The following is a 56328-nucleotide window of genomic DNA, read 5'->3' as shown; positions in this document are numbered from 1 at the left end:
CCGGCCGGCGCACGTTCGCCAGCGCCCAGGTGGCCTGCTGCTCGGTGGTCGAGGCCTTGCCGTGCAGCTCGGTGGCGTGCGCGGAGAAGTCGCGGACCAGCGCGTCGAAGATCTGGTCCAGGACGTCCTCGTCCACGCCGGTCAGCTCCGCCTGCTCCAGCACCAGCTGGCCGTAGACGATCAGCGCGAACAGCTGGCCGATCTCCAGCAGGAAGTCCAGGTCCGCCTGCTGCTCCTTGCTCGGCGCGTGGCTGAGAAGCAACTCGCAGAAGCCGTCGGCCTGTTCGCGGAAGCGGGCGACGTTCGGCAGCTGCGCGTGCCGGTCGTAGGCGGCACGCCAGTCGTGGAAGCGGATCGCGCCGAGGCCGCGGGCCGGGCCCTGGCGGAACAGGAAGGCGTCGTCGGCCGCGTCCAGCCGGGTCGGCACCGGAGCGTAGTCGGCCGGGGCGAACAGGTAGTTGCCCATGAACTTGAGGATCAGCGCCAGGTTGACGTGGACGGTGCCCTCCAGCTTCGGCAGGCCGCGGATGTCCTTCGCCGCCTTGTCGAAGTAGGTGTCCGCCTCGAAGCCCTTGGCCGCGATGACGTCCCACATCAGGTCGATGACCTTCTCGCCCTCGGTGGTGACCTTCATCTTGGTCATCGGGTTGAACAGCAGGTACCGGCGGTCCTCGGGGGAGGCGGTGCGGAAGTAGTCCACGGCCCGCGCGCTGAACAGCTTCATCGCCACCAGGCGGGCGTACGCGTCGGTCAACTCCCGCCGCACGTGTGGGAAGTCGGTGACCTTCCGGCCGTACAGCACCCGGTTGTGGGCGTGCGTGACGGCCTCGTACATCGCGTGCTCGCAGATGCCGACCGAGGCCGTGCAGAGGTTGAACTTGCCGACGTTGACGGTGTTCAGCGCGGCGTCGAAGGCGGCCTGCCCGGTGTGCAGCACGTCCTCGGCGCGCACCGGGTAGCCCTCCAGCCGGAACTCGCTGACGTACATCTGGGCGTTCACCACGTTCTTGACCAGGTGGTACGCCTCGTGCCGGCTGTCGGCGGCGAAGAAGACGTAGCCCTCCGGGCCCTCGACGTCGGAGCGGCGGCCGAACACCGAGACCAAGCCGGCCACGTTGCCGTTGCCGATGTAGTACTTGGAGCCGGTCGCGGTGAAGCCGCCCTCGCCGTCCGGAGTGAGGATCATGTCGGTGGAGTAGATGTCGGCGCCGTGGGTGCGCTCGGAGAGCCCGAACGCCATCACGTGGCCCTCCCCCAGAAGCCGTGCGGCGCGGGCCCGGAGGGCCTCGTTGCGGCTCTGCCAGACCGGCCCGAGGCCGAGGATGGTGACCTGCCAGGTGTACCAGTAGCCGAGGCCGTAGAAGCCCAGGATCTCGTTCAGCTCGGCGATCCGGGAGGTGTCCCAGCGCTTGTCGGGGTCGGCCGCCGACGGGGTCAGGAACTCCGCGAACAGGCCCTCCTTGGCGGCGAACTCCAGGAAGTCGGCGTACCAGGTGCGGTCGACGTAGGTGTCGATCAGCGCCTTCTTGCCGCGCGACTCGAACCAGTCCACGGTCGCGCGCAGCAGCCGGCGGGTCGGCTCGTCGAACTGCGCGGGGTCGTACGTACGCGGGTTGAAGAGCATCACGGGCTCCCGGGGGTCGAGGGTGTGGAGAGGCGGTGCAGGGTGGCGAGCACGTCGTCGAGCCAGGCGAGGGTCATCCGCTCGTACTCGATGCCGCCGCGCAGCACCACGTGCTGGAGCTCCTGGCGGGCGTCGAGCGCGGCGGGGTCGGGGAAGTCGCGCTGCTCCCCGTGCAGGTAGCGGGCGAGCAGGGCCGCGTGGCTCTCGCGGTGCCGTTCGACCTCGGAGACCAGCGCGGCCGGGTCGTCGAAGGCGGCGGCGCGGATCTTGACCGCGAGCTCGTGCCGGACGGACTCCGGCTCGACCGGTTCGCGCAGCCAGCCGGCGAGCGCGGCCCGTCCGGCGACGGCCGCCGAGTAGACCTTCTTGTCCGGTCGGCCGTCCTGGGCGACCTCCTCGGCGGCGACCCAGCCGTCGGCCTCCATCCGCCGCAGCACCCGGTAGATCTGCTGGTGGGTGGCGGTCCAGAAGCGGCCGATGGAGCGGTCGAAGCGCCGGGCCAGCTCGTAGCCGGAGCCCGGCTGCTCCAGCAGTGAGACGAGGATCGCGTGCTCCAGTGCCATGACCGGCATCCTCCTATGCAACGAATTGCATAAGCAATGGGACATCGGAGTGGTGAGACGCAGGTCACCGGCGTGATCGGATGGTTATCGATCATTTAGGACAAAAAGTCGCACATTGTTATAGAAGGGCCAGAATGGATAGAGGGCCACGCGCCCTCCATGTTCCGGACCATAGGAGGTGGTATCGGTGTCTACCCAGATTCCGATGGGCATGGAGCATCACCCGGACATCGTCGAACTCCGGGAGCACTACGAGCGGATCACCTCGACCCCGCGCGCCCAGGGCGTGGAGGCCCTGGCCGTGCTGGCCGGCCTCTTCCTGGCGGCATCGCCCTGGATCGTCGGCTTCAGCACCTTCAGCACCCTGACCGTGACCTGCCTGATCGTGGGCCTGGCCTACTGCCTGCTGATGGCGGGTTACGGGTCGGCCTACGAGCGCACGCACGCGCGGGCCTGGGCGGCCACCGTGCTCGGCCTCTGGACGATCATCTCTCCTTGGGCCGTCTCCGGATCGGTCGCGCACGGCAAGAACATCGTCACCTGCGTCATCCTCGGTGCCGTGATGTTCCTGCTCGGTCTCGCGGCGATCTCCATGGCCACGATCACGGCGAACGGAGCATCGATGCGGCGCGGCCGGGCCGGCCGGGCCAAGGGCTGACACTGCCGACAGCCCGCGTCCGGGGCGCGGAGGGCCCAACGGCCGCCCTCCGCGCCCCGGCGTACGTTCCTCAGGGTGCCGCGGGCCTCGCCGCGGCCGTCACGGGTGGCTTCGCCGTGGCCGTCACGGGCGGGTCATCCGCAGGACGTCCAGGGCCTCGTCGAGCTGCTCCCGGGTGAGCCTGCCCTGCTCCACGTAACCGCGCTCCAGCACGACCTGGCGGATCGTCTTCCGTTCGGCCAGCGCCTGCTTGGCGACCTTCGCGGCCTCCTCGTAGCCGATGTACCGGTTCAACGGCGTGACCACCGAGGGTGAGGACTCCGCGTACTCCCGGGCGCGTTCGACGTTGGCGGTGATGCCGTCCACCGTCCGGTCCGCCAGCAGCCGGGCGCTGCTGGCGAGCAGCCGCACCGACTCCAGCACGTTGCGGGCGAGCACCGGGAGCATCACGTTCAGCTCGAAATTGCCGCTCGCACCGGCCAGCGTCACCGTCGCGTCGTTGCCGACCACCTGGGCCGCGACCATCAGCACCACCTCGGGCAGCACCGGGTTCACCTTGCCCGGCATGATCGACGAACCGGGCTGCAGATCCGGCAGGTTGATCTCGCCGAGGCCGGTGCGCGGGCCGGATCCCATCCACCGCAGATCGTTCGCGATCTTCGTGAACCCGACCGCCACCGTCCGCAGTTGGCCGCTCAGCTCGACCAGGGCGTCGCGGGCGCCCTGCGCCTCGAAGTGGTTCCGCGCCTCGGTCAGTGGCAGGCCGGTGGTGCGGGCCACCTCCTCGATGACCGCCGCCGGGAAGCCGGGCGGGGTGTTGATCCCGGTGCCCACCGCCGTACCGCCGAGCGGCAGTTCGGCGACCCGGGGGAGCGTCGCCAGCAGCCGCTCGCGCCCGTGCCGCACCTGCGCCGCGTAGCCGCCGAACTCCTGGCCCAGGGTGACCGGTGTGGCGTCCATCAGGTGCGTCCGGCCCGACTTGACCACCTGCGCGAACTCGGCGGCCTTGCGCTCCAGCGCCGCCGCCAGGTGCTCCAGTGCCGGGATCAGGTCCTGCGTCACGGCGGCGGTGGCGGCGATGTGGATCGAGGACGGAAAGACGTCGTTGGACGACTGGCTGGCGTTCACGTGGTCGTTCGGGTGGACCGGACGGCCCAGCCGCTCGGTGGCCAACGTGGCGATCACCTCGTTGGTGTTCATGTTGGACGAGGTGCCGGAACCGGTCTGGAACACGTCCACCGGGAACTCGCCGTCCCAGCGCCCCTCGGCGACCTCCTCGGCCGCCGCCGCGATCGCCGCCGCCGTCTCCTCGTCCAGGACGCCGAGACGGGCGTTCACCCGGGCCGCCGCCGCCTTGATCCGGGCCAGCGCGGCGATGTGCGCGCGCTCCAGCCGCTGGCCGGACACCGGGAAGTTCTCCACCGCCCGCTGCGTCTGCGCCTGCCACTTCGCGGCGGCCGGCACCCGGACCTCGCCCATCGAGTCGTGCTCGATGCGGTACTGCTGCGGGTCCCCCTGCGGGTTCGCCTGCGGGTCCCCCTGCGGCTTCTCCTGCTCGTCGCCCATGTCGCGCTGCACCTCCTGAACGGGCCGGTACGGCCCCGAGTGGTCTTCGATCACCACAGCCGCGCGCGGGCCCCGGGTATTTCCGACCCACCCCGCCTCCGGGCATGAGGTGGAAAAGATCGACTCATGTGGTGGTCCGCGTGCTGGACAAGGCCTCCGGCGGTGGTGGACGGGAGAGGCCGGGACGGTGACATGGTCACTCGAACGGATGAATAACTGCGTGGATCGCTTCAAACTGCCGTGCGCCGCTCCATACGCTCCTGCCCGGGCCGGGCACGCACCGGCCCACCCGGAGTGCTGCTGCTCGGCGTTGCCGCCGTTCGGTTTCGCCGCCGTTCGGCCCGGGTGACCAGCGACAGGGGGCGGACGCATGACGACGACAGGACAGGGCATGACCGGGGGCGGGGACGACGGCGGGGAGCAGGACCGGGGGAGTGGCCGGGGCGGAGGCCTGGGGAGCGGGCAGGGTGGTGGCCGGGGCGGCGGGCAGGGCGGTGGCCGGGGGAGCGGGCAGGGTGGTGGCCGGGGCGGCGGGCTCACCCGGCGGCAGATGCTCGGCGCGTCGGCCGCCCTGGGCGGCGCGGCCTGGCTGTTGCGCGGCACCGTCGGCCCGGACAGCGCCGAGGCCGCCACCCCGGTGCCGCCCGGTCTGCCCGCCGGCACCGAGCTGTACCAGCGGGTCTTCCAGAACTGGTCCGGCGAGATCCGCACCGACCAGCTGTGGACCTGCGCGCCCCGCACCCCCGAGGAGGTCCCGGTCCTCGCCGACTGGGCGCACGCCAACGGCTGGCGCCTGCGCGCCACCGGCTACCGGCACACCTGGGCGCCGCTCACCGTCGCCAACGGGACCCCGGACAGCGCCCGCGTCCTGCTCGTGGACACCGGCCGCCACCTCACCGCGATCACCGCCGACTCGCCGACCACCGTCCGGGTCCAGACCGGCGCCACCATGGAGGACCTGCTCGCCCACCTGGCCGGCCGGGGACTCGGCCTGACCGCCTGCCCGGCGCCCGGCGAACTCACCGTCGGCGGGGTGCTCGCCATCGGCGGCCACGGCACCGCCGTCCCCGCCGCCGGCGAACTCCGGCCGGACGGGCACGGCTACGGCTCGGTCAGCAACCAGGTCGTCCGGCTCACCGCCGTCGTCCTCGACCCGGCCACCGGCCGCTACACGCTGCGCACCTTCGACCGCGCCGAGGCCGACAGCGCCGCCTTCCTGGTGCACCTGGGCCGGGCGTTCCTCACCGAGGTCGTCCTGCGGGCCGGCGCCGACCGGCCGCTGCGCTGCGTCAGCCGCCTCGACATCCCGGCGAGTGAACTGTTCGCCCGCCCCGGCAGCGCAGGCGCCGGCGGAGGCTCCGGGGGCGGGCTGCTCGGTGGCCTGCTCGGCGGTGGCGGCCCGCGCACCCTCGCCGAGTTCGTCGAGCGCGACGGCCGAGCCGAGGCGATCTGGTTCGCCTACACCGAGTACCCCTGGCTGAAGACCTGGAGCGTCACCCCGGCCAAGCCGCTCGCCTCCCGGGCCGTCGACCAGCCCTACAACTACCCGTTCTCGGACATCATCCCGGAACCGGTCGCCCGGCTCGCCGGCCAAATCATCGCCGGTGCCTGGGGATCGGCCCCGCTGTTCGGCCAACTCCAGTACCTGATCGCCAAGGTGGCACTCACCGGCGACCTCACGGACGTCCTCCTCTCCGGCGGACTGCTCCGCGACCTGCTCAGCGGCGACCTGCTCACCCACCTGCTCGCCGGCGGCCTGCGCTCCGACCTCTGGGGACCCTCACGCACCCTGCTGCAGTACGTCCGACCCACCACCCTGAGGGTCACCGCCAACGGCTACGCCGTTCTCGCCAAGCGCGCCGACCTGCAGTGGGTGGTCAGCGAATTCGCCGCCTACTACCGGAAGTTGCTCGCCGACTACCAGGCCCGGGGGGAGTTCCCGGTGAACGGCGCGGTGGAGATCCGGGTCACCGGTGTGGACGACCCGACCTCTTCCGGAGTCCCGGGTGCGCGGCCGCCGCTGCTGTCCGCGCTGCGCCCGCGGGCGGACCGTCCGGAGTGGGACACCGCGGTCTGGCTCGACGTCCTGTCCTTCCCCGGCACCCCGGGGCTGGAGCGCTTCGCCCGCGACCTGGAGCAGTGGCTGCTGCGCACCTTCGACGGCACCCGGGCGGGCCTGCGGGTCGAGTGGTCCAAGGGCTGGGCGTACACCGCCGACGCGGCTTGGTCCGACCCGGACGTGCTCGGCCGGGTCATCCCCGCGAGCCTGCGTGACGGCGACGGCAGCGGCCCGGGCTGGGACGAGGCGATCGCCGTCCTGGACCGGAACGACCCGCACCGGGTGTTCGGAAACCCCTTCCTGGACGGGCTGTTGAAGCAGTGAAGCGCATGCGACCGGGTTCTGACGATCAGTCGAATGCGTTCTGCCGGATGTGGTCTGCCGGATGTGCTCTGTCAGATGTGCTCCATCACGATCACCGCGAGGGTGTCCGCCGCCAGCGCGCGGAAGATGTGCGGGGCGTCGCCCGGGTAACTCACGTAGTCGCCCGGGCCCAGCTCGACCGGGTCCTCCGTCGGCCCGACCAGTGCCCGGCCCGCGCCGATCATCACGTGCTCGACGGTGCCGGGCATGTGGGGGTCGGACGCCCGGGTCTCGCCCGGCTGCGCCTCGATCCGGTAGATGTCGCGCCGGGCGTTCGGCGGGCAGGAAGACAGGACGGTCGCCGCGTAGTCGGCGCGCGCGGAGTGGGTCACCGGGCCCTCGCCGGCCCGGATCACCTTGACCATCGGGCGCGGCGGGTCGACCAGGCGGCTGAACGGCACGTTCAGTGCGACGCCGAGCGCCCAGAGCGTCTCGACGCTGGGGTTTCCCGCGCCCGACTCCAGTTGGGAGAGCGTCGACTTGGCGATGCCCGCGCGCCGGGCCAGTTCGGCCATGGACAGCCCGCAGCGTTCGCGCTCACGCCGGATGGAGGCCGCGATCAGGCCGATCAGCTCCACGTCGGAACCCGTGGTCGGGGTGGTCCGGTCACTCATGCTCGCCACTCACGCATTCTTCTGGCTCCTACTCCGGCTCCCGGTACGGCTGGTGCCGTTCATGCTGCCACCGGCGACGTCGGCTGCCCGCATCCTCGCGCGTTCGCCGTGTCGGTCCATTCGTTCGCCTTGACGAACCGTGGGCGACGGGTTCACTCTAATGGACATGCGTTCGCTATTTCGAACACTGGAGCGTGCCACCCTCCGTGACATCGCTCTCGTCTGCCTGGCCGACGCGCTCGTCGGCGCCTCCTTCGGCGCGATCAGCGTTGCCGGGGGGCTGCCCCTGTGGGTGCCGGTCGCCCTCTCCATCCTCGTCTTCGCAGGCGGCTCGCAGTTCGCGGCCGTCGGTGTGGTGCTGTCCGGCGGCGGTGTGCTCGCCGCCGTCGCCACCGGGCTGGTGCTCAACGCCCGGCTGCTGCCCTTCGGCTTCACCGTGGCCGACGCGCTCGACGGCCCATGGTGGCGGCGGCTGTTCGGCGCTCAGCTGATCACCGACGAGACCGCCGCGTTCGTCCTGCGGCAGGACACCGGGCGGCGGCGCCGGGCCGCGTTCTGGCTCTGCGGGCTCGCGCTGTTCGTGGTGTGGAACGTCTCGGTGCTGCTCGGGGCCCTGGCCGGCGGGCTGATCGGCGACACGGACGCGCTGGGCCTGGACGCGGCCTTCCCGGCCGTACTGCTCGCGCTCGTGCTGCCCTCGCTCGCGGACCGGCGCACCCGTACCGCGGCCGTGGTCGGCGCCGTCGTCGCGGTCGCGGCCACGCCGTTCGTCCCGGCGGGGCTGCCCGTCCTGCTCGCCCTCGTCGGGCTGCTGTTCGCCGGGCGGCCGGGGGTGGGGATGTCGGAAGGGGCGTCGGGGTCGGAGTCGGCCGGACGGCCGGGCGTCGTGGTGGTCGAGCGGGAGGAAGTCCGATGATGCCGCTGTACGCCGTGCTGTTGCTGGCCGGTGGGACGTACGCCTTCCGCCTGGCCGGGCCGCTGCTCGGTCGCCGGCTCGCCCTCTCGGAGCGCCTGCGGCGTCTGCTCGCCGTCGCCGCGGCCGTCCTGTTGGTCGCCCTGATCGCCACCGGCGCCCTCACCCAGGGCCACGGCTTCGCCGGTTGGGCCCGCCCGGCGGGTGTCCTGGTCGCCGGTGTGCTCGCGCTACGGCGCGCGCCGTTCCCGCTGGTGGTCGTCGCGGGCGCGGCGACGACGGCGCTGCTGCGGCTGTGCGGGGTGGGGTGAGGGCGACGGCGAACAGGTGACAGATGACAGATGACAACTTTCAGCGAACAGATAACAGATTTCGAAATCTGTTATCTGTTCGCTGTTCGCCGCCGTCCGTCACCCGGAAGCCGTCGCGCCGTCAGCCGCCCAGCGCCTTGAAGAAGATCGTCGTCGGGTGCGGGACCCCCGCCGGGTCGGTCGCGTAGTCCGGCACCGAGCCGACCCGGGTCCACCCGGCGGCCTCGTACAGGCGCTCGGCCGGGCTGTCCGTCTCGGTGTCCAGCACCAGCAACCGCAGCCCCAACCCGGCCGCCTGCTCCTCCAGCGCCGTCAGCAGGCGCCCCGCCAGCCGGTGCCCGCGATCCGCCGGGTGCACCATCAGCTTGGCGACCTCCCCCCGGTGCCGGCCGTTCGCAGTCGTCGCCGGGCGCAGTTGGACCGTCCCGGCGAGCCGCCCGTCGGCCTGTGCCCGGACCGTCCACAGCAGCAGCCGCTCGGCCGCGACCTCCGGCGCGAGCGCTCGCCACCACGCGGTGGCCTCGTCCTGCCCCAGCGGCGCGAGGAAGCCGAGCGAGGCGCCGCCGTCGACGGTGTCCACCAGCAGCCCGGCCAGTTCCTCCGCCGCGCCGTGCAACTCCTCCGCCGTCACCAGCCCGACCGCGTACCCGTCGCCGCCCATGTCGTCTTCCTCACTCGCTCGCCCACGCCCGCCGCTCGGCCGGGTGCGGAATACTCGCCGGTACTCCGCCGCGACCGGTATCCCGCCGAGACTACAAGGAGCTTCGATGACGAAGCCGACCCGGATCGACCCGTCCGACCTGCTCGCCGTCGGCGACCTCCTCTCCGACGAGGAGCGGCTGATCCGCGACACCGTCCGGAGGTTCACCGAGGAGCGGATCCGCCCGCACATCGGCGACTGGTTCGAGCGCGGGGTCTTCCCGGTCCGCGAGCTCGCCCCCGAGCTGGGCGCCCTCGGCGTGCTCGGCATGCACCTCGACGGCTACGGCTGCGCTGGCGCCGACGCGGTGGCGTACGGGGTCGCCTGCATGGAGCTGGAAGCGGCCGACTCCGGGCTGCGCAGCTTCGTCTCCGTGCAGGGCTCGCTCGCGATGCGTTCGATCCATGCCTTCGGCTCCGAGGAGCAGAAGCTGCGCTGGCTGCCCGGCATGGCCGCCGGCGAGCTGATCGGCTGCTTCGGCCTCACCGAGCCGGACTTCGGCTCGGACCCGGCCAACATGCGGACCCGGGCGGTGCGCAAGGGCGGCGACTGGGTGCTCTCCGGCAGCAAGATGTGGATCACCAACGGCAGCATCGCCGACGTCGCCGTCGTCTGGGCGCAGACCGAGGAGGGCGTCCGCGGCTTCCTGGTCGAGCGCGGCACCCGCGGCCTGACCGCCACCGACGTGCACGGCAAGCTCTCCCTGCGCGCCTCCGTCACCAGCGAACTCGCCTTCGACGAGGTGGTGCTGCCCGCCGACGCCGTCCTGCCGGGCGTCACCGGCCTGCGCGGACCGCTCTCCTCCCTCAACGAGGCCCGCTACGGCATCCTCTGGGGCACCGTCGGCGCCGCCCGCGACTGCTACACCGCCGCCCTCGACTACGCGAAGAGCCGGATCCAGTTCGACCGCCCGATCGCCGGTTTCCAGCTCACCCAGCACAAGCTCGTCGAGATGATGCTGGAGGTCGAGAAGGCCTACCTGGTCGCCCTGCGGATCGGCCGGCTCAAGGAGCAGGGCGCGGCCCGCCCGCCGCACATCAGCTTCGGCAAGCTCAACAACGTCCGCACCGCGCTGGAGATCGCCCGCAGTGCCCGGACCGTCCTCGGCGCCAACGGCATCACCACCGAGTACCCGGTGCTGCGGCACGCCAACAACCTGGAGTCGGTGCTCACCTACGAGGGCACCAGCGAGATCCACACCCTGGTCCTGGGCGAGGCCATCACCGGCGAGTCCGCGTACCGCTGACGGCCCGTCCACCTCGGGAAATCCGGTGGCCGGGCCCGCGGCGGCCCGGCTACCGTCCCGACCATGAACAGTCGGCCCGCCACGCCCAGCACCGCCCCGACCACCACCCTCTGGCGCCCCACCGGCCCCGAGGAGCTGGCCCTGGTCGAGGCGTCCGGCTGGCGCGCCTGGCCGCCCAGGCTGCCTGAGCAGCTGATCTTCTACCCCGTCCTCACCGAGGACTACGCGATCCGCATCGCCCGCGACTGGAACGTCCCCGCCTCCGGCGTCGGCTACGTGACCAGCTTCGAGGTCGACACCGCCTTCCTCGCCCGCTACCCCGTGCAGCAGGCCGGCGGCCGGACGATCCTCGAACTCTGGGTCCCGGCAGACGAGTTGCCGGAGTTCAATCGGCACATCGTCGGCCGCATCACGGTCGTCCACGAGTTCCGCCCACAGCCGTGACACGTACAGCCGTGACACGTACAGCTGTGACCCGCCCGGCAGTGACACGGCCGGCCGTGGCCCACCCGGCCGTGACGCCCTCGACCGCGCAGCCCCCGGCGGCGCCGGTGCACGAGGAGCGCGCGGACCGCGTGCTGCTCACCTCCGCCCAGCCGACCAGCACCACCGCCCTGCTCGCCGAGGCCGCCGCCCGGCGCGGCCTCGACACCGCCGTCCTCGACGGCCCCGGCACGGTCGAGCGCCTCGCCGGACGGCGCGTCCACTGGTACGGCGGCCCGCTCGCCGCGGCTCGGATCGCCGGACCGCTCCGCCTCGCCCTGCTCGAACCCGACGACGACTGGCTCACCAGCCTCCCCGAGGAGTTCACCCGGCGACGGATCGAGCTCACCACCCTCGCCGAGGCGTGGACGCTGCGCCACCCGGCGTTCGTCAAGCCGCCCGCCGACAAGTCGCTCCCGCCTGCGGTCTACCCGGACGGCAGCCGCCTGCCGCGCACCGGAGAGCGGATCGGCCCCGACACGCCCGTCCTGGTCAGCGACCCGGTGACCTTCGCCGCCGAGTACCGGCTGTTCGTCCGCGACGGCGAGGTGCTCACCGGCAGCCGCTACGCCCGCTTCGGCCGGCTCGACCCGGCGCCGCTGACCGCCGAGGCCACCGCCTTCGCCCGGCGCCTGCTCGCCGCGGTCGGCGACACCCTGCCCAGCGCCGTCGCCCTGGACGTCGGACCGATCGCCGACCCCTACGACCCGGCCGAGCACTGGGCCGTGGTCGAGGCGAACATGCCGTGGTTCGCGCACTGCTACGCCGCCGACCCGGACCGCGTCCTGGACGTCGTGCTGCGCGCCGCCGGACCGGCCGCCCAACTCGCACAGGTCGACCGCCGGTTCGTCCGTACAGCAGCCTGACACCTGGCGGACACCCCGCGTTCGGTGGGCGGACGCCGGGCGGTACGGCGGGAGGTGAAGCATGGCGCGGTCGGCCGCGCCCTCGACGGGCGCGGCCGGGTGTGTACGACCGAAAGGAACCCCGCCATGTCCACTGCCCAGTGGCCCCGCCCCCGAGTGCTCGTCGTCGGGATCGACGGTGTCCGCCACGACTACCTGGAGCACGTGCCGATGCCGCGCCTCCAGGAGCTCGCCGAGGCCGGGTTCCTGGTGCCGGTGACGGTGGCGGACACCACGCCCACCATGTCCGGGCCGTGCTGGGCCACCATCGTCACCGGCGTCGAGCCCGCCAAGCACGGTGTCTGGGGCAACCACCTCGGCGGCAACCGGCTCGACGTGTTCCCCGACTTCGCCACCCGGCTCGCCCGCGGCGACCGCCGCCGCACCTTCGTCGCGGCCGGCTGGGACCCGCTGATGATCAACGAGTCCGGCGGCCCGCTGTTCCGCGCCCCCGGCCGGCTCTCCTACATGGCCCCGGCCGAGGACACCCCCGAGGCGTGGGAGGCCGTCGACGAGGAGGTCACCCGCGAGGCCGTCCACGTCCTGGGCACCGCGGACCCGGAGGCCTCCTTCGTCTACCTCGGCGCCGTCGACGAGACCGCCCATTTCCTCGGCTGCGGCGACGAGTACCGGGCGGCCATGCGCACCGCCGACGAACGCCTCGGCCGGCTGCTCGACGCCGTCCGCGGCCGCGCCGGCTACGCCGACGAGCAGTGGACCGTCATCGTCGTCACCGACCACGGACACGTCGACGCCGGCGGCCACGGCGGCCGCACCGTCGAGGAGCGCACCGCCTGGGTCGCCTGCGCCGGGCACGACATCCCGGCCGGCCCGCCCACCGGGGAGATCCGTCACCCGGACGTCGCCGCCCAGGTGTACGCCTCCCTGCTGCGCCCCATCGACCCGCACTGGACCCTCGACGGCCGCCCCTTCCCGGTCGCCCGACCGGCCTCTACCGTGGTGCCCGCGGCAGTCTGACCGACGGTCGGAGCGGCGCCGTCCCGGGCCCGACGGAGCCTCAGAAGCTGGGCCGATGCGCCCGGGTGCAGCAGGCCGGGCTGCGCCGGAGCCCGGCTTGAGCGACGCTCGATCGGGGCCCGGACGGCACGTGAGGACGATGCGCCACTCTGGGCTCCCCACCGTGTAGCCCCGAGACCGGGTCGCTGGACATACCTCTGAAGGTGGAGACGCTACCCCGTGGGATGGAGACAAGATCGCGACCTCGTGGTGACGCTCCGGCAGGGTGACGAGGGCCACGATGGATACAACCGGACGGCGGACCTCGTCGGCCGGCCCAGAGGCGGAGACGGAGAGGACAGGCGGGCATGAAGGGCATCGTGAGCAAGGTGGCGCTGGGAGTTGCCGGCACCGGCATGGCCGTCGCCGTGGCCGCCGTGGCAATCGGCCCGCGGGTGTCCGAGTGGTACGACGGGCGCCACCAGGAACAGGCCACCTACGACACCGGCAGCCAGGCCAAGGCCGAGCGCCGTTCGATGCCGACCTGGCTGCCCGACAACGCCTCCTCGGTGAAGTACCTGATGTCCACCACCGGCGACGACCGCCTGCTGCGCGCCACCCTCCCGGACGGTCGGCTGCCCTCGGGCTGCACCACCGGCCTGCCCGGCAAGTCCGCGCACTCGGTGCCGATGTCGCTCAAGGCCGGCTGGTTCCCCGAGGGCGTCGCGGCCAAGGCCAGCGGCAGCTGCGGGCACTACAACGTGACGCTCACCGGCAACCAGCTCTACGCGTGGCAGGACGGCGCGGCGGTACAGGCGGCGCTGCGCGCGGAGCGGCCCACCAAGCACTGAGCCGGCTGCCGGGCGCTGATGGCGCCATGCGTTGATCCGGCTGCCAGACTCCGACCGGCCCGCTCGCACCTGATGGTGCGGGTGGGCCGTCGTGTTGCCCGGGTGCCGTGGGTTCGGTCGGTGGGCCGGCTGCGCGATCCGGCCGATGGTTTGGCCGACGGTGTGGCCGAGGGTGAACCGTCGGGACGGCCCCCCGCTATCGGAGGTGGCCGGGGCTGCGATAGGACGGACCGTGGACAAACTCGTCCCCGTCCCCGTCCCATCCCGTCCCATCCCGTCCCCCGTTCCGTGAGGAGCCCCATGCCCGGCCCGCTCGTCGGCCCCGCCGGCGACACGTCGACCGCCCCCTCCACCGCCCCTACCACCGGCCAGGCCGGCCCGGGCAAGGCCACCGTCGCCGTCCTCGGCGGCCTCGTCGCGCTCGGCCCGCTCACCACCGACCTCTACCTGCCCGGGCTGCCCGCGATCGCCGACGACCTGGCCGCCGAGCCGGCCGCCGTCCAGCTCACCCTCACCTTCTCGATGCTCGGGGTCGCGGCCGGGCAGCTGCTCTTCGGGCCTCTCAGCGACCGCTACGGGCGCCGCCCGCCACTGCTCGCGGGGCTCGTCGTCTACACCCTGGCCAGCGTGGTGTGCGTGATCGCGCCGAGCCTGACGGTGCTGATCGTCGCCCGCTTCATCCAGGGCGCGGCCGGATCCGCCGGGCTGGTCATCGGCCGGGCCGTCGCCCGGGACCGCTTCCAGGGCGTCGCCATGCTGCGGTTCCTGGCCTCGATCGCGCTGATATCCGGGCTGGCGCCGATCCTCGCCCCGATCCTCGGGGCGCAACTGATGCGGTTCACGTCGTGGCGCGGCACCTTCGGCGCGCTGACCGCGCTCGGGCTGATGCTCACCCTGGTCGCCTTCGGGGTGCTGCGCGAGACGCTGCCGGCGCAGGCCCGGGGCACCGGCGGGGTGGGCGCGGCGCTGCGCACGATGGGGCGGCTGCTGCGTGACCTGCCGTTCCTCGGGTTGGCGCTGACCAGCGCCTTCGCCTTCGGAGCGCTGTTCGGCTACATCAGCGGGTCGTCCACGGTGCTGCAGCACGTGTACCAGGTGTCGCCGCAGACCTACAGCCTGCTGTTCGCGGCGAACTCGCTGGCCATCGTCGTCATGACGCAGCTCAACGGGCGGGTCCTCGCGCGCCGCTTCACCCCGCGAGGGCTGATGCTGGCCGGGCTCGGGACGGCGGTGGTCGCCGGGGTGGCACTGGTGCTGATGACCTCGGTCTGGGACTTCGGGCTGCTCGGCTTCTGTCCGCCGCTGTTCGTGATGATGGGCAGCATGGGAGTGGTCCTGCCGAACACGGCCGCGCAGGCGCTCAGCCTGGTCGAGCCGAGGGCGGCCGGGACGGCGTCGGCGCTGCTCGGCACCGGCAACTTCCTGTGCGGGGCGGTGGTCGCGCCGCTGAGCAGCCTTGGTGGGCGGCCGTCCGCGGTGCTGCTGGCGGTGGTCGTCCTGGCGTGCGGGGTGCTGGCGATGGTGGCGTACGTGACGCTGTGTCGGCCCGCACGGATGAAGGCGGCGGAGGCCGAGGCGTCCGGGGTGGTGGCAGGGAGCTGACGGAGGGGGCCTGACGGCTGACGCCTGACGGCGAACAGCGAACAACAAACAGATGACAGCTGACAGATGTTGAAATCTGTCAGCTGTCATCTGTTATCTGTTACCCGATACCTGTGACCCGTCGGTCGTTACGCGCTCTCAGGCGATCGAGAAGTCGTCGCCGTAGACGTTGCCCTGGCCGTACCAGCCGTGCAGGTAGACGGTGACGGTGCCGGAGGCGCCGGTGGTGAAGGGGACGCTCAGCTTGGTCCAGCCGGAGGCGTTGGCCCAGGTGCTGGCGGTGGCGTCGCCGCTCACGCCGAGGTACGCGTAGTTGCCCTGCACCCAACCGCTCAGCGTGTAGCTGATGTTGGGCTTCAGCGTGACGGTCTGCGAGCAGTCGCCGGTCTGGCCGGCGGTCGCCGCCGCCTGCAGCGCGTGGGAGCCGGAGTGCACCGGGGTGGAGACCACGGCGCCGCCGCTCTGGCAGGTCCACGGTGCGAGGCTGCCGCTCTCCAGGCCGCCGTTGGCCAGGCCGGCCGGCGGCGGGGTCGTCCCGGTGACGGTCAGCGAGTACGTGGCGGTGTGCGTGCCGGACGGCGCGGTGGCGGTCACGGTGAGCGGGTAGGTGCCCGCCGCAGCGGCCGAGGTGGTGGCGATGTTGAGGGTGGCGCCGGTGCCGGCGGTGACGCTGCCGGGGGTGATGGTGGCGGTGACGCCCGTCGGGGCGCCGCTGACCGACAGGTTGACGCTCTGCGCCGAGCCCGCCGTCACCGCCGTGGCGATCGCCGCCGAGGTGGACGAACCTGCGGTGACCGTCGCGGAGTTGGGGTTGACGGCCACGGAGAAGTCGTTGGTCACCGTCGAGCCGCTGGTGAACGGTGCGAAGATGTGGGTGAAGTCCCAGGTGTTCTGGCTGATCCCTGAGCAGGAGTCGTCTCCGCCCTTGCCCGGGCACCCGCCGTTGTCGCGCTGCAGTGCCCAGAAGGACAGCGTGTTGATGCCCTTCGACACCGCCCAGTTGTACACGGTGGTGGCGTTGGCCACGGTGAAGGTCTCGGCCGCGCCGTAGTCGTCGATGCCGACCATCTCGATGATGCCGATCGAACCCCACAGCTGGGCGGGGGTCTTGGCCGGGTAGAGCTTGGCGAGCTGGTTGTAGAGGCCCTGCGCGGAGGTCTGGGTGTCGGCCGCCATGTCGTGGGTGGCGCCGTCGTAGTAGTCGAAGGTCATCATGTTGACGACGTCGATCCGGGCGTTGTTGCTGACCGCGTTCTTCAGTACGGCGAGGCCGCTGGAGGCCAGCCCGGTGGTGGTGGTCGGCAGTGTGTAGGAGAACTGGATGTTCCGCCCGTTGGTGGCGGCCCAGTCCTGCACGATCTTGATCGCCTTGTTGCGGCGGTCGATTCCGGCCGCGTTGGTCAGCGAGTTGTCCTCGATGTCGAGGTCGATCCGGCTGACGTCGTAGGTGGTGATGAGGTTCTCGAAGGCCGCCGCGATCTGGTTGACATCGGTGCAGCTGTCGGCCAGTTCGGTACCGGTGTTGTCGGCGGTGTAGCCGCCGAAGGAGGGGATCACGTCCCCGCCGTTGGCCCGGATGGTGGCGATGTCGGCACCGAAGGTCGAGGAGGAGACCGGCTTAGAGGTGTCGCCGTTCCAGTACGGGGTGCAGGAGCCCTTGGTGGCCGCCTGCAGGAAGGCCATCGTCAGGTACTTGGCGCCGGACTGGGCGGCCAGGGTGGCGGGGCTCTGTCCGGTCCAGGACTCGAAGTAGGGGGCGAAGACCCGGCTGGGGAGCGGGGTCGCGGCCTGGGCGGAGCCCGTCCCGGCGGCGACCAGGCCGGCTGAGGCGGCCAGCGTGGCGCAGGCCGTCAGGGCCGCCTGGATGGTTCTGCGTAGACGCATGGATTCTCCAACATACGTGGTGGGGCAGGACGTTGGGGATACGTGGACGACCGGGCGCGGCGGCCGTGTGGGGTCGGCCGCGCGGGCCCGGGCGGGCTTGCGGATGTCCGGACATGCGGGCGCGCGGAAGCCCGCCGACGTGCGCGGAGGCGGGCGGCGGTGCGAGTGCGCGCACGCCGTACGGAGCGGGGGCGGAGCGGGACAGGGCAGGGCGGTGCCTCAGCCGCCGGTGGTCACACCCCCACAGTGCATCCCGGTCGGATCGACATGCTTATGGTTGGACTAGACCACTGGTCTGTCAAGAGACCTGACAGTTCGTCAACACACCGTCCTCGCGCCCAAAGGGGTTGGCCGTTGGGCGGGTTGGTGTGGCGCAGTAGGGGGGCACGGGACGTGGAGTGCCGGTCGCGACCCCAGGGCGCGGGAAGGTGCCGTGGCCGCGAACCCGACGGCGGGTCGCGGCCACGGCGGCCCGGCGCTCAGGACGCCGGGCGGTTCGGTTCGCCGGGCGCTGGTCGCCGGGCGGTTCAGGATGTCGGGTGGTTCGGTTCGTCGCTCCGGGTTACGCCGGCGGCGGGCAGAGGGTGGTCCGCAGCGCGTCGTTGATCTTCGCGGCGGTGTCCGGTCCGAAGCCCTGCGGGTGGTCGGGCGAGGTGAAGCGCTGGTCGGCCAGTTCGACCAGCTTCGACTTGTCCTTGGGGAACTGGTACATCGCCTGGCACTGGTTGCGGGCCCGGTCCACGGCCTGGTCGGGCTTGCCGCCGACGATCGCCGGGTCGATCGCGTTCAGCGCGGCGACCAGCTTGCCGGTCAGGTCGGCGCCCGGCTTACCGGGCAGTCCGGCGTCGGTCGGCGGTGCGGGCTTGGCCGGGGCGGGTGCGCCGGACGAGCCGGTGTCCGGGGCGGGGGCCGAGGGGCTGCCGGGGGCGGGCGCCGCGGGGGATCCGGCTGTGGGGGCGGCCGTGCCGGACGCGTCGGCCACGGAGGCCGAGGAGGCCGAGGAGGCCGAGGGAGTCGCGGGCGCCGGCGGTGCGGAAGCGGCGCCGGGGGTGGCGGCCGGGGCGGTGGGGGAGCCGCTGGCGGCGGTGGTGGGCGAGGTGGAGCCCGAACCCGAGCCGGAGCAGGCAGCGAGGCTCACCGCGGCGAATGCCGTGAGGGTGGCGGCGAGGAGACGAGTGCGCATGGCGTCACACTGTCATGTCCGCGGCGCCGAAGGGAAGATCCCGCTCGCGACGGCGGGCGGCCCGGGAGGAGAACCTCCCGGGCCGCCCGTCTGCCGTGTCCGTGCGGCGCGGTCAGCCGAGTCCGTTGGCCTTCAGCCAGTCCTTGGCCACCGTCGACGGGTCCTCCTTGTCGACCGCGACGCGCTTCATCAGCGCTGTCAGCCCCGCCGTGTCGAGCTTGGCCGACACCGCGTTGAGGGCCGCCGTCGCGGTGGGGTTCACGCCCGCCTTGTTGATCAGCGGGGTGACGTTCTGCGCGCCGAAGATGTTCTTCGGGTCGGTCAGCGGGACGAGCTTCAGCTGGACGATCTTCGGGTCGGTGGTGAACACGTTGCCGACCTGGATGGCGCCGTCCTTGAGCGCGTTCGCGGTGGTGTCCCCGGTGGGCTTCCACTCCTTGAAGGTCAGCCCGTAGGCGTCCTTGAGCTGCTGCTCGCGGCGGGACTTGAACTCCGGCGGACCGCCTATGGCGAACTCGCCCGCCTTCGCGGCCAGGTCGGTGATGCTCTTGAGCCCGTACTTGTCGGCGGTCTCCTGGGTGACGCTGAGCGAGTCCTTGTCCTCGGCGGGGGAGGAGTCGAGGATCCCCAGCGCGGCGGGCAGCGTCTTGGTCAGCGCCGCGTTCACGTCCTCCGTGGTGACGGCGGTGGACTTGGCGTCCAGGTAGGCGAGCAGTGAGCCGTTGTACTCGGGCAGGACGGTCAGGCTGCCGTTCTGGAGCTGCCCGTAGAGCACCTCCCGGCTGCCGATGTTGAACTTCTCCTCGACCTTGACGCCCTTGGCCTTGAGCGCCTGCGAGTAGATCGAGCCGAGCAGCACGTTCTCCGGGAAGTTCGCCGAGCCGACGACCACGGTCGACCCGGAGCCCGCGCCCGAGGCGGCGGGGGAGCCTGCCGCGGAGCTGGAGCCGCCGAGCGGGTCGCCGCTGCCGGAGGAGCCGCAGGCGGTGGCGCCGAGGGCGAGCGCGGCGAGCGTGCCGAGGACGACGGCGCGCCGGCTTCTGTGGATTGTCGACATGGTGACAGATGTCCTTCCGGAGAGGATGGGGAGAGGAGGTTCAGCGGGCCCGGCGCTGGGCGCGCATCCCGGGCGGGAGCGCGTACCGGGCGAGCAGGGCGAAGAACAGCTGGGCGCCGACCGCGAGCAGCACCACCAGCAGCGCGCCGCCGACGGTCACCGCGTACTTCCGGGTGGCCAGCCCGTCGATGACGTAGCGGCCGAGGCCGCCCAGTCCGACGTAGGCGGCCACCGTGGCGGTCGCGATCACCTGGACGGTCGCGGTGCGAAGGCCCGCCAGCAGGGTCGGTGCCGCGGACGGCAGGCAGACCTGCCACAACACCTGCGGGTGGGTCAGCCCGATGCCGCGCGCCGCGTCCCGGACGTCCGGGTCGGTGCCGCGCACCCCCTCGACGGTGGCCACCAGCAGCGGCGGCGCCGCGAGCGCGACCAGCGGGATCAGCACGGCCGTGTCGCCGACCCCGGCGAGCAGCACCGCCAGCGTCACCAGCCCGAGCGTCGGCAGGGCGCGGGTGGCGCCGGCGAAGGCGGTGACGACCGTGACGCCGCGCCCGGTGTAGCCGATCAGCAGCCCGAGCGGTACGGCGAGCACCGCCGCGTACAGCAGGGCCTCGCCGGAGAACAGCAGGTGTTCGGACACCCGGTGCACGATCGAGTCCGGACCGCTGCGGTGGTCGGGGGCGGAGAAGAAGTCGCTCAGCCAGCTCAGCCAGTTCACGAGCCCGCTCCCTTCTCCCGGACGGCCCAGGGCGCGAGCAGCCGCCGGGCGCCCACCAGCAGCAGGTCGACGGCCAGCGCGAGGACGGCGATCAGCGCGATGCCCGCCACGATCGGGGTCGGGAAGGTGCGCTGGAAGCCGTCGACGAACAGGTAGCCGAGCCCGCCGCGCCCGACCAGCGCCCCGACGCTGGCCAGCGAGATGCTGGACACCGCCGCGACCCGCAGTCCGGCGATCAGGTACGGCACGGCGGCGGGCAGTTCGACGGAGGTCAGCCGGTGCCACGGCCCGTACCCCATCGCGGTGGCGGCCTGCCGGACGGGGTCCGGGACGGCGCGCAGCCCGTCCACGGTGGTCGGCAGCAGCACGGCGAGGGCGTAGAAGGTGAGCGGGATCATCACGGTCGCCTGGGTGGCGAGGCCGGTGTAGGGGATGAGCACCACGAACACGGCCAGCGAGGGCAGCGCGTAGACGATGTTGAAGACGGCGGACAGCGGCTGGTAGAGCCGGGGGAAGCGGGTGCAGGTCAGGCCCAGCGGGACGGCCAGCAGCAGGCCGAGGAGCACCGGCAGCAGGGCGATCACCGCGTGGTCGGCGAGCAGGTTGCCGAGGTAGCCGAGGTGGTCGCCGATCCAGTACCAGCGGACGATCGGTTCATCGTCCACCGGTCGCTCCGTCCGTAGGGTCACCGGCCGCCGCCGCAGCGGCGGGGCCGGGCCCGGGCTCGGCCCCGCTGGGCACGGTCTCGCCCGCAGCGCCGGTGCCCGGCGTGGACAGCGCGGCGAGGACGGCCTCGCGGCTCGCGGTGCCGGTGGCCCGGCCGGCGGCGTCCAGGGCGACGGCGACCCCGGCAGGGGACAGGACGGCGGAGTCCAGCGCGGTGCGCAGGGTGTCGGTGTCCGGCCGGTAGCCGGCGGCCGGGTGCAGCTCGGCGGTGACGGCGTCGCGGTCGATCCAGCCGATCGGGCGGCGTTCGTCGTCCAGCGCGAGCTCCCAGCCGCCGTAGCGCAGCCCGTCGCCCACCGGGCGGACGGCGACGGTGCTCGCGGGGCGCAGGCCGAGGCCGCGCAGGCCCCGGTCGCGGCCGAGGAAGGCGGCCACGCCGTCGTCGGCGGGGGTGGTGAGCAGGGTGTGCGGATCGGCGAGCTGGGCGATCCGACCCTGTTCGCGCAGGACCACCACCTGGTCGCCGAGCCGGACGGCCTCCTCGATGTCGTGGGTGACGAACAGCACCGTTTTGTGCAGCTCGGACTGGAGCCGCAGTAGCTCGTCCTGGAGCCCGGCGCGCACCACCGGGTCGACGGCGCTGAACGGCTCGTCCATCAGCAGCACCGGCGGGTCGGCCGCCAGGGCGCGGGCCACGCCCACCCGCTGTTGCTGGCCGCCGGACAGCTGGAACGGGTACCGCTTGCCGGTCTCGGGCGCGAGTCCGACCAGTTCGAGCAGTTCGGCGGCCCGGGTGCGGGCCTTCTTGCGGTCCCAACCGAGCAGGTAGGGGACGGTGGCGATGTTGTCGATCACCTTGCGGTGCGGGAAGAGGCCGGCCTGCTGGATCACGTAGCCGATGCCGCGACGCAGCTTGGCGGGTTCCAGCTCGGCGACGTCCGTGCCGTCCAGCAGCACCCGGCCCGAGGTCGGCTCGACCATCCGGTTGACCATGCGCAGCAGGGTGGTCTTGCCGCATCCGGACGGTCCGACCAGGACGGTTATCCGACCGGTCGGGACGTCCAGGTCCAGGCCCTCGACGGCGATGGTGCCGTCGGGGTGGCGCTTGCCAGCGCCCTCGAATCTGATCACGGGGAGTTTCCTCGTCAGGGCGCCCCGGGGAGGCGGCGCCTGTTTCGGTCGTTCGGTTGATGGCGGTCGTCGACGGCGGTTTGTCGACAAGCGGCGACGGCGTGGGCCGTGCCCGCCGCTGCCGCGACGGCGTCTGTCGGATCGACCGCCCGGGCGTTCTTCCGCCCGCGTGGCTGCCCAGCTTCGGACCGGCTGAAACTCTGATCAGACTATGACCTGCATCATCTCCTGTCTCTCATTTACCACCCGGCAGGCGGTTCGGAGCCCGTTGTCGGACGGCCCGAGCCGCTCGACCGTCCAGTGTTTCGGCAGGTCAGAGGGGCTGGGTGCGGCCGCTTTGACGGTGGGTCGGGGGCTTGCCCCCGCGGCAGCTCAGCCTGTCGGCCCTTCAGACCTGAAGCCCCTCAGCCTCTCATCGGCTGCGCCGCAGCGTTGCCATGCCGCCGCGACACCATGCCGCCGCGACACCATGCCGCCGCGACACCATGCCGCTGCGACACCGTGCCGCCGCGCGTCTCGGCCCTCAGCCGCCCTGTCGCGTCGGCAGCCCGGCGGCCGCCCAGCCGACGAAGCCGCCGTCCAGGTCGGTCGCCCGGTGCAGCCCCAGGTCGCGCAGCGAGGCCGCCGCCAGGCTGGAGGCGTACCCCTCCGAGCAGACCACGATCACCTTGACGTCGTAACCCGACGCCTCGGGGATCCGGTGACTGCCCGTCGGGTCCAGCCGCCATTCCAGCACGTTGCGCTCGATGATCAGCGAGCCGGGGATCTCCCCCTCCGCCGCCCGCTGCGCCGCCGGGCGGATGTCCACCAGCAGCGCGCCGTCCAGCTGGGACTGGTACGCCTCCCGGGCGCGCGGGCGGTGCACGCCTTCGCGGGCCCGTTCCACCAGGTCGTCGATCGTGGTCACCATTGCTCCGGTCCTTCCTTCGAGGTGTGGACGAGCCCGCCGGCCCGCAGGTCGTAGTGCGCCATCGAACCCAGCGGGGGCGAGTAGGCATGCAGGGTCACGGCCGGGCCGGACGCGGTGTTGCGCACGTCGTGCACGTACTCGGGGCCGAAGGCGCGGGCGGTGCCGGCCGGGACCCGACGGATCAGCAGACCCTGGTCCGGCCCGCCGAGGGACAACTCCTCCAACTCGCCGAGGGCGACGGTGAACGCGCCGCGCGAACCACCGTGGTCGTGGAAGCCGGTGGACTGGCCGGGCAGCCAGCTGATCAGCCACACCTCGTGGTCGTCGTCGGCCACCAGGCGCTGGTACCAGCGCTCCTCGGTGGAGAGGCGGACGAGGTGTATCCACTGGTCGGGCCGTTCGGCCAGGTCGCGGACGACGGCGCGCAGGGTGCTCGGGGTGAGCGGCGCGCGGGCCTCCTCGGTGGCAGTGGCAGTGGCAGTGGCTGTGGTGGTCGGGGCGGCCGCCGCGACAGCTGGGTCGTCGGGGGCGAGGTTCAGGCTCATGGGGGGCGTCCTCGGGTGCGGCGGGAACGTCGGCGGGGTGCGCGCTGGTCCGGCGGCGGGCGCGGGCACGGGCCGACGGAGCGGCACGGCCACGCACGGGTGCGTCGGGCGGAGCGGGAATCAGAACTGCGGGTGCGCGGCGCGGGCCCTGGCAGATGTCACAGGGCGGGACCAGCGGGGAAAGGCAGGGTCAACAGGCACAGATGGAACTCGCCTGGCGTCGCAGATCGACGTGCAGGCGGCAGACCAGAGTGGCGCCGGTGTCCATGCGCCGGATCCTCCCCGAGCGAACCGGACGAAGTCAAGCCGGGGCCGGGCCGGGGGTGCCCCGCCCCACCGCCGTTCGGCCCGTCGTTCGCGCTGTCGCCGACCGTCGCCGACTACCCCTCGGCCGGGCGGCGCGGTGCCGGGGGAGTCGCGGCCGATGGCGTCGTCGGCGCGGTTCCCGGAGGCTGCACGGTTCCCGGAGGCTGCGCGGACGCCGGCCCGATGCCGCCGCCGGGCCGGTACCCCGGTGCGCTCCTGGCAGCGTCCTCGCCGGAGGCCGCCAGCGCCGCCTCGATCACCGGCGCCGCCTGGTCGCCCAGGTAGCGGCCCAGCGTCTGGTACGCGTCGAACTGCTGGTGGTCGAACCACTGGTCGCTGGTGCCGTCGTTCGGGAAGGCCGGATTGGCCACCGCGTAGGAGTGCAGCTCGTACGGCATGCCGGTGGTGAGGACCGCCTGGAGGACGATCAGCGTGCCGTGCCGACCGTCCGCGGCCCGCTCGCCGGGCCTGGCCGGCGCTCCACCCGCGGGTGACCGGGCGTCGAGTGGCTCCGGGCAGTCGAACGGTTCCGGATAGTGGATGTCCCCGGTGATCACGGCCCGGGCCGACAGCCGCGCGGACAGCTGCGCCGCCAGCCCGCGCAACTGCGGTCGGCGGCCGCCGTCGCCGGTGGGCGGCCTGTCAGTGGACCGCTCTCCGGTGGACGGCTGGCTGGTGGGAGGCTCGCTGGTGCACGGCCCGTCGGCGGCGCTGCCGGGGATCAGCGACTCCGGCTCGTGCAGGGTGATGACGATGCCGAGTTCCTCGCGGGCCAGGGTGATCGCGGCGGCGAGGTTGGCGGCGTAGCCGGAGTCGCCGCTGGCGTCGATGCAGACCGCCGTCCGCACCCGGTGCCGCAGCAGCTCGACCAGCCCGAGGTTCTCGTAGTGGCCGCCGTCGGTGGTGAGCAGGAAGCGATCGTCGGCCGGGAACCGCCCGGTCAGCTCACGCAGTTGGTAGGGCAGGCGGCGGACGGCGGGCTGCGCCGGGCGGCGCCAGTCCGGGATGCCGGACCACTCCGGGCCGAGCACCGCCGGGTTCGGCAGCCAGGTGCCGAGTCGCGCGTTGGTGGCCGCGAACAGCCCCTGGTAGACCCTTGACTGACGGCCCATCGCGGAGGAGAAGGCCGCGCCGGAGACCGCCATCGCCGACTGCACGGTGAGATCCCGGGCGATGTGCCGCCGGGTGCGCCGCTCCAGCAGGTCGGTCCGCGCGTACCCGACGTCCGGACCGCCCACGTAGTCGTACGAGAGCGAGAAGGAGACCGCCCGACGGCCGGGCGGTGTACGGGAGTTACCGGACAGGTTGGCCGCCGCGGAGAAGATCACCTGGGGGAATCCGGGGTGCCGGGCGGCGTAGTGGCTGAGCCAGGTCTGCTCCCGGAAGAAGTCGTACGGGCGGGCCAGCGCCCGGCCGCCCTCGCTCACCCGACGGACCGCGAACGCCGAGGCCAGCCGTAGCCGGTAGAACGGGTGCAGGCCCATCCAGGTCTGGTCGAGGTTGAGCCCGACCGCGCCCAGGACCAGCGGCAGCAGCACCTGGAGGGCCGTCGGCCAGGCGTACCCGGTGGCGACCGCCCAGCCCAGGGCCAGCAGCGCCCCCGTCGACAGCGCGGCCAGGGCCGCCCACACCACGATGTACTGGGGGAGGTTGGCGGTGAGGCCGCCGCCGAGCCGCCCGGCGCCGCGCAGCGCCCCGCCGAGCGCGGCCGCGCCCCGGCGGATCGTCCTGCGGTCGCGCCAGAGTATGCCGAGCAGCAGCGCCAGGTAGCTGAGCACCACCGTCAGGCTGAGCCCGGCGCCGGTCAGTTGCGGGCCGGCGGCCAGCGCCTGCTGGAGCCGTACCGCCCCCCAAGCCAGCCCCGGCAGCGCCAGCACCCCGACGGCCAGCAGGCCGGCCAGCGCCAGCGCGCTGAGGAAGAGCCGGCGCAGTGCGCGCGGCAGCAGCGCGTGCCAGCCGAGCGGGGGGAAGGCCAGCAGCCAGAGCAGCCAGCACCCGGCCGCCGTGGCCAGCAGCCCGGCCAGTGCGGCGAGCGCCGGCGCCCGGAACGCCAGCGGGCCCGGTACGGCGCCCGCGGTGCGCAGGCCGGCCGCCGCCAGGCCGTCCAGGTCGGTGATCGGGACGAGGTGGTAGAACCGGCTGAGCCCGAGGCCGAGCACCAGGACGGCGGCGAGCAGCAGGGAGAAGGCCGAGAGCACCCCGCGCAGCAGCGTCCCGAGCGCGACCAGCCACTCGCCGGCGCCGTCGGCGATGAACCTGCCGTGGCGGCGCAGGTGATCCTCTTCCGGGGAGCCGGGCTCGAACACGGTGTCGGCCGTGAGACCCGAGACGGCGCGCACCGGGCCGCCGGGCGCGGAGTCGCTGAGCGCGAGTTGCAGCGCGCCGACGGTGTAGCCGCCGCCGGAGACCGAGACCAGATAGCGGGCCCGTTTCAGCCACGGCCGCAGCGACTGGAGGGCGCCGAGCGTGACGCAGGCCGAGCGGATGCCGCCGCCCGAGGCGCAGAAGCCGAGTTCGGCGGGCTCGCGACCGGGCGGCACCCGGGCGCCGTCGCGCCAGTGGGCGTGCCGGATCGGTGCAGCGGGAGCGTCGGGTACCTCGGGTGCGTTGAGTGTGGCGGGAGCGTCGGTAGCGGTGGGCGAGACGGGCTTCGACGGCCGTGGGACACCGTGCAGGCCGGCGGCCCTGCCCGCCACCGGCCAGGGCGGGATCAGCGCGGGTCGGTCGGTGGTCCCGTCGCCCGCGTCGTCGTTCGTGCCCGCGTCGGTGGCGGTGCCGGCGCCGGTAGCAGTGCGAGGCCCTGCGACCGGGTCGTCGCCCGCGCCCGTGGGCGCCCAGGTGGCCGTCGCCCGCCACGGCCGGAGCCCGCGCGCCGCCCGGGTGGCGATCACCGCGAGGACGGTTGCCGCGATCACGCCGGCCGGCAGGAGCAGCAGCCACTTGACGGTGGCGAGCGCGGTAGCGGCGGCGAAGGGGGTGTCGGAGCCCGTCCCGCCGCCGACCAGACCGATGGAGAGCAGCACGTCCTCACCGACGTCGCAGCAGGCCGCGAGCAGCCCGGCGGCGCCGGCCGCGAGCGCGGTGAGCCGCCAGCGCCGCCGCCCGAACACGTACCCGCCGAGCAGGGCGGCGGCCGCCAGCGTCAGGCCGTAGCCGCCGATCAGCCAGGCGGCGGCGCGCAGTGCGGCCAGCTGCTCCCCGGCCCGGCCGCCGACCACGACCTCGGCTGCCGTACGGGAGCCGGCCAGCTGGAGCGCGACCTCCCGTACGGGGGGCGCCCAATGGCGGAACAGCAACCCGCCCACGGCGAGCGGCAGCAGTGCCCCGAGCGCGAGCAGCAGCCCTGCCCAGGCGGGCAGCGTGGGCGCCCGCCCCGCTCGACCCTCGCGCCGGGCCCACCCGAGCAGCCGGCCGAGGGCGTGCTCGGGCGCCGCCTCCGCCGCCGCCGTGCGGTCCGTCACCACCGTCATCTCCACCTCCCCGTGTGCGATCCCCGTCCGCTCTTCGTTCCTCGCTCTCCGCTCGCCGTTCCTGTCTCCGACTCCTGCGCTCAGCCCATGCCCGATCCCCCGAAGTCGCGTTGTGCCGCCGCCTGGTGACGGTCCACAGCGATGTCCAGGCGCGTTTTACCCTGCTGTGGCCGATTCCGCACCCAGCGCGCCCGCTTTCACTCGAATGAGTAAGGGGCCCGATCCCGGGGTAAATGATCGTTTCATCCCATCCAGGACCATCCGCGTGTCCGCGTAACAAGATCGCCCCAGACGCGTTACCGCCAACGTATTGTCAGGCCACCGAGGCCCGGCCTACGGTCTACAGATCGCTTTCTACGCACGTAGACCCCTGCGGATCCCCCGGAGACCCGCAGACGAGACCCGCCCCGTGAACCCTCAGACCGCAGGCCCGACCCCCCGGCCGGGCAGCGGAGTTGCGGAGGTATCCATGTCGCAGATCGTCCGTGCCGCACTCGTCCAGACCCGCTGGACCGGCGACCAGGAGAGCATGATCGCCCTTCATGAGCGGTACGCCCGCGAGGCCGCCGCCCAGGGCGCGAAGATCATCGGCTTCCAGGAGGTCTTCAACGCCCCGTACTTCTGTCAGGTCCAGGAGCCCGAGCACTACCGCTGGGCCGAAGCCGTCCCCGACGGCCCCACCGTCCGCCGCATGCAGGACCTCGCACGCGAACTCGGCCTGGTCGTCGTCGTCCCGGTCTACGAGGAGGAGCAGACCGGCGTCTACTACAACACCGCCGCCGTCATCGACGCCGACGGCCGCTACCTCGGCAAGTACCGCAAGCACCACATCCCCCAGGTCAAGGGCTTCTGGGAGAAGTACTACTTCAAGCCCGGCAACCTCGGCTGGCCCGTCTTCGACACCGCCGTCGGCAAGGTCGGCGTCTACATCTGCTACGACCGCCACTTCCCCGAGGGCTGGCGCGCCCTGGGCCTGGCCGGCGCGCAGATCGTCTACAACCCCTCCGCCACCAGCCGTGGCCTGTCCGCCTACCTCTGGCAGTTGGAACAGCCCGCCGCCGCCGTCGCCAACGAGTACTTCGTCGCCGCCATCAACCGCGTCGGCACCGAGGAGTACGGCGACAACGACTTCTACGGCACCTCCTACTTCGTCGACCCGCGCGGCCAGTTCGTCGGCGACGTCGCCTCCGACAAGGAGGAGGAGCTCGTCGTCCGCGACCTCGACCTCGACCTGATCGAACAGGTCCGCCAGCAGTGGGCGTTCTACCGCGACCGCCGGCCCGACGCCTACGGACCGCTCTCCGAGGCCTGAGGAGCGCCGCGATGACCACCCGCGACCCGCACGAGCGCACCATCGTCCGCGGCGGCCTCGTCATCACCGCCGCCGACGAACTCCACGCCGACGTCCTGATCGAGGGCGAACGCGTCGCCGCGCTCGCCAGCACCGGCAGTTCCGCCGCCGAGGCCTGGAGCGCCGACACCGTCATCGACGCGACCGGCCACTACGTCATCCCGGGCGGCGTCGACGCCCACACCCACATGGAACTGCCCTTCGGCGGCACCGCGGCCTCCGACACCTTCGAGACCGGCACCCGCGCCGCCGCCTGGGGCGGGACCACCACCATCGTCGACTTCGCCGTCCAGCCCGTCGGCGGCTCGCTGCGTGAGGGCCTCGACACCTGGCACGCCAAGGCCGACGGCAACTGCGCCATCGACTACGCCTTCCACACCATCGTCTCCGACGTCAACGAGGGCGTCCTCAAGGAAATGGACACCCTCGTCGACTCCGGCGAGTCCACCTCCTTCAAGCTCTTCATGGCCTACCCGGGCGTCTTCTACAGCGACGACGGCCGCATCCTGCGCGCCATGCAGCGCGGCGCCGTCAACGGCGGGCTGATCATGATGCACGCCGAGAACGGCATCGCCATCGACGTGCTGGTCGAACAGGCCCTCGCCGCCGGGCGCACGGCCCCGCGCCACCACGGCGAGGTCCGCCGCGAACTCCTGGAGGCCGAGGCCACCCACCGGGCCATCAAGCTCGCCCAGGTCGCCGGCAGCCCGCTCTACGTCGTGCACGTCTCCGCGGCCGCCGCCCTCGCCGAACTCGTCCAGGCCCGTGACGCCGGGCTCAACGTCTTCGGCGAGACCTGCCCGCAGTACCTGTTCCTCTCCACCGACAACCTCGCCGAGACCGGCGCCGACGGCTTCGAGGGCGCCAAGTACGTGTGCAGCACGCCGCTTCGGCCGCGCGAGCACCAGGAGGCGCTCTGGCGCGGACTGCGCGCCAACGACCTCCAGGTGGTCTCCACCGACCACTGCCCGTTCTGCTTCGTCGGCCAGAAGGAACTCGGCCGTGGCGACTTCTCGAAGATCCCCAACGGTCTGCCCGGCGTGGAGAACCGGATGGACCTGCTCCACCAGGCCGTCGTCGACGGGCACATCACCCGCCGGCGCTGGATCGAGATCGCCTGCACCACGCCCGCCCGGATGTTCGGGCTGCACCCGCGCAAGGGCACCATCGCGCCGGGGGCCGACGCCGACCTCGTCGTCTACGACCCCACCGCGGTGCAGACCGTCTCCGCCGCCACCCACCACATGAACGTGGACTACTCGGCGTACGAGGGCCGCCAACTCACCGGCCGTGCCCGCACCGTGCTCTCGCGCGGCACCGTCGTACTGGACAACGGCGGCTGGCTCGGCCGGGCCGGCCACGGTGCCTTCCTGCGCCGCGACACCTGCCAGTACCTGACCTGACCCACCCTCCCGCGCCGCCGCCCGTGCCCGTGCCCGTGATTCCCCGGGCGGCGGAACCACCCTCCCCGGAGCCACCCATGGACATCGGCCTCGTCCTGCAGACCGACCCGCCCGCCCGCCTGCTCATCGACCGGATGATCCGGGCCGAACAGGCGGGCTTCAGCCACGGCTGGACCTTCGACTCCTGCGTCCTGTGGCAGGAGCCCTTCGTCATCTACAGCCGGATCCTCGCCGAGACACGGGGATTGACCGTCGGCCCGATGGTCACCAACCCCTCCACCCGCACCTGGGAGGTCACCGCCTCCCTGTTCGCCACGCTCAACGACATGTACGGCAACCGCACCGTCTGCGGCATCGGCCGCGGCGACTCCGCGATGCGGGTCGCCGGACGCCACCCCGCCACCCTCGCCCGCCTCTCCGAAGCCATGCACGCCATCAAGGAGTTGGCCGAGGGACGGACCGTCGAGGTGGACGGCACCGAGATGCACCTGCCGTGGGTCGGCCCCGGCGCCGCACTCCCGATCTGGATGGGCGCGTACGGGCCGAAGGCGCTCGCGCTGACCGGACGTCAGGCTGACGGATTCATCCTGCAGTTGTCCGACCCGTACCTCACCGAGTACATGGTCAAGGCGGTCCGGTCCGCCGCGGCTGAGGCCGGCCGGGATCCGGACGCCGTCACCATCTGTGTCGCCGCCCCCGCCTACGTCACCGACGGCGACTCGCCCGCCGCACTCGCCCACGCCCGCGAACAGTGCCGCTGGTTCGGCGGGATGGTCGGCAACCACGTGGCCGACCTGGTGAGCCACTACGGTGCGCACTCCGACCTCGTCCCGGAGGCCCTCACCGACTACATCAAAGGCCGTCAGGGGTACGACTACAGCCATCACGGCCGGGCCGGGAACCCCGACACCGCCTTCGTCCCGGACGAGATCGTCGACCGCTTCTGCCTCATCGGGCCGCCGCGGGCCCAGCTCGACCGGCTGGAACACCTCCGCTCCCTCGGCGTCGACCAGTTCGCCGTCTACGCCATGCACGACGCCGTCGAGGCGACCATCGACGCCTACGGAACCGACGTCATCCCCCACCTGTAACGCAAGTGCAGCAGACGGGAGTTGCCCATGGCCGACACGGCCACCGGCGGCAGGCAGTGGCAGCACCCCGACGGCCGGGTCGAACTCGACCCGGCCTCGGGGGAGTTGCCATCCAACGGCTTCACCAACGACGACCTGCGGCCGGTCCCGGTGGCGCGGCGCACCTGGACCACCTACAACTTCCTGGCGCTCTGGGTCGGCATGGCCCACAACATCCCGTCCTGGACGCTCGCCTCGGGGCTGGTCGCGCTCGGCATGGACTGGAAGCAGGCCGTCCTGACCATCGCGATCGCCAACCTCGTGGTGCTCGTGCCGATGCTGCTCACCGGACACGCCGGGACGAAGTACGGCATCCCGTTCCCGGTGTTCGCCCGGGCCGCCTTCGGGCTGCGCGGTGCCAACCTGCCCGCGCTCATTCGGGCGGCGGTGGCCTGCGCCTGGTTCGGCATCCAGACCTGGATCGGCGGTGAGGGCATCTTCCTGCTGGCCGGCAAGCTGCTCGGCGAATCCTGGCGCACGGCGGGGGAGTTCGGCGGCTACCCGTGGACGCAGTGGCTGTCGTTCCTGCTGTTCTGGCTGATCGAGATGGCCATCATCGCGCGCGGGATGGAGACCCTTCGGCGGTTCGAGAACTGGGCCGCGCCGTTCGTGATCGTCGGCGCGCTGGCGCTGCTGGTGTGGATCACCGTCAAGGCGGGCGGGTTCGGGCCGCTGCTCGACCAGCCGTCCGAACTGGGCTGGGGCGGCGGGTTCTGGAAGGTCTTCTTTCCGGCATTGATGGGCATGATCGGGTTCTGGTCGACCCTGTCGCTCAACATCCCCGACTTCACCCGTTTCGGGGGCAGCCAGCGGGCCCAGATCCGCGGCCAGGCGCTCGGCCTGCCGACCACGATGACGCTGTTCGCACTGCTGTCCGTCCTCGTCACCTCCGGCTCGCAGGCCGTCTACGGCGCACCGGTGTGGGATCCGATCCAACTCGCCGCGAAGATGGAGAGCCCGGTCGCCATCCTGTTCGCGCTGCTGACCGTCCTGGTCGCGACGCTGTCGGTGAACATCGCCGCCAACGTCGTCTCGCCGGCCTACGACCTGGCCAACCTGCTGCCCCGGTTCGTCAACTTCCGTACCGGGGCGCTGATCACGGGCGTGGTCGGGATCGCGATCTTCCCGTGGAAGCTGATCTCCGACCCGCACGTCTACATCTTCACCTGGCTGGGTGTGGTCGGAGGGTTGCTCGGGACGGTGGCCGGGGTCCTGATCGCCGACTACTGGGTGCTGCGCGGCACCCGGTTGCAACTCGCCGAGCTGTACCGGCCGGGCGGGGCGTACTGGTACGCGGGCGGGTGGAACTGGCGCGCGGTGACGGCGCTGCTGGTCGGGGGCGTCCTGGCGGTCGGCGGCTCGTACGGCGGGCCGTTCCCGGCGGACGGGCTGCTGCCCGTGTTCAAGCCGCTGGCCGACTACGGGTGGGCGGTCGGCTTCGGGGCGGCGTCGGTGCTGTACCTGGTGCTGGGCGCGGTGTCGGGTGGCGGGCGGGCGGGTGTGCGGGCCGGTGGGTAGGGGGTGCCACCCCGGAGCGGCCGGGTCCGGGGTGGCCGATTCGGTCCGGTGGTCCCGCGCCGCCGGAACCGGGCGGCGGCGGGCGGCGTCCTTCGAGGCAGAGCGGTGGGACGGGGCCGTCGCACCGCGGACGGGAGGGACAGATGAGCATCGTCGCGTGGATCGTGCTTGGCCTGATCGCGGGGGCCCTGGCCAAGCTGCTGCTGCCGGGGAAGGACCCGGGCGGCCTGATCGTGACAACCCTGATCGGCATCGCCGGATCCTTCGTCGGCGGCTGGATCGCCTCACACTTCCTGCACAGGTCGGTGACGGCGCACTTCTTCGACATGGCGACCTGGGTGTCGGCGATCGGCGGCGCCCTGGTGCTGCTGATCGTCTACCGGCTGCTGTTCGGCAGCTCCCGACGCTAGAACGGGCGCCGGCAACCGGTCGCGCGCGGTCGAGGTGCCGAGGAGACGCCGACGAGCCGAGCCTGCGAGGCCCCACCGGACCGGCGGGCTCGGCTCAACGCACCGTCGCCGACAGCTCCGCGACCCGGTCCGGCCCGCCCTCGCGAGCGGCCGGCGAGCGGGCTTTGCTCCGGGTGCCGGCCGTCCCGGGCCGTCAGGGGTGCGTCACCTGGCGAGCAGGCCGCCGAGGATGAGCTTCCACAGGGCCTCGAAGCGGTCGTCCACGGTCGGCTCGGACCACGAGGACGCGTATGCCGGGTCGTGGAAGGGGCTGGTGGCGTCGAACACGGCGCGGGCCGTGGTGAGGATGTGGGCGAGCTTGAACTCCTTGGTCTCCATGCCGTCCTGGACGATCTGGGCGATCTGGCCGACCAGGGTCTCGATGTGCGCGTCGACGGTGCCGCTGTTCTCCTCGACCAGCACCATGTAGGTGGCGAACAGCTCCGGGTCGTCCAGTGCCTTCCTCCGCTTGGCCGCGAACAGCGTCACCAGCCAGTTGTGCAGCCGCTCGACGGCCGGGCCGGCCTCGGTCGAGATGAAGGCGAGCTGGTGGTGCGCCTGGTCGAGCCAGCGCTGGGTGACCGCCTCGCGCAGCGCGGCCTTGCTCGGGAAGTGGCGGTAGACGCTGCTGTGGCTGACGCCGAGGATGCGGGCGACGTCCACGACGGTGGCCTTGGCCGGGCCGAACCGCCGGAGGACGTCCTCCGCCGCGATCAGGATCTGCTCGGCGGTGAGTGTGGTGTCCGTGGTCACGGGGAGGTCCGTCCTTAGGGTCGTGCGGTCAAGGGTGGTGCTGCCGGTTGTGGCCGTCGGGCCGGTTCCGGCTGGTTCCGGCTGGTCAGTGCTCGCTGTCCAGGTGCGCCATCTGGGCGGCAGCGTAGCGGTCGCCCACAGCGGCGCCGACGGGGACGGCCGCCTCGATGGAGGCGAGGTCGGCGTCGGTGAGCGTGACGTCCAGTGCGCCCAGGGCCTCGGTGAGGCGGTCGCGACGGCGGGCGCCGACCAGCGGGACGACGTCGTCACCGCGCGAGGCGACCCAGGCGATGGCGACCTGGGCGACGCTCGCCCCCTTCGCGGCGGCCACTTCGCGCAGCGCCTCGACGAGGGCGAGGTTGTGGGTCAGGTTGTCGCCCTGGAAGCGCGGGCTGTGGCCGCGGAAGTCGGTGCCGGCCAGGGGGCGGTCGGGGCTCCAGTGGCCGCTGAGCAGGCCGCGCGAGAGCACGCCGTAGGCGGTGATGCCGATGCCGAGCTCGCGGGCGGTGGGGAGGATGGCGCCCTCGATCGAGCGGGAGATCAGCGAGTACTCGATCTGCAGGTCGCTGATCGGGTGGACGGCGGCGGCGCGGCGCAGGGTGTCGGCGCCGACCTCGGACAGGCCGATGTGGCGGACGTAGCCGGCCTTGACCAGGTCGGCGATGGCGCCGACGGTCTCCTCGATCGGGACGTTCGGGTCGAGGCGAGCGGGGCGGTAGACGTCGATGTGGTCGGTGCGCAGGCGGCGCAGGGTGTAGGCGAGCGCAGTCTTGGTGGCGGCGGGGCTCGCGTCGTAGCCGAGCCACTGGCCGTCCGGGCCGCGCTGGGCGCCGAACTTCACGCTGATCTGCACGCTCTCGCGGGCGCGGCCGCGCAGGGCCTCGTGGATCAGCAGCTCGTTGTGGCCCATGCCGTAGAAGTCGCCGGTGTCGAGCAGGGTGACCCCGGCGTCGATCGCGGCGTGGATGGTGGCGATGCTCTCGGCCTCGTCGGCCGGGCCGTACAGGTCGGACATGCCCATGCAGCCGAGGCCGAGGGCGGAGGTGACGGGGCCGGAGGCGCCGAGGGTGCGCTGTGTGGGACGGGGCGTCGTGGACACGGGGACTCCAGGGGTGGGCGCGGCGCCGTAGGTGGCGATGGGCGGGGTGCCCCGGAGACCACTATGGCACGACAGCGAACAGATTTCAAAATCTGTTCGCTGTCGTCTGTTGTCTGTCATCTGAAACCTGTCATCTGTTACCCGCCGGTTCCGCCGCCGGGCAGTCGGTGCCCGGCCCCCAGTCCTCCCGTCCGCCCGGTGTCCGCAGCAGGTAGGCGCGGGCCGGTGGCAGGTTGTGCCACACCGTGCGCTCGCCCAGCCCGTACGTCGCCTCGAACTGCCGCAGCAGTCGCACCACTGCCCGGTGGCGGGCGCCCTGGCGGGGCCCCGAGGTCAGGGTGCGCGCCGTCGTCGTGCCGAGGTAGCCGAAGTACGTGAGCTCGCCCCCGGGCATCAGCAGCCGCAGGTACAGGTCGAGGAGGTGGCGTACCTGGGCCGGCTCGAAGTTGGTGAACGGCAGGCCCGACACGATCACGTCGTACCGCTCGTCCGTCGCGTCCGTCGCGTCCGTCGCGCGCGCCCCGCCCCCTGGTCCCGTCCCGGCGGCCCGGCCGATCCCGTCCGGCGCGGTCGGCGTGGCCGGGCGGCACTGCGGCAGCTCCTCCACCCGGCAGGCTGACAGCCGCAGTGCGATGCCCGGGTGGCGCGCGGCCAGCGCGGGATCCTCCCGGAGCCGGTCGGCGAAGCGCGGATTGGCCTCGACGACGTGCAACCGGTCACCCGGGCGCAGCACTTGGGCCAGCCGACGGGTCACCACGCCCGTCCCGGCGCCGACCTCCAGCACGGAGATCGGCCGGTTCGGACGGCTGGTGACCGGCACCACCAGGGCGTTCACCAGTTCCGCGCCGCTCGGTGCCAGCGCACCGGTGTCGTGGAAGGTGCGCAGCGCCTCGGCGAGGAACAGCAGACGGTCCCCGCCGGACGGTGAACTGGGCGGCGGGGGAAGGGAGTCGGAGCGGGGGCGGAGCCGTTCGGTCGTCATGCCGTCGACGCTAGGCAGGCCCGCCGCCCCCCGAATCGGCCGACGAGCGGCGCCGCCCCCCGCCGAAAGTCGAGGGTGCGGCTACCCGGGAGAAGGGGGCGCCCGCCGGTCGACCGCCCGTAGCATCGAGACGGACGGACGGAGGCAGCCCGGAGGGAGCCCGATGCGGGAGGACGGGAGCGGCCCGATGCGCACAGCCCCACTGGGCTGGTACGGCCCGGACCGCCGGCCGTGGACGGACACGCTGCTGCTGCTCGGCATCCTCGCACTCACCGTCGAGGAAGCCTTCTTCCAGTGGGTCCACGCCGACGAGTCGCTGCGCCTGGCCCGGACGGTCGCGGCCGTCCTCGCCTCGCTCTCACTGCTGTTCGCCCGCCGCTACCCGATGGCCTCCGCCGTCCTGCCGGTGTTCACCGGCGGCCTGTTCAACCGCGCCTTTCCCGGACTGTTCAGCGTCTACTACCTCGCCTCCCTCGGCCGGACCGGCCCGGCGGCGGCCGGCGGCGCCGTCATCGCGGTGGTGAGCGCCACCCGGGCCGACTCGCTGGTCGGCTGGGCGGGCACCACCGGATCCCAACTCCTCGTCCAGGCCGCAACACTGTCCGTCGGCCTGTGGCTGCACGGCCGCCGGGTGCTGATCCGCACCCTGCACGAGCAGGTGGACGCGCTGCGCCGCGAGCGTGAGCTGCGCGCCGAACAGGCCCGGGCCGCCGAACGCGCCCGGATCGCCCGGGAGATGCACGACGTGCTCGCCCATCGGCTCAGCCTGCTGGTGCTGCACGCCGGGGTGTTGCGCGACCAGGCCCTGGCCGGCACCGTCACCGCGGACCCGGAGCGGCTCACCCACCGCCTCGAACTGCTGCGCACCACCGCCGCACGCTCGCTCGACGACCTGCGCGACGTCCTCGGCGCCCTGCGTGCCGACCCGCCGGCGCGACCGGTCGCCGAGGACGAGTCGACCGCACCGGCCGGGACGGCACGCGTCCCGGCGCCCGCGCTGCGCGACCTCACCGAACTCGTCGGCGAGGCCACCGCGGCCGGCCAGCAGGTCGAACTGGCCCTCTCCGGCGACCCGGAGACCGTGCCCACCACGCACCGGCTGGCCGTGCACCGCCTGGTCCAGGAGGCTCTGACCAACGCTCGCAAGTACGCGCACGCCGCGTCCGTCACCGTCCGGGTCCGCTACGGCGCCCCGGCCACCACCGTCGAGGTCCGCAACGGGCCGGGGGAGGCGTCGTCGAACGGGTCGGCCACCGGTGGCGGGTACGGTCTGGTCGGGCTCACCGAACGGGTCGGCGCGCTGGGCGGCCACCTCGACGCGGGGCCCGACGGCGGTGGCGGCTTCCGGCTCGCGGCCCGCCTGCCCGCGCCGGAGCGCCCACCGCAGGCCGTGCCCGGGGGGCCTGCCCCGGTCCCGTCCCCGTCCCTGCCCCCGGGCTCGCAGGAGGCGCCTTCTCCCGGTCCCGCCCCGCGCGCTGTCCCCGCCCCGCCCGCCCTCCCGCCCTTTGCTCCCGCCGCGATCTCGCAGCCGAAGGACGTCGCATGATCCGCACGATGGTGGTCGACGACGACGCGCTCGTTCGGCTCGGCCTCGTCGACCTCCTCACCCAGGACCCGGCCCTCACCGTCGTCGCCGAGGCCGCCGACGGACTGCAGGCCGTCGAACTCGCCCGCCGCCAGCGGATCGACGTGGCGCTCATGGACATCCGGATGCCGCGGCTCGACGGCATCGCCGCTACCAGGCGCCTGCGCGAACTGCCCGACGCCCCGCGGGTGATCGCGCTCACCACCTTCGATCTCGACGAGTACGTCTACCAGGCGCTCGCCGCCGGCGCCGACGGCTTCCTGCTCAAGGACACCCCGCCGGCCGAGATCGCCCGGGCCGTCCACGTCGTCGCCGGGGGCCAGGGGATGCTGCACCCGGCCGCCGCGCGGCGTCTCATCGACCGCTACCACCGCACCGGCGCGCCCCGGTCGGTCGCCGCCCGCAACCGGGTCGCCGGGCTGACCCCGCGCGAGACCGACGTGCTGCGCGAACTCGCCGACGGGCTCTCCAACGCGGAGATCGCGGGCGTCCTCGGGATGCGCGAGAGCACCGTCAAGGCGCACGTCAGCCGGATCCTGACCGCGCTCGGCGTCGGCAACCGGGTCCAGGCCGCGCTGCTCGCGCGCGACGCCGGGCTGGTCGAGGACGGCGCCTGAGGCGGGGCCCGCGCCCGCGCCTGGGGCGGTGCCGGAGACGGTGGCTGGGACGGCGCCCGGGGCGGTGCCGGATGGGGCCGGTGGGGCCGGTGGTGGGGCGGCGGCCTGCTGCTCCTGCGGTCGCCCGGTGGTGCGTCGGGTGACGGGTGGGGCGTCAGGTCGGCCGGTGTTCGCGTGGGTGTTCCCGGGGGGTCAGGCCGGGCTCCCCCTGAGCCGGTCGCGTGCTCCCGGTTCGTACCGCGCGCTGAGCCGATGTCACCCATCCGGCGTGGAAATCCCGCGCCTTGGCGCTTTGCGCTGCCGAACCCGGGCGGCGGGTCCATGGTGGAGATGGGCGCGATCCGGCGACCGCGCCCGCGCGCCGATCCAGGCCCGCGCGCCGCGCGCCCGCCGCTGCTCTCCGACGGGTGCCCGAGGCTGAGGGCCCGGTCCCGGCACGCTGGGAGCAGGGCCACCTCGCAGGAAACCGAACGGTTCTTCTAGGCTCACATCTCGGCTTCCCTGCGGCGGTGCGGCCACTGCGCCCGCCGTCAGGAAGCCACCGTCCACGGGGCCCCGGGCGGACCGGGGCCACCGGATCGAGCGAGGAGGACGCAATGCCAAGCACGCCGCCCAACCGTTCCACCGCACTTGGGCCAGACGAGCCGTTCCGAAGGGCCGCACACCATACCGGTCGATCGGTGTGGTCCGGCCGGGCCTGGCAGCCGGGTTGGGGCGGTCGGCCGGTACGGCCGCTGAATACCGGCAGCGGCCGCGGAGGCGAACGTTGAGTCCCCAGATCGTCGGGTCGCCCGCCGCACCGAGTGCCGCCGCCGACCTCGACGGTGCCCCCGAGCCAGCCCCCGTGCCCGTGCCCGTGTCCGCGGCTGTTTCCGAGCGCGCCCCCGCCGCCGTCCCGGCCGCCGCCGACGGTGAGGCACTCACCACCGCCGTCACCGTCACCGTTTCCGCTGCCGCCACCGCTGCTGTCACCGTCTCCGCAGCGGCCACCGCTGCGGTCACCGCGGCGCTACCCGGCCTGCCGCTGGCCCTCAGTACGCGCGCCCGTACGCTGGCCGGCGCCGTTCGACGCCGCTGCGTGGACCTGGCCCGGATCGAGTCGCCCAGTGGTGACGCTCCCCGACTCGACGCCCTCGCCGAGGAGTTGACCGCTGGTTTCAGCGCCACCGGCGCCACCGCCCTCCGTGAACCCGGGCCGGCCGGCGACCACCTCGTCCTGGAGTGGGAGGGGCAGGACGAGACCCTGCCGCACCTGCTGATCGTCGGCCACCACGACACCGTCTGGCCGGTCGGTACCCTCGCCGACTGGCCGGTCACCGAGCAGGACGGTCGACTCAGCGGCCCCGGCGTCGTCGACATGAAGGGTGGACTCGCCATTCTGGAGGGCGCGTTCGCTCTGCTCGCCGACCTCGGTCAGCGCCCCCACCGCACCGTCCGGTTGGTCGTCGTCTCCGACGAGGAGGTCGGCAGCCCGGACGGGCGGCGCCTGGTCGAGCGCCAACTGCGCGGTGCGGCGGCGGTGATCGGGCTCGAACCGCCCCACCCCGACGGCCGGTTGAAGACCGCCCGGCGCGGCAGCACCCGGGTGCGGCTCACCGTCACCGGGCGTGAGGCCCACGCGGGCAACGACGCCCACGACGGGGTGTCGGCGGTGGACGAACTCGTCGACCAGCTCGTCGTCGTTCGCGGCCTCGCAGGCCAGCCGGGTACCGAGCTCAACGCCGGTCGGATCAGCGGGGGTTCGCGGGCCAACGTGGTCGCGGGGCGGGCCGAGGCCGAGCTCGGTCTGCGGTTCTCCACTGCGGAGGCGCAGCGCCGTACGCTCGACAACCTCGCCCGGCTCACGGCGCTGCGGCCGGGGGCCAGGGTCCGGACCGAAGTGCTTTCCAGCCGCCCGGCGTGGCCCGAGCGCACCGGCAACCCGCTGCTGCGGCACGTCCGTTCGCTCGCCGCGGTGCTCGGGCAGCAACTGGACGGCGGTCCGGCGGGCGGCGCGGGGGACACCAACCTGCCGGGCTCGCGCGGGCTGCCCACGCTGGACGGCTTCGGCGCGGTCGGTGCCGGCGCCCACGCCCGGCACGAGCACATCCGCCTCGACCAGTTGGCGCCCCGGATCGCCCTGCTGGCCACGCTCCTCGCCGTACCGCTGCCGAGGCTGCGCGACCGTACGGAGGGTTGATCGGCGGTCGGCGGTCGGCGGTCGGCGGTCGGCGGTCGGCGGCTACCGGCTACCGGCTGGCGCTCGGCGGCGAACAGAGAACAGCAGACGGCTGACAAGTAACAGATGACAGATAACAGCTAACAGATTTTGAAATCTGTTAGCTGTTATCTGTTCGCCGCCACCCATCACCACCCTCCCCCTGCTCGCGTCCCTTGCCATCCCTCCGCCTCGCCGCGCAGAATGGTACCGACCGAACGGTCAGTCGGTTGGCGCTCAGGGCGCCGGCGCGGGACACGAGAGGTGATCGTGGTGACAGCAGAGGTGGCCGAGGCGGTCCCCGCGCAGGCGCAGGAGGACCGGTTCGAGGCGGTGGTCGCCGCCGAGCAGCGGATCGAGCCCAGGGACTGGATGCCCGACGCCTACCGGGCCACGCTGATCCGCCAGATCGCCCAGCACGCCCACTCCGAGATCATCGGCATGCAGCCCGAGGGCAACTGGCTCACCCGTGCCCCCTCGCTGCGCCGCAAGGCGATCCTGCTCGCCAAGGCCCAGGACGAGGCCGGCCACGGCCTCTACCTCTACGCCGCCGCCGAGACCCTGGGCGTCGACCGCGCCGAACTCACCGAGAAGCTGATCTCCGGCCGCCAGAAGTACTCCTCGATCTTCAACTACCCGACCCTCACCTTCGCCGACGTCGGCGTGATCGGCTGGTTGGTCGACGGCGCCGCGATCTGCAACCAGGTCCCGCTCTGCCGCTGCAGCTACGGCCCGTACGCCCGCGCGATGGTGCGGATCTGCAAGGAGGAGTCCTTCCACCAGCGCCAGGGCTACGAGCTGCTGATGACCTTGATGCGCGGCACCGACGCCCAGCGCCGGATGGTGCAGGACGCGGTGGACCGCTGGTGGTGGCCGTCGCTGATGATGTTCGGCCCCCCGGACGCCGACTCGCCGAACACCGCCCGCTCGATGGCCTGGCGGATCAAGCGGCACACCAACGACGAGCTGCGCCGGCGCTTCGTCGACATGACCGTCCCGCAGGCCGAGCACCTGGGCGTCACGCTCCCGGACCCCGAGCTGCGCTGGAACGAGGAACGCGGTGGCTGGGACTTCGGTGAGCCGGACTGGTCCGAGCTGACCAGGGTCATCCGCGGCCAGGGCCCGTGCAACGCCCAGCGGGTCGATCGCCGGCGGGCCGCGCACGAGGACGGCGCCTGGGTCCGCGAGGCGGCCGTCGCGTACGCGGCCAAGCGCCGCGCCGAACAGTCCGCCGAATCCGGACACGCCGAAGGGACCGAGCGGCCTGCGACGGCCGGACAGCACGAGCCCACCGGCGAGCACACGGAACACGGCGAGCACACGGAACAGGAGAACGGAAAGTGACGGAGTCCAAGGCCGGCTGGCCGCTGTACGAGGTGTTCGTGCGCCCGCGGCGCGGGCTGAACCACGTCCACGTCGGTTCGCTGCACGCGTCCGACGACCGGATGGCCCTGCTCGCCGCCCGCGACCTCTACACCCGCCGCAACGAGGGCGTCAGCCTCTGGGTGGTCCGCTCGGACGCGATCACCGCCTCCACCCCGGACGAGCGCGACCCGTTCTTCGAGCCCAGCGGCGACAAGGTCTACCGCCACCCGACCTTCTACGACATCCCCGAGGATGTCCCGCACATCTGACGGGGGAACCGCCATGCAGGACCACAGCACCCAAGCCGACGTCGACGACCATGTGTACCTCGGCCTCGCCGAGGCCGCCCCCGGCCCCGAGGGCGAGGGCCGCTGGGCGTACGGGACGGGCTTCGCCGACCCGCTGCTCGGCGTGGACACCGCCCTGCCCCCCGGCGTGGACGGCTCGGACCTCGCTGCCTGTTGCCTGATGCTCGGCGACGACGCCCTGGTCCTCGCCCAGCGGCTGATCGAGTGGTGCACCCGGGCGCCCGAACTGGAGGAGGAGGTCGCGCTCGCCAACCTGGGCCTCGACCTGCTCGGCCAGGCCCGCCTGCTGCTCACCCGGGCCGGACAGGCGGACGGCTCCGGCCGCACCGAGGACGACCTGGCGTACTGGCGGGAGGAGCACGAGTTCCGCAACGTCCGCCTGGTCGAGGTGCCGAACGGCGACTTCGCCCACTCGATCGCCCGGCTGCTGCTGTTCGCCACCGCGCGCTGCGCGCTGTACGAGGCGCTGAGCGCGCACCCGGACCCGGTGCTGGCGGCGGTCGCCGCCCGGGGCGTCAAGGAGCTGGCGTACCACCGCGAGTACGCCACCGCCTGGACGCTGCGGCTCGGCGACGGCACGCCGTACTCGTCGGCGCGGATGCAGGCCGGGCTGGACGCGGTCTGGCCGCTGCTGGACGAACTGTTCACGGCACACCCGGCGGAGCTGCGGGCGGGCGTCGACCCGGCGGCGCTGCGCGAACCGGTGCTGCGCTCGCTCTCCGCCGTCCTCGCCGAAGCCGGGTTGACCGTGCCGGACGTGCCGCCGCTGGCCTCCGTGCTCGGCCGGGCCGGCCGGGACGGCGTGCACACCGAGGCGCTCGGCCCGCTGCTCGCCGAGCTTCAGGTGCTGGCCCGCGCACACCCGGGGGCGACGTGGTGAGCGCGACGGTGGCGGAGCGCGGGGCGGCCTGGGAGGTCGCGGCGGCCGTCCCGGACCCGGAACTGCCCATGCTGACCCTGGCCGACCTGGGCGTGCTGGCCGAGGTCGAGGTGGACGGCGGCGCGGTGACCGCCTGGCTGACCCCGACGTACTCGGGCTGCCCCGCCGTCGCCGAGATGGCCGCCGACGTGGACCGCCGGTTGCGCGCGGCCGGGTACCGGGACGTCCGGGTCCGGCTGCGGCTGGATCCGCCGTGGTCCACCGATCTGATCACCGCCGAGGGCCGCCGCAAGCTCGCCGAGGCGGGTATCGCCCCGCCGCGCCCGACCTCCGCCGTCGCCGCGGCCGGTCCGGTCCCGCTCGCGCTCGGCTCGACCCGCACCGCCGCTCCCGTGCCCTGCCCGCGCTGCGGCGGCGCGGACACGGAGGAGCTGTCCCGCTTCGGTTCCACCTCCTGCAAGGCGCTCTGGCGTTGCCGCGCCTGCCGGGAGCCGTTCGAACGCGTCAAGGAGATCTGAATGCCCGCCGCCTCGCACGCCGCCTCGCCGGCGGACACCACCGCCGACGCGCCTGCCGACGCCACCACCGTCGACGCCACCACCGCCTCGCCCGTCGGCGCCACCGCCGAGGCCCAGGCCCAGGCCCCGGCCCCGGCCACCGCTGTGCGCCCCGCCCGCCGTCCGGCCTTCCACCGGCTGCGGATCGAGCGGGTCGAGCGGCTCTGCGAGGACGCCGTGGCGGTCACCTTCGCGGTGCCGGACGGCCTCGCGGCGCAGTTCGCCTTCCGGCCGGGGCAGACCCTGACGCTGCGCAAGGTGGTGGACGGCACCGACGAGCGCCGCTCGTACTCGATCTGTGCCCCCGCCGGCGGTCCGCTGCGGATCGCCGTCCGGGAGGTGCCCGGCGGGCTGTTCTCCCGCTGGCTGGTGCGGGACGCGGGGCCGGGCGAGGAGGTGGAGGTGCTGACGCCGTCGGGCCTGTTCACCCCGGACCTCGGCGTCCCCGCCGACCACGTGCTGCTCGCGGCCGGTTCCGGCATCACCCCGATGCTGTCGATCGCCGCGTCCGTCCTGGCCGCCGACCGCCGCTCCACCGTTACCCTGCTGTACGGCAACCGGCGCAGCGACACCGTGATGTTCGTGGACGAGCTGGCCGACCTGAAGGACCGCTACCTCGGCCGCTTCCAGCTGGTCCACGTCCTGTCCCGGGAGACCCGCGACGCCGAACTGCTCAGCGGTCGGCTGGACCCCGAGCGGGTGCGGGCACTGCTGGCGGCGCTGGTGGACGTCGGGAGTGTCGGGCACTGGTGGCTCTGCGGCCCGTTCGGCATGGTCGCCGGTGCGAAGGAGCTGCTCGCCGGGCTGGGCGTGCCGGGCGGGCGCGTGCACCAGGAGCTGTTCCACGCCGAGGACGAGCCGGTCGCCGAGCGCCCGGCGGACCGGGACGGCACGGACGGGACGGCCGAGGGCGCGCACAGCGAGGTCACCGTCGTCCTCGACGGGCGCGGCAGCACACTGTCGCTTCCGTGCGACCGGTCGATCCTGGACGGCGCCCAGCGCTCCCGCCCCGACCTGCCGTTCGCCTGCAAGGGCGGGGTCTGCGGCACCTGCCGGGCCCTGGTCACCGAGGGCGAGGTCGAGATGCGCCGCAACTTCGCGCTGGAGGAGAAGGAGCTGGCCGCCGGCTACGTCCTCACCTGCCAGGCCCGCCCGCTCACCGACCGGGTGACAGTCGACTACGACCGCTGAGCGGCCGGCGTCGCGGCTCTCGGGCGTGCGGGCGTGCGGGCTCGCGGGCTCGGGGGCTCGCGCAGGCTCGGGGACTCGGCGGCTCGGCCGAGTCCCACCCTGACTGCTCGGCCGCCGAGCGTTTCAGACCGTGGCCGGGACGGGGAGCTTCACCGGTTCACCGAGCAGGCGGACGAGGTCGTTGACGGCGGCGCGCCCGGCCCGGTTGGCCCCGACGGTACTGGCGGAGGGCCCGTAGCCGACCAGGTGGACGCGCGGATCGGCGGTGGCTCGGGTGCCGGTGAGCGCGATGCCGCCGCCGGGGGAGCGCAGCCCGAGCGGGGCCAGGTGGCCGACCTCGGGGCGGAAGCCGGTGGCCCACACGATCGCGTCCACCGCCAGTTCCTCGTCCCCCCAGGCGACGCCGTGCTCGGTGAGCCGGTCGAACATCGGACGGCGGTGCAGCGCGCCCAGCTCCTCCGCGCGCCGGTAGGCGACCGACGGACCGAGCCCGGTCACGCTCACCACGCTGCGCACCGGCAGACCCTGCCGGACCCGTTCCTCGACCTTGGCGACCACCGCGCGCCCGTACTCGGGGGTGAACGGCCCGTCGTGGTAGACCGGCGGGGTCCGGGTGACCCAGACCGTCTCGCCGACCGCCGCCACCTCCGACAGCACCTGGATCGCGGAGGCGCCCCCGCCCACCACCAGGACGCGCCGGCCGGCGAACTCCTCGGGGCCCCGGTAGTCGGCGTAGTGCAGCTGGCGCCCGGCGAAGTGGCCCGGGTAGTGCGGGAGGAAGGGGCGGGTCCAGGTGCCGGTGGCGTTGATCAGCGCGCGGGTGGACCAGGTGCCGTGGTCGGTCTCGACCAGCAGCCGGGAGTCCGGGCGGTCGGACTCGGCGCGCACCGCGTGAACGGCGACGGGGCGTACGACCGGGAGCGCGTGCCGGGCCTCGTACGCGGAGAAGTACCCCGGCACCACCTCGCGCGCCGGGGCCTCGGGATCGGGCGCGGGGAGCTCGGCCTCTGGCAGGTCGTGGAAGCCGTGCACGGTGGCCATCCGCAGGGAGGGCGAGCGGTGGGCCCAGGCGCCGCCCGGCGCGGGGTTGGCGTCGAGGACGACGAAGCCGCCGTCGGCGTCCGCCCGGTAGGGGGCGAAGCCGCGGCGGCGCAGGTGGTAGGCGGCGGACAGTCCCGCCTGCCCGGCGCCCACCACCAGGACGTCCACGCGTCGCTGCCCGTCGTTGGTTGCACCGTAAACAGTCACGCCGGTGAAACATCGGGGGTGTGGCGGGTGTTCCCGGGACGCCTGCCTGTGGGGGCCTGCCCGGAAAACCGGTCCGCGGGGCCTGCCGGTGAAGCCGGTCCGCGGGAGTGTCAGGCGGCGGGGGAGATCACCGCGGCCGTGCCGTAGGCGCAGACCTCGGTGCCGACGTCCGCCGCCTCCGTGACGTCGAAGCGCATCATCAGCACCGCGTTGCCGCCGCGCGCCTTGGTCTGCTCGATCAGGCGCTCCATCGCCTCGTTGCGGCTCTCGACCAGGGTCTTCGTCAGACCCCGCAGCTCGCCGCCGATCAGCGACTTCAGCCCGGCGCCGATCTGGCTGCCGATGTGGCGGCTGCGCACGGTCAGTCCGAAGACCTCGCCGATCACGTGATCGACCCGGAAGCCGGGGATGTCGTTGGTGGTCACGACCAGGACGTCGGCGTTCGGGCCCTGCCCGCCGCCGTACTCGTTGATGTCAGCCATGGGCCCATCCTGCCGGTGTCGTGCGTCCGAGTGACAGAGGCGGGGCCGGGGGATGGCCGAGAAGGGGTCCAGAAGCTGGTTCAGACCGGTGATCGGGCGGCCGAAAGGCCGTACCGTAGCCCCATGGGCGAGCGAAGCGATCATCCACAGGGGCCGGGCGCGGCGGAGGACTCCGGTGCGCAGGAGATCGAGGCGACGGTGGTGCTGGGCCTGCGGATCACCGACTGGCCGGCGCTGCGCGCCGCCGCGATCAGGGCTGTCGAGGAGCTGGTGTTCGAGGGCATCGATCCGGCCGGTCAGCGCCGTGAGCTGCTGCGCGAGGTCGCCGAGGACGCCAACGCGGCGCTCGGCGCGCTGCTGCACCCGGACCGGTTGGTGGCCGCGATCCCCGGGGTCGAGGCGATCGGCGGCACGTTGGAGATCAGCGTGACCGAGGACTTCGCGCCGGACTTCGCCGAGCTGTTCCCGCTGGAGGGCGACGAGGACGAGGAGGGCGGCGCGGGGGCGGACTGGACCCTCACCCCGCGCACCGCCTGTCTCCTGCACGCCCAACTCCTCGGCCTGGCCGACGCCGCCTACGACGACCTCGACGAGCACGGCGACGACCCGGTCTCCGAGGCCGATGACGCCGACTGGACGGTCTATGCCCGGCTGCCCCAGCGCACCTGGCGGCTGCACCGGAGCTGGCGCCGCGCCATGGCCCGGGCCTTCGACGACCTTGCTGACGACCTCGCCCTCGGCGAGTGGCCGCTGCCGCGCTGCCTGGCTGAGGAGATCGCGCTGCGGATGGCCCTGGTGGACGCCCGGGCCCTGCTCGGTGCGCAGCCCGAGTCGGTGGCCGACATGATGGGCGACCTGCCGGCCGACCTGTACGACTACGACTGGGACGGCTGCCACGACGAGCTGTTCGGCGTCTACGGGCCGGACGACGGCGACCCGGAGCTGGGCTCCGAGCAGCGCACCGAGGTGCTGCTGGCGGCCACGCACCCGGAGGGCTGGTTCCTGACGTACGAGGACGCGGAGGCGCGGGACCTGCAGCGCGGCTACCGGCGCTGACCGGTCGCTCGTCCTGCACCGGTCGGCCTTCGGGTCGCCCGGCACGTCGCCTTCCGGGCGGTCGGCGGGCGGGGTGTTCCGGCGGCCGGGCGCTGCGGCGGGTGGGCGGTTAGGCTGCGGACATGTCCGATACGTCTGATGTGCGCGCCGAGTCCGGGTGGTCGGACGGGGCGGACGAGGCACCCGGGGCGGCTGGTTCTGCGGACGGTTCTGCGGCGGGTTCTGCGGCAGGCGGGGACGACCCGGTGCTCACCCGGATCGGGTTCGGACTGGACGGTGTGCAGGCCGCGCAGCGCGGGCGGACGGCTGAGGCGCGGGCCAGCTTCGAGGAGCTCTGGGCGGCACTGGGCGAGCGGGGCGACGTCTTCCACCGCTGCGTCCTCGCCCACTACCTGGCCGACCTGCAGGACGATCCGCAGGCCGAACTGGAGTGGGACCGGCGGGCGCTGGCCGCCGCCGACTCGCTCACCGCCGAGCGGGCCCAGACGTACGAGTCCGCCCTCCAGGTGCGTGCGTTCTACCCCTCGCTGCACCTCAACCTGGCCTCCGACCACCTCAAGCTCGGCGAGCCCGACCTCGCGCGCGAGCAGCTCGAGCGCGCCGTGCGCAGCCTGGACGCGCTGCCCGAGGACGCCTACGGTGCGAGCATCCGGACGGCCGTCGACGAGCTGCGGCAGCGGCTGCGCTGAGCGGGGCGGGGCGGGGCGGGGTGAGCCGGGGCGGACCGGGAGGGTCGTTCGGGGGCTCCGGGCACCGGGTGATCACCGGGGTGGCGGGGCTGGCATGCTGGACGGGTGACTTCTCCGTTCGACATCCCGACTCCCGCTTCCGCTCCCGACGCCGCTCCGGCCCCGGAGGACCGTGACGGGCGGCCGCAGTACGTGCTGCCGCTCGTCGTCCGGGTGGAGCGGGCCACGCCGCCCGGGCGGACCGACGCTCTGGAGACCTCGGCCCGCGCGGTGCTGACCCTGCTGGCCGACCCGCGGGTGACCGAGGCGGACGGCGAGTGGGCGGAGCGGGTCGTGGCCTGGGAGGACGCCCGGATCCGCAAGGTGGTCCGGCGGGCCCGGGGCGGGGAGTGGCGCCGGGCGGGCGAGCTGCCGGGGATCACGGTGAGCGGGCGGGAGGCCGAGGTTCGGGTGTTTCCGCCGGTGCCGCTGGACGGTTGGCCGAAGGAGCTCGCCAAGCTCCAGGTCTCCGGGACGGACCTGGAGGAGACCGCCGAGATCAGCGCTCCTGAGCCGGGTCTGCCGGTGTTGTGGCTCAACCCGGAGCTGGAGATGAGTGCGGGCAAGACGATGGCCCAGACCGGCCACGCCGCCCAGCTCGCGTGGTGGCGGCTGGAGGAGGCGCAGCGCAAGGAGTGGGCCGAGTCCGGATTCGCGCTCGCGGTGCGGACGGCCACACCGGAGGCGTGGGAGGGGCTGGTGGCCAGTGGACTGCCGCTGGTCCGGGACGCGGGCTTCACCGAGATCGCCCCCGGGCTAACTGTTGCACTTGAAGGCGGCACGCGCTACTGCCCTACCCCGCGCCTTCGGCGCTCGTGAACGCACCACTCTGACCCCAACACGGCAGCGTAGCGGGTGAGGCGCGCGCGTTCCCGGCAGTCGCGTGCCTCCGGCGGGTCCTCTCTCGGAGGGGGTGGAGGGAGGGTGACGCTCCCTCTACCGGGCAAGACGGGTAGGTGTCCCCGGGGGCGCAGGCGCGGTGTTCAACGCCGTTCCGGCGCCGGTCGTCCGCGCCGCGCCGAGCATCGACCACTTGACCGTCGAGCTCATCCTGCGCTGGCCGAAGACGCCCGTCAATCTGAGTGAGCACGGTCCCCTCCATGGATGGGGGGGCATGCGCAGATCGGCGAGGTTGCTGATGGGTGGTAGGCGTGGGCGCTCACGTCGTCGGGATCGATGGTGACCATCTGGGGTATCCAATAGCAGCTGACCGCGCCGTGATGCGACCCGCGTCCGGACCGCAGACCGCACAGGCGAAGGTGCGCCTCCGTCACCTGGCCGGAGGCGCGGCGGCGGACTGTCGACCGGGCGCGGAGAGCCGCAGGACCGCCCGCTGCCGTCGCCGGTGGAACTTCAAAGCGGGCGGACACCGCGGTCACGGACTCACCGCCACGCCGTAGGGGCTGGTGCCGACCGTTACGGTTGCGGCAACCTTGAGGCTCTTGGGGTCGATGACCGCAAGGGTGCCCGCTCCCTGGTTCGTGACGTAGACCGCGCCTGAGGTGACCGCCAGGTTGAACGGGTCGGTGCCCGGAGGGCCCACGGCAACGGTCGCCGAGACGCGGTGGCTACGGGTGTCGATCACGGATACCGTGCCCGGGCCGAGATCAGCGGCATAGGCCCTTGAACCGTCAGGTGCCAGCGCTACGTCGAAGGGGCCTTCGCCGACCGGGACCGTGGCGGTGAGCGCCTGCGCGCGGGTTCCCACGACGGAGACGGTTGCTGCCGTCTCGTTGGCCACGTAGGCCGATTCGCCGTCCGGGGTGACGGCGACGCTCACCGGGGAGGGGCCGGCGGTCAGGTTCCGGACGACGCGCTGCGTACGCGTGTCGAGGACTGACACAGTGTGCGATCCGGTGTTGGCGATGTAGGCCGTGGCACCGTCGCGACTGATGGCGATGCTCACCGGGGAGACGCCGACCGGGACCGTCGCGGTCACCTGGTTGGTTCGGGTGTCGAGCACCGAGACACTGTCCGAACCGCCGTTGGCAACGTAGAGGTAGGTGCCGTCAGGGCTCAGACGGACGCCGGTGGGGTTGTGCCCGACCGGCACGGTGGTGGCGATCTTGTTGGTGCGGGTGTCGAGCACCGAGACCATGGCCGATCCGTTGTCGGCGATGTACGCGTACGTGCCATCGGGGGTGATAGCGATGCCTTCAGGCGCGTTGCCGGCTGGGACGGTCGCGACGACCTTGTTGGTACCGGCGTCGATCACCGAGACCGTGTTGTCGAGCTGATTGGTCACGTACACGTGGCCTCCGACGCCCGCGAGCGGGGCGGCGGAGCGTGACGGCGACGACGCCGGGATGAGCCACGCGGCGAGGAGGCCACAGGCCAGCAGGAGCCCGATGCCGGCTCCCAGCACCGGCCCGACCGCCCTCCCGCTCAGGCCGCGGTCGGTGTGGGTTCGGAAACGCATCTCGCCTCCTGGGTACTTCGTGGAACTTCGGTTCGCGACCCGGCCCCTCTCCCGTACGACCGGTCCGGAAGCGGCAGTCAGGTCAACAGCGCGCGGGCGAAGTAGTCCTGGCTGTCGCGCACTCCTGGAAGGGCGAAGAAGTAGCCTCCGCCGCGCGGACTGATGTACGGCACGAGCGCCTCGGCTTCCAGCCGGGTCTGCATGGTGATGTAGGTGTTGAGTTCGCGCTGGAAGCAGCAGAACAGGTGTCCGAGGTCCGGCTGGCTGTCCACTCCGGGACTGCGCTCGTAGTCGTAGCTGCGACGCAGGATGGAGCTGGTCGATGCGGTCTCCGGAGTCTGCGGGTTGGCGAGCCGGACATGGCAGTTCAGCGGGGTGATCAGTCCCTGCGGGTCGTTGGTGTAGATGGGATCGAACGTGTCCGGCGCGTCGTCCGAGAGGGCGTACAGAGGAGCGCCGCTGATCTTTCGGCGGCCGAAGATCCGCTCCTGTTGGGAGATCGGCACCTTCTGCCATGCATCAAGGAAGAAATGGACGATGCGCAGCACCTGGTACGTCCCGCCTGCCGTCCATGCCGGCTCGTCGGTGTTGGGCTGCACCCAGACCACGTTGTCCAGCTGGGCCGTATTGGTGGTGTCGGGGTTGGTGATGCCGTCCTTGAACCCGAACCAGTCACGCGGAATCCCGGTCGGGCGAGGCGGATTGCGCTGGCAGTGGAAGGTCCATCGCTGCTTCAGCATGCCCTCGGTGTGGGACAGGATGTCGAGCATCGTGTGCACGGTGCTGTCGCGATGACCGGCACACACCTGTAGCAACAGGTCGCCGTGGCACAGTTCGGGGTCCAGGTCGTCGTGGAGGAACGGCGCCATTGTCTTGAGCTGGACGGGCTTGCGCGCCTGCAGTTCGTAGCGCGTGTCGAACAAGCTCGCGCCGACGGCAACGGTGATGGTGAGATCGTCCTGCACGACTCCGGGGCCGAGGATCCCGTTGTCCGCGGGCGGAGCGTCCGGGGACGCATTCGGATCCGTGCGCCCCGAGGTCAGCAATCGGGCCCGGGAAGTCAACGTGCGGAACAGATCGATGAGTTCTGCGCGGTTCTTGGCTGTCACGTCGAAGGAGGCGAACTCTCCGACGCTCTGGGGCGGGGTGACGATGCCTGCCTGGTGGTAGCCGTGAAACGGAATCAGGCTCCCGGTCGTCGGGTCGCCGTCGCCTCCTCCTTCCTGGGCGATGGCTTCCTGGTTGTTCAGCAGGCTCCCGGCTGCCGCCCCGACAAGGCTGGCGGCTGCGCCCTGAAGCATCGACCGTCGCGCGAGGAGACTCGCGGGGCATCCTCCGCCACGCCACCCGTCTGCCAGGGCTGAGGCTCTCTCGTCACCCATGTTGTCCCTCTCGGATCGAGCACGGTGGTGTGCACCTGTGGCCTGGGCCGATGCCCCGCCTGACCGGCCCGGCGGTGATGACCGGTCGGGGTCGCCTTCGTCGGAATTCCGGACTGTGACCGGCCGCATCCTGGATGTTCGGAGAGCGTCCTCGTGGGACTCGTCTGGGACACCGGGGGGTTACTGGCAGTGGCATACGATCACGGTCAATGCTCACCTGCATCCCGGGCGTGCCGTTCGGGTGCGGGCAGGGGATGCCAAGGTCCGCAGGGCGCCGGGCGAAGCTTTCAAGTCCTGACCCTGGTCCGGATTTCACTCGAACAGACGGCCCTGGACGGCAACCACTCGCCGCCTACAGCCGCCGCAAGGCCATCGTCGAACCCGTCTTCGGACAGATCATGACCTGCCAGAACGGCCGCCAACTCCTCCTGCGCGGCGAAGACGGCGCCCGCGGCGAATGGCGACTGCTCGCCGCCTGTCACAACCTCCGCAAGATCTTCCGGCGCACCGGAACAACCGGACTCGCCGCCCTGGCCGGCTGACCAGCCCGAACCTCCCCGGTCCCCAGAAGGCCGGAATCCGGGCCCATGGCCCCGTTCACAACCCCCATAGACGCCGTCCGAGCCACCGCAACCGTTTCCCACCGATCTCGGCCACTCGGCGGGTTGCCCGCTACCGACCCACGCTCCTAGCGCAACAGCTACGCCCACATCCATTAGCCGTCCTTGCCCGCTGATGCTCGGCTTCGCGGGCCAACGGCATCCACGTCGCTCTCGCTTGCGGGCGATGGTGTGTCCAAGCCAAGCCACTGGTTGAGCGTCGTGACCGCGTCCGGGCCGAGCATCTTGACCGCGTCGGCCTGCGCGCGGCGCCATGCGCTACCCGCACGGGCGAACGCAGCTACACCGGCTTCGGTGATTGTCACTGACATTGCCCGTCCGGTGGCCGAGGTCTCGACCGCCGCGATCCAGCCGTTCTTCTGCATGAGCGCGAGGTTCCGGCTCACAGTGGACCGCTCAAGCATCAGTTGCGTGGCCAGCGTCGCAGGCCTCACGGGCTTGGGGTCGATGACGAGGCAGGCGAGAACCTCCATCTGAGGCTGGCTGAGCCCTACCGTCTGTAGCGCCTGTTCGTAGCAGCGTGTGACGACCCGATGGAGCCGGGCCACTCGCATGCCCAGGCAAGAGCCACCCACCTCCGCCGCGAGGCCAACCGCTATTGCTGACTGCTCCATGCCTGCCTCGAATCCGACTACCCAAAGTGTTGCAGCTACATCTCTGCTGCGAAAGGGTACCTCGACACCAGCTGGTTGAGGGAAGCTCTGGCATGGCTCACTGTTCGATCGGCTCCCGGGGTTCGACAGTGACTACGCGGCGATGCGCGTACGTACGCGAGCGAGCCGGGGCCAACTCGAAGTTGAGCATGCGTGACCACGCGCCTGTATCCCCAGACTGATTCCCGGTGATCACGCACTCGCGCCGGTCTTGCCGGGCGCACGAGCGGCATCGCTATCCGAGAAAGAGTCCGGCCGGCCTGACCGTCGTCGCTGATGGGGTGAGCCTTCGGCGGGCGCCGGGTCGTCGGCGCGACCGAGGTGCTCGGCTCGCGTGCGGTCGGCGTTGGACACGAATCAAAACCGGCCCCAGCCGTTGCATGTCTGCGGCGCGCAGATGTAGTGTAGATACAACACATTGGCCGCCGGGTCGGGAGAATCTGAAACATGGCACCGACAACGGCTGGCTCGTGCAGCGGAAGGGGGCTTCACCACCCCACCCCCTCGCGCGAGCGGCCAAGGATGACCCGGCAGTTCCTGGTGAGCGCGTTCGCAGACCTGAGGCTGCGGGCCGGCCCAGCCACCGTCCTCCGGTTCGAGCTCTGCTACGCGACGGTGGTCCACGAAGCTGACGACACCGGCAACGCTCTTCTTCCGATGAAATGGTGGTGAGAGACCCATGGCAGCTCAGGTCACACAGACTCCTTACGACGCCGTCCTGCTCACGATCCGCTCCGACAAGCCGTACTCCGAGGTGGTCAAGGCCATCGAGTCGCGCCTGCAGCGCTTCTCGATCCCGAAGCTGATGGAGTACGTCACGCACTCGGACCGCGAGGGGCTGGAGGCCTATGTCGACGAGGTCTCGGTGCCGACCGGGTTCTCCGTCTTCTGGGACTTCGAGCAGGGCTCGACGATGAGGCTCGCCGGGATCCCGGTCGAGTCCAAGTTCTACTTGGTCGGCAACGCCGTCATCGCGCGAGGCCTGTTCCAATACTCCGGCGCCGCGGGCCTGGGCGCGCCGGTCCGCATCTGCGTCTCCCAGCGCGACGGCGAGCAGACGCGCATCGACCTGGACCAAGTCACCGCGTTCTTCAGCAAGTTCCCCGAAGTCGCCCCTTCGGGCGTCCCGAGCAGGCTTGATGCGGAGATGGTCAAGGTCTTCGAAGAAGCCGCCGCCTAGCCGCCTAGTAGCCGAAGTGCCGCAACCCCCTCGGACAAGGAATCTCATGACCGACACTCGCGATCTGATTGAGCGCAACGCCGTGTTCGCGGCCGATGCCTACAACCCCGACCTGCGGCTCAGCCCGTCCGGCAACATGATGGTCATCGGCTGTGTCGACCCGCGTGTCGACCCCGCGCACGTCCTGGGCCTCAACAACGGCGAGGCCGCCGTGATCCGCAATGTCGGAGGACGGGTAACCCCCGCCACGCTGCGCACGATGGCCATGCTGGCCAAGGTCGGCCAAGCCAACGCGGAGAGCCGCCCACCCGGGGACTGGAACCTGGTCATCCTGCACCACACTGATTGCGGCATGACCGACCTGGCCGCCTTCCCTGACCTCCTCGCAGAGTACTTCGAGATCCCGACAGACAAGCTCGACGCCAAGTCCGTCAGTGATCCGATCGGTTCGGTCCGTGTCGACGTCGACGTGGTCCTGGCCCACATCCGGGCGGCCGCGTACTGGGTGTCGGGCCTCGTCTACGACGTCGACACCGGGCGAGTCGAGACCGTCGTCGCGCCGACCCTGCTACCCGTCGAATAGCGAGGCGGAGCAGCGATGCGGGCGTATCCACCCGAACAGAACAGATCCTCGCAACCCTGGGGCCGGGAGCGCCGTCACCGACCCGGGTCGAATGCGCCACGACTGCAGCCGGGCACGCGGCAGGCTCGATAATCCGCCCCGCGTCTTACCTCCGGTCGAAACCGTGCCCGGACCGACCACGACCGTCGGCACATTCCTCTACCGGGCGGCCCGCCAGGGCGCCCCATGTCGAAAAGAAGGGTCCCCGTCATGACAAGCCTTTTCCTCATCACCGGCGCCACCGGCAAGACCGGCGCAGGCGCCGCCACCACGCTGCTCGAGCACGGCCACCGCGTACGCACCCTGGTCCACCGCACCGACGAGCGCTCCGACCGGCTCGCCGTTGCCGGCGCCGAGATCGTCGTCGGGGACATGCTGGACCTGGACGCCGTGGTCCAGGTGACCACGGGAGTCGACGGAGTCTATTTCGCCTACCCGATCCGCCCGGGGCTGATGGAAGCCTCCGCCATCATGCTGCAGGCGGCCGAGGAGAACCGGGTCGGCGCGCTGGTCAACATGTCGCAGATCTCGGCCCGGCGCGACGCGGTGAGCAACTCCGCCCGGCAGCACTGGATCGCCGAACGCATGCTGGACCACTTCAGCGGGGCCGTCACCCACATCAGACCCACCTTCTTCGCCGAATGGCTCCTCACCTTCTGGGACCCAAAGAGCGGTGAGCTTCGGTTGCCGTTCGCCAAGGCGCACCACGCCCCCATCGCCGGCGAAGACCAGGGACGCGTGATCGCCGCCCTTCTCGAAGACCCCCAGCGGCACGCCGGGATGACCTACCCGCTCTACGGGCCGACTGAGCTCGACCACTACCAGATGGCCGAAATCATGACCCAGGCCCTGGGACGACAGATCACGTACGTGCCCATCGAGATCGACGAGTTCCGCTCCCAGCTGGAACGCCGTGGCATGGGCGTCCACCAGATCCAGCACCTGACCAACGTCGCCGTCGACTACCGCAACGGGATCTTCGCCGGAACCAGCGACGTCGTCCGCACCCTCACCGGCCGCGACCCGCTCACCGTCGCCGCCTTCGTCGAACGCAACAAGCAATACTTCGACGAACCCGCGAACTAGAACAGCGGCTGGACCAGGCGGCTTCGCAATCCTGGCGAGGACAGATGGGAAATCGACCCGCACGGTGAGCTGCCCCGACTTTCGTGAAGTCCGCGATCGTGTGATCAAGCGACTTGCGGGTGTTGCTCCAGTCCCGTCCAGTACGCCTGCTCGTACTCGTCGGGCGGCATGTAGCCGAGGGC

Annotated in this window: 52 protein-coding genes and 1 pseudogene (1 of these 53 only partly in view); 30 read left to right on the top strand and 23 right to left on the bottom strand. The window is 72.4% G+C overall.

Annotated elements, in window-relative coordinates; all coding sequences use genetic code 11:
- Together ACIOJE_RS28220 and ACIOJE_RS28215 are read right to left on the bottom strand one after the other, a co-directional pair.
- A protein-coding gene (locus tag ACIOJE_RS28220; RefSeq protein ID WP_400779834.1) for an acyl-CoA dehydrogenase family protein crosses the window boundary here: on the bottom strand, positions 1 to 1624 show its 5' portion. The gene continues 77 nt to the left of window position 1, outside the view; only the first 1624 of its 1701 coding nucleotides appear in the window; its start codon is at positions 1622 to 1624; its stop codon lies beyond the left edge, outside the window.
- Positions 1624 to 2187, bottom strand: a complete 564-nt coding sequence (locus ACIOJE_RS28215) for a PadR family transcriptional regulator (protein ID WP_400779832.1) — start codon at positions 2185 to 2187, stop codon at positions 1624 to 1626. Before ACIOJE_RS28215 ends, ACIOJE_RS28220 begins: the two co-directional genes overlap by 1 nt.
- Before the next feature lie 187 nt (positions 2188 to 2374).
- On the opposite strand from ACIOJE_RS28215, the gene ACIOJE_RS28210 reads away from it, so the two are divergent.
- On the top strand, positions 2375 to 2845 hold the full coding sequence (locus tag ACIOJE_RS28210; RefSeq protein WP_280681015.1) for an SPW repeat protein: 471 nt from the start codon (positions 2375 to 2377) through the stop codon (positions 2843 to 2845).
- Between the two features lie 123 nt (positions 2846 to 2968).
- Here the strand turns inward: ACIOJE_RS28210 and ACIOJE_RS28205 are convergent, their stop codons facing one another.
- Entirely contained in the window at positions 2969 to 4411 is a 1443-nt protein-coding gene (locus tag ACIOJE_RS28205; protein ID WP_400779830.1) for a class II fumarate hydratase, read from the bottom strand.
- Between the two features lie 550 nt (positions 4412 to 4961).
- Between ACIOJE_RS28205 and ACIOJE_RS28200 the strand changes: the two genes are divergently transcribed.
- Complete coding sequence (locus ACIOJE_RS28200) at positions 4962 to 6794, top strand: cholesterol oxidase substrate-binding domain-containing protein (protein ID WP_400779959.1); 1833 nt, start codon at positions 4962 to 4964, stop codon at positions 6792 to 6794.
- 71 nt (positions 6795 to 6865) lie between these two features.
- Here ACIOJE_RS28200 and ACIOJE_RS28195 read toward each other — a convergent pair whose 3' ends face one another.
- Positions 6866 to 7447 carry an XRE family transcriptional regulator gene (locus ACIOJE_RS28195; RefSeq protein ID WP_280681022.1) on the bottom strand — a complete coding sequence of 194 codons (582 nt, stop codon included), beginning with the start codon at positions 7445 to 7447 and terminating at the stop codon, positions 6866 to 6868.
- A 166-nt stretch (positions 7448 to 7613) separates the two neighbouring features.
- Between ACIOJE_RS28195 and ACIOJE_RS28190 the strand changes: the two genes are divergently transcribed.
- A complete protein-coding gene (locus tag ACIOJE_RS28190; RefSeq protein ID WP_400779828.1) occupies positions 7614 to 8363 on the top strand; it encodes an AzlC family ABC transporter permease in 750 nt (249 codons plus the stop codon).
- The gene (locus ACIOJE_RS28185) at positions 8363 to 8671 is read left to right on the top strand and encodes an AzlD domain-containing protein (protein ID WP_400779957.1); all 309 of its coding nucleotides are present in this window, start codon (positions 8363 to 8365) and stop codon (positions 8669 to 8671) included. The genes ACIOJE_RS28190 and ACIOJE_RS28185 overlap by 1 nt, the downstream gene beginning before the upstream one ends.
- Before the next feature lie 121 nt (positions 8672 to 8792).
- Here ACIOJE_RS28185 and ACIOJE_RS28180 read toward each other — a convergent pair whose 3' ends face one another.
- A complete protein-coding gene (locus ACIOJE_RS28180; RefSeq protein WP_400779826.1) occupies positions 8793 to 9332 on the bottom strand; it encodes a GNAT family N-acetyltransferase in 540 nt (179 codons plus the stop codon).
- Positions 9333 to 9438: 106 nt separating this feature from the next.
- Here ACIOJE_RS28180 and ACIOJE_RS28175 point away from each other — a divergent pair, with 106 nt between their 5' ends.
- From ACIOJE_RS28175 to ACIOJE_RS28150, 6 genes are all read left to right on the top strand, one after another.
- Entirely contained in the window at positions 9439 to 10617 is a 1179-nt protein-coding gene (locus tag ACIOJE_RS28175) for an acyl-CoA dehydrogenase family protein (RefSeq protein ID WP_280681030.1), read from the top strand.
- Between the two features lie 63 nt (positions 10618 to 10680).
- Positions 10681 to 11061 (top strand): hypothetical protein, encoded by a 381-nt coding sequence (locus ACIOJE_RS28170; RefSeq protein ID WP_400779823.1) that lies wholly within the window; start codon positions 10681 to 10683, stop codon positions 11059 to 11061.
- 131 nt (positions 11062 to 11192) lie between these two features.
- Positions 11193 to 11966, top strand: coding sequence for an ATP-grasp domain-containing protein (locus ACIOJE_RS28165; RefSeq protein ID WP_400779955.1), 774 nt, complete (start codon positions 11193 to 11195; stop codon positions 11964 to 11966).
- Between the two features lie 126 nt (positions 11967 to 12092).
- Positions 12093 to 12983, top strand: a complete 891-nt coding sequence (locus ACIOJE_RS28160; protein WP_400779821.1) for an alkaline phosphatase family protein — start codon at positions 12093 to 12095, stop codon at positions 12981 to 12983.
- A gap of 347 nt (positions 12984 to 13330) precedes the next feature.
- Positions 13331 to 13813 carry a hypothetical protein gene (locus ACIOJE_RS28155; RefSeq protein ID WP_400779819.1) on the top strand — a complete coding sequence of 161 codons (483 nt, stop codon included), beginning with the start codon at positions 13331 to 13333 and terminating at the stop codon, positions 13811 to 13813.
- A gap of 300 nt (positions 13814 to 14113) precedes the next feature.
- Positions 14114 to 15415, top strand: coding sequence for a multidrug effflux MFS transporter (locus ACIOJE_RS28150; RefSeq protein WP_400779817.1), 1302 nt, complete (start codon positions 14114 to 14116; stop codon positions 15413 to 15415).
- A gap of 138 nt (positions 15416 to 15553) precedes the next feature.
- On the opposite strand, the gene ACIOJE_RS28145 is transcribed toward ACIOJE_RS28150, so the two are convergent.
- The 10 genes from ACIOJE_RS28145 to ACIOJE_RS28100 form a co-directional block, all read right to left on the bottom strand.
- Positions 15554 to 17299, bottom strand: a complete 1746-nt coding sequence (locus ACIOJE_RS28145; protein WP_400779815.1) for a glycosyl hydrolase family 18 protein — start codon at positions 17297 to 17299, stop codon at positions 15554 to 15556.
- Between the two features lie 562 nt (positions 17300 to 17861).
- Entirely contained in the window at positions 17862 to 18482 is a 621-nt protein-coding gene (locus tag ACIOJE_RS28140; protein WP_400779813.1) for a hypothetical protein, read from the bottom strand.
- Between the two features lie 112 nt (positions 18483 to 18594).
- Entirely contained in the window at positions 18595 to 19539 is a 945-nt protein-coding gene (locus ACIOJE_RS28135) for an ABC transporter substrate-binding protein (RefSeq protein ID WP_400779811.1), read from the bottom strand.
- 40 nt (positions 19540 to 19579) lie between these two features.
- Positions 19580 to 20257, bottom strand: a complete 678-nt coding sequence (locus tag ACIOJE_RS28130) for an ABC transporter permease (protein ID WP_280681042.1) — start codon at positions 20255 to 20257, stop codon at positions 19580 to 19582.
- Positions 20254 to 20922, bottom strand: a complete 669-nt coding sequence (locus ACIOJE_RS28125; protein ID WP_400779809.1) for an ABC transporter permease — start codon at positions 20920 to 20922, stop codon at positions 20254 to 20256. The genes ACIOJE_RS28130 and ACIOJE_RS28125 overlap by 4 nt, the downstream gene beginning before the upstream one ends.
- A complete protein-coding gene (locus ACIOJE_RS28120; RefSeq protein WP_400779807.1) occupies positions 20912 to 22054 on the bottom strand; it encodes an ABC transporter ATP-binding protein in 1143 nt (380 codons plus the stop codon). The genes ACIOJE_RS28125 and ACIOJE_RS28120 overlap by 11 nt, the downstream gene beginning before the upstream one ends.
- Positions 22055 to 22577: 523 nt before the next feature.
- Positions 22578 to 22964: a rhodanese-like domain-containing protein gene (locus ACIOJE_RS28115; RefSeq protein ID WP_400779805.1), complete on the bottom strand. Its 387-nt coding sequence runs from the start codon at positions 22962 to 22964 to the stop codon at positions 22578 to 22580.
- Entirely contained in the window at positions 22958 to 23509 is a 552-nt protein-coding gene (locus ACIOJE_RS28110; protein ID WP_400779803.1) for a cysteine dioxygenase, read from the bottom strand. Before ACIOJE_RS28110 ends, ACIOJE_RS28115 begins: the two co-directional genes overlap by 7 nt.
- A gap of 190 nt (positions 23510 to 23699) precedes the next feature.
- Complete coding sequence (locus ACIOJE_RS28105) at positions 23700 to 23777, bottom strand: putative leader peptide (protein WP_400664439.1); 78 nt, start codon at positions 23775 to 23777, stop codon at positions 23700 to 23702.
- Positions 23778 to 23889: 112 nt separating this feature from the next.
- Positions 23890 to 27285, bottom strand: a complete 3396-nt coding sequence (locus ACIOJE_RS28100) for a hypothetical protein (protein WP_400779801.1) — start codon at positions 27283 to 27285, stop codon at positions 23890 to 23892.
- 469 nt (positions 27286 to 27754) lie between these two features.
- Between ACIOJE_RS28100 and ACIOJE_RS28095 the strand changes: the two genes are divergently transcribed.
- From ACIOJE_RS28095 to ACIOJE_RS28075, 5 genes are all read left to right on the top strand, one after another.
- The gene (locus ACIOJE_RS28095; RefSeq protein WP_280681051.1) at positions 27755 to 28597 is read left to right on the top strand and encodes a nitrilase-related carbon-nitrogen hydrolase; all 843 of its coding nucleotides are present in this window, start codon (positions 27755 to 27757) and stop codon (positions 28595 to 28597) included.
- Positions 28598 to 28608: 11 nt separating this feature from the next.
- The gene (hydA, locus tag ACIOJE_RS28090; protein WP_400779799.1) at positions 28609 to 30039 is read left to right on the top strand and encodes a dihydropyrimidinase; all 1431 of its coding nucleotides are present in this window, start codon (positions 28609 to 28611) and stop codon (positions 30037 to 30039) included.
- A gap of 77 nt (positions 30040 to 30116) precedes the next feature.
- Entirely contained in the window at positions 30117 to 31130 is a 1014-nt protein-coding gene (locus ACIOJE_RS28085) for a TIGR03842 family LLM class F420-dependent oxidoreductase (protein ID WP_400779797.1), read from the top strand.
- 27 nt (positions 31131 to 31157) lie between these two features.
- Positions 31158 to 32687, top strand: coding sequence for an NCS1 family nucleobase:cation symporter-1 (locus ACIOJE_RS28080; RefSeq protein ID WP_400779795.1), 1530 nt, complete (start codon positions 31158 to 31160; stop codon positions 32685 to 32687).
- A gap of 143 nt (positions 32688 to 32830) precedes the next feature.
- Complete coding sequence (locus ACIOJE_RS28075; RefSeq protein WP_280681060.1) at positions 32831 to 33097, top strand: GlsB/YeaQ/YmgE family stress response membrane protein; 267 nt, start codon at positions 32831 to 32833, stop codon at positions 33095 to 33097.
- A gap of 204 nt (positions 33098 to 33301) precedes the next feature.
- Here ACIOJE_RS28075 and ACIOJE_RS28070 read toward each other — a convergent pair whose 3' ends face one another.
- The 3 genes from ACIOJE_RS28070 to ACIOJE_RS28060 all read right to left on the bottom strand — a co-directional run bounded on the left by ACIOJE_RS28070 (position 33302) and on the right by ACIOJE_RS28060 (position 35970).
- Positions 33302 to 33889: a TetR family transcriptional regulator gene (locus ACIOJE_RS28070; protein ID WP_400779793.1), complete on the bottom strand. Its 588-nt coding sequence runs from the start codon at positions 33887 to 33889 to the stop codon at positions 33302 to 33304.
- A gap of 85 nt (positions 33890 to 33974) precedes the next feature.
- On the bottom strand, positions 33975 to 34988 hold the full coding sequence (locus ACIOJE_RS28065; RefSeq protein ID WP_400779791.1) for an aldo/keto reductase: 1014 nt from the start codon (positions 34986 to 34988) through the stop codon (positions 33975 to 33977).
- Positions 34989 to 35118: 130 nt separating this feature from the next.
- Positions 35119 to 35970 carry a class I SAM-dependent methyltransferase gene (locus ACIOJE_RS28060; protein ID WP_400779789.1) on the bottom strand — a complete coding sequence of 284 codons (852 nt, stop codon included), beginning with the start codon at positions 35968 to 35970 and terminating at the stop codon, positions 35119 to 35121.
- A gap of 187 nt (positions 35971 to 36157) precedes the next feature.
- Between ACIOJE_RS28060 and ACIOJE_RS28055 the strand changes: the two genes are divergently transcribed.
- The 8 genes from ACIOJE_RS28055 to paaE all read left to right on the top strand — a co-directional run bounded on the left by ACIOJE_RS28055 (position 36158) and on the right by paaE (position 44670).
- Positions 36158 to 37516 (top strand): sensor histidine kinase, encoded by a 1359-nt coding sequence (locus ACIOJE_RS28055; RefSeq protein ID WP_400779787.1) that lies wholly within the window; start codon positions 36158 to 36160, stop codon positions 37514 to 37516.
- The gene (locus ACIOJE_RS28050; protein ID WP_280681068.1) at positions 37513 to 38172 is read left to right on the top strand and encodes a response regulator transcription factor; all 660 of its coding nucleotides are present in this window, start codon (positions 37513 to 37515) and stop codon (positions 38170 to 38172) included. Before ACIOJE_RS28055 ends, ACIOJE_RS28050 begins: the two co-directional genes overlap by 4 nt.
- A gap of 766 nt (positions 38173 to 38938) precedes the next feature.
- On the top strand, positions 38939 to 40351 hold the full coding sequence (locus ACIOJE_RS28045) for a M20 family metallopeptidase (RefSeq protein ID WP_400779784.1): 1413 nt from the start codon (positions 38939 to 38941) through the stop codon (positions 40349 to 40351).
- Positions 40352 to 40642: 291 nt separating this feature from the next.
- On the top strand, positions 40643 to 41713 hold the full coding sequence (gene paaA / locus ACIOJE_RS28040) for a 1,2-phenylacetyl-CoA epoxidase subunit PaaA (protein ID WP_400779782.1): 1071 nt from the start codon (positions 40643 to 40645) through the stop codon (positions 41711 to 41713).
- Positions 41710 to 42003 carry a 1,2-phenylacetyl-CoA epoxidase subunit PaaB gene (gene paaB, locus ACIOJE_RS28035; RefSeq protein WP_030234269.1) on the top strand — a complete coding sequence of 98 codons (294 nt, stop codon included), beginning with the start codon at positions 41710 to 41712 and terminating at the stop codon, positions 42001 to 42003. Before paaA ends, paaB begins: the two co-directional genes overlap by 4 nt.
- Before the next feature lie 13 nt (positions 42004 to 42016).
- Positions 42017 to 42922 carry a 1,2-phenylacetyl-CoA epoxidase subunit PaaC gene (gene paaC / locus ACIOJE_RS28030; RefSeq protein ID WP_400779779.1) on the top strand — a complete coding sequence of 302 codons (906 nt, stop codon included), beginning with the start codon at positions 42017 to 42019 and terminating at the stop codon, positions 42920 to 42922.
- Positions 42916 to 43440 carry a 1,2-phenylacetyl-CoA epoxidase subunit PaaD gene (gene paaD, locus ACIOJE_RS28025; RefSeq protein ID WP_400779777.1) on the top strand — a complete coding sequence of 175 codons (525 nt, stop codon included), beginning with the start codon at positions 42916 to 42918 and terminating at the stop codon, positions 43438 to 43440. Before paaC ends, paaD begins: the two co-directional genes overlap by 7 nt.
- Positions 43441 to 44670, top strand: a complete 1230-nt coding sequence (gene paaE / locus ACIOJE_RS28020) for a 1,2-phenylacetyl-CoA epoxidase subunit PaaE (protein ID WP_400779775.1) — start codon at positions 43441 to 43443, stop codon at positions 44668 to 44670. It abuts the gene before it with no gap.
- Between the two features lie 123 nt (positions 44671 to 44793).
- Here the strand turns inward: paaE and ACIOJE_RS28015 are convergent, their stop codons facing one another.
- Entirely contained in the window at positions 44794 to 45918 is a 1125-nt protein-coding gene (locus ACIOJE_RS28015) for an NAD(P)-binding domain-containing protein (protein WP_400779773.1), read from the bottom strand.
- Positions 45919 to 46028: 110 nt separating this feature from the next.
- On the bottom strand, positions 46029 to 46400 hold the full coding sequence (locus tag ACIOJE_RS28010; RefSeq protein WP_280681080.1) for a YbjQ family protein: 372 nt from the start codon (positions 46398 to 46400) through the stop codon (positions 46029 to 46031).
- A 123-nt stretch (positions 46401 to 46523) separates the two neighbouring features.
- Between ACIOJE_RS28010 and ACIOJE_RS28005 the strand changes: the two genes are divergently transcribed.
- The 3 genes from ACIOJE_RS28005 to ACIOJE_RS27995 all read left to right on the top strand — a co-directional run bounded on the left by ACIOJE_RS28005 (position 46524) and on the right by ACIOJE_RS27995 (position 49003).
- A complete protein-coding gene (locus ACIOJE_RS28005) occupies positions 46524 to 47456 on the top strand; it encodes a hypothetical protein (protein ID WP_400779771.1) in 933 nt (310 codons plus the stop codon).
- Between the two features lie 245 nt (positions 47457 to 47701).
- Complete coding sequence (locus tag ACIOJE_RS28000; RefSeq protein ID WP_400779769.1) at positions 47702 to 48145, top strand: hypothetical protein; 444 nt, start codon at positions 47702 to 47704, stop codon at positions 48143 to 48145.
- Between the two features lie 105 nt (positions 48146 to 48250).
- The gene (locus tag ACIOJE_RS27995) at positions 48251 to 49003 is read left to right on the top strand and encodes a peptidyl-tRNA hydrolase (RefSeq protein ID WP_280681086.1); all 753 of its coding nucleotides are present in this window, start codon (positions 48251 to 48253) and stop codon (positions 49001 to 49003) included.
- A gap of 556 nt (positions 49004 to 49559) precedes the next feature.
- On the opposite strand, the gene ACIOJE_RS27990 is transcribed toward ACIOJE_RS27995, so the two are convergent.
- Positions 49560 to 50603, bottom strand: a complete 1044-nt coding sequence (locus ACIOJE_RS27990; RefSeq protein WP_280681087.1) for a beta-propeller fold lactonase family protein — start codon at positions 50601 to 50603, stop codon at positions 49560 to 49562.
- Positions 50604 to 50680: 77 nt separating this feature from the next.
- Positions 50681 to 51904, bottom strand: coding sequence for a Dyp-type peroxidase (locus tag ACIOJE_RS27985; protein ID WP_400779766.1), 1224 nt, complete (start codon positions 51902 to 51904; stop codon positions 50681 to 50683).
- Between the two features lie 410 nt (positions 51905 to 52314).
- On the opposite strand from ACIOJE_RS27985, the pseudogene ACIOJE_RS27980 reads away from it, so the two are divergent.
- Positions 52315 to 52527 (top strand): annotated as a pseudogene (locus tag ACIOJE_RS27980) (transposase); the annotation flags it as partial.
- Positions 52528 to 52700: 173 nt separating this feature from the next.
- Here the strand turns inward: ACIOJE_RS27980 and ACIOJE_RS27975 are convergent.
- The gene (locus ACIOJE_RS27975) at positions 52701 to 53159 is read right to left on the bottom strand and encodes a MarR family winged helix-turn-helix transcriptional regulator (RefSeq protein WP_280681216.1); all 459 of its coding nucleotides are present in this window, start codon (positions 53157 to 53159) and stop codon (positions 52701 to 52703) included.
- A gap of 778 nt (positions 53160 to 53937) precedes the next feature.
- Here ACIOJE_RS27975 and ACIOJE_RS27970 point away from each other — a divergent pair.
- From ACIOJE_RS27970 to ACIOJE_RS27960, 3 genes are all read left to right on the top strand, one after another.
- Positions 53938 to 54438: a hypothetical protein gene (locus tag ACIOJE_RS27970; RefSeq protein ID WP_400779764.1), complete on the top strand. Its 501-nt coding sequence runs from the start codon at positions 53938 to 53940 to the stop codon at positions 54436 to 54438.
- A 46-nt stretch (positions 54439 to 54484) separates the two neighbouring features.
- Positions 54485 to 55021 (top strand): carbonic anhydrase, encoded by a 537-nt coding sequence (locus tag ACIOJE_RS27965; protein WP_400779762.1) that lies wholly within the window; start codon positions 54485 to 54487, stop codon positions 55019 to 55021.
- 249 nt (positions 55022 to 55270) lie between these two features.
- Positions 55271 to 56146, top strand: a complete 876-nt coding sequence (locus tag ACIOJE_RS27960) for an NmrA family NAD(P)-binding protein (RefSeq protein ID WP_400779760.1) — start codon at positions 55271 to 55273, stop codon at positions 56144 to 56146.
- Positions 56147 to 56328: the final 182 nt, after the last annotated feature.

The sequence above is a fragment of the Kitasatospora sp. NPDC087861 genome, assembly GCF_044742585.1.
Taxonomy (GTDB): Bacteria; Actinomycetota; Actinomycetes; order Streptomycetales; family Streptomycetaceae; genus Kitasatospora.
The sequence above is the reverse complement of the archived record's forward strand: the minus strand, read 5'-3'. Positions and strand labels throughout refer to the sequence as shown.

Coding starts and splice junctions, on each gene's coding strand:
- ACIOJE_RS28145 (WP_400779815.1), bottom strand. CDS start 17,299: ATGCGTCTACGCAGAACCATCCAGGCGGCCCTGACGGCCTGCGCCACG.
- ACIOJE_RS27990 (WP_280681087.1), bottom strand. CDS start 50,603: ATGCGTTTCCGAACCCACACCGACCGCGGCCTGAGCGGGAGGGCGGTC.
- ACIOJE_RS28110 (WP_400779803.1), bottom strand. CDS start 23,509: ATGAGCCTGAACCTCGCCCCCGACGACCCAGCTGTCGCGGCGGCCGCC.
- ACIOJE_RS28005 (WP_400779771.1), top strand. CDS start 46,524: ATGGGCGAGCGAAGCGATCATCCACAGGGGCCGGGCGCGGCGGAGGAC.
- paaE (WP_400779775.1), top strand. CDS start 43,441: ATGCCCGCCGCCTCGCACGCCGCCTCGCCGGCGGACACCACCGCCGAC.
- ACIOJE_RS28150 (WP_400779817.1), top strand. CDS start 14,114: ATGCCCGGCCCGCTCGTCGGCCCCGCCGGCGACACGTCGACCGCCCCC.
- ACIOJE_RS27985 (WP_400779766.1), bottom strand. CDS start 51,904: ATGCTTCAGGGCGCAGCCGCCAGCCTTGTCGGGGCGGCAGCCGGGAGC.
- ACIOJE_RS28205 (WP_400779830.1), bottom strand. CDS start 4,411: ATGGGCGACGAGCAGGAGAAGCCGCAGGGGGACCCGCAGGCGAACCCG.
- ACIOJE_RS28195 (WP_280681022.1), bottom strand. CDS start 7,447: ATGAGTGACCGGACCACCCCGACCACGGGTTCCGACGTGGAGCTGATC.
- ACIOJE_RS28135 (WP_400779811.1), bottom strand. CDS start 19,539: ATGTCGACAATCCACAGAAGCCGGCGCGCCGTCGTCCTCGGCACGCTC.
- paaC (WP_400779779.1), top strand. CDS start 42,017: ATGCAGGACCACAGCACCCAAGCCGACGTCGACGACCATGTGTACCTC.
- ACIOJE_RS27975 (WP_280681216.1), bottom strand. CDS start 53,159: ATGCGAGTGGCCCGGCTCCATCGGGTCGTCACACGCTGCTACGAACAG.
- ACIOJE_RS28085 (WP_400779797.1), top strand. CDS start 30,117: ATGGACATCGGCCTCGTCCTGCAGACCGACCCGCCCGCCCGCCTGCTC.
- ACIOJE_RS28060 (WP_400779789.1), bottom strand. CDS start 35,970: ATGACGACCGAACGGCTCCGCCCCCGCTCCGACTCCCTTCCCCCGCCG.
- ACIOJE_RS28105 (WP_400664439.1), bottom strand. CDS start 23,777: ATGGACACCGGCGCCACTCTGGTCTGCCGCCTGCACGTCGATCTGCGA.
- ACIOJE_RS28075 (WP_280681060.1), top strand. CDS start 32,831: ATGAGCATCGTCGCGTGGATCGTGCTTGGCCTGATCGCGGGGGCCCTG.
- ACIOJE_RS28180 (WP_400779826.1), bottom strand. CDS start 9,332: ATGGGCGGCGACGGGTACGCGGTCGGGCTGGTGACGGCGGAGGAGTTG.
- ACIOJE_RS27965 (WP_400779762.1), top strand. CDS start 54,485: ATGACCGACACTCGCGATCTGATTGAGCGCAACGCCGTGTTCGCGGCC.
- ACIOJE_RS28170 (WP_400779823.1), top strand. CDS start 10,681: ATGAACAGTCGGCCCGCCACGCCCAGCACCGCCCCGACCACCACCCTC.
- ACIOJE_RS28140 (WP_400779813.1), bottom strand. CDS start 18,482: ATGCGCACTCGTCTCCTCGCCGCCACCCTCACGGCATTCGCCGCGGTG.
- ACIOJE_RS28215 (WP_400779832.1), bottom strand. CDS start 2,187: ATGGCACTGGAGCACGCGATCCTCGTCTCACTGCTGGAGCAGCCGGGC.
- ACIOJE_RS28115 (WP_400779805.1), bottom strand. CDS start 22,964: ATGGTGACCACGATCGACGACCTGGTGGAACGGGCCCGCGAAGGCGTG.
- ACIOJE_RS28200 (WP_400779959.1), top strand. CDS start 4,962: ATGCTCGGCGCGTCGGCCGCCCTGGGCGGCGCGGCCTGGCTGTTGCGC.
- hydA (WP_400779799.1), top strand. CDS start 28,609: ATGACCACCCGCGACCCGCACGAGCGCACCATCGTCCGCGGCGGCCTC.
- ACIOJE_RS27960 (WP_400779760.1), top strand. CDS start 55,271: ATGACAAGCCTTTTCCTCATCACCGGCGCCACCGGCAAGACCGGCGCA.
- ACIOJE_RS28095 (WP_280681051.1), top strand. CDS start 27,755: ATGTCGCAGATCGTCCGTGCCGCACTCGTCCAGACCCGCTGGACCGGC.
- ACIOJE_RS28050 (WP_280681068.1), top strand. CDS start 37,513: ATGATCCGCACGATGGTGGTCGACGACGACGCGCTCGTTCGGCTCGGC.
- ACIOJE_RS28010 (WP_280681080.1), bottom strand. CDS start 46,400: ATGGCTGACATCAACGAGTACGGCGGCGGGCAGGGCCCGAACGCCGAC.
- ACIOJE_RS28155 (WP_400779819.1), top strand. CDS start 13,331: ATGAAGGGCATCGTGAGCAAGGTGGCGCTGGGAGTTGCCGGCACCGGC.
- ACIOJE_RS28080 (WP_400779795.1), top strand. CDS start 31,158: ATGGCCGACACGGCCACCGGCGGCAGGCAGTGGCAGCACCCCGACGGC.
- ACIOJE_RS28055 (WP_400779787.1), top strand. CDS start 36,158: ATGCGCACAGCCCCACTGGGCTGGTACGGCCCGGACCGCCGGCCGTGG.
- ACIOJE_RS28100 (WP_400779801.1), bottom strand. CDS start 27,285: ATGACGGTGGTGACGGACCGCACGGCGGCGGCGGAGGCGGCGCCCGAG.
- ACIOJE_RS28185 (WP_400779957.1), top strand. CDS start 8,363: ATGCCGCTGTACGCCGTGCTGTTGCTGGCCGGTGGGACGTACGCCTTC.
- ACIOJE_RS28190 (WP_400779828.1), top strand. CDS start 7,614: ATGCGTTCGCTATTTCGAACACTGGAGCGTGCCACCCTCCGTGACATC.
- ACIOJE_RS28175 (WP_280681030.1), top strand. CDS start 9,439: ATGACGAAGCCGACCCGGATCGACCCGTCCGACCTGCTCGCCGTCGGC.
- ACIOJE_RS27970 (WP_400779764.1), top strand. CDS start 53,938: ATGGCAGCTCAGGTCACACAGACTCCTTACGACGCCGTCCTGCTCACG.
- ACIOJE_RS28160 (WP_400779821.1), top strand. CDS start 12,093: ATGTCCACTGCCCAGTGGCCCCGCCCCCGAGTGCTCGTCGTCGGGATC.